This window comes from Clostridium sp. RTP31139st1_H3_RTP31139_211217 (genome assembly GCF_040227035.1).
GTDB classification, from domain to species: Bacteria; Bacillota; Clostridia; order Clostridiales; family Clostridiaceae; genus Clostridium; species Clostridium saudiense.
The window spans coordinates 1-44735 of record NZ_JBCOAB010000030.1; the positions used below are offsets into that span (position 1 = coordinate 1).

At 30.0% G+C, this 44735-nt stretch carries 45 protein-coding genes, 1 tRNA gene and 1 other annotated feature; of the genes, 7 read left to right on the forward strand and 39 right to left on the reverse strand.

The annotated features are described in order from the left end of the window. Nucleotides 1–150: 150 nt before the first annotated feature. The 8 genes from ABUA17_RS12445 to ABUA17_RS12480 all read right to left on the reverse strand — a co-directional run bounded on the left by ABUA17_RS12445 (nucleotide 151) and on the right by ABUA17_RS12480 (nucleotide 10166). Nucleotides 151–1455 (reverse strand): MATE family efflux transporter, encoded by a 1305-nt coding sequence (locus ABUA17_RS12445; RefSeq protein WP_042402823.1) that lies wholly within the window; start codon nucleotides 1453–1455, stop codon nucleotides 151–153. A gap of 78 nt (nucleotides 1456–1533) precedes the next feature. Beyond that, nucleotides 1534–4176 (reverse strand): valine--tRNA ligase, encoded by a 2643-nt coding sequence (locus ABUA17_RS12450; protein ID WP_042401556.1) that lies wholly within the window; start codon nucleotides 4174–4176, stop codon nucleotides 1534–1536. Nucleotides 4177–4433: 257 nt separating this feature from the next. After that, nucleotides 4434–4664 (reverse strand) — a binding site (T-box leader). 127 nt (nucleotides 4665–4791) lie between these two features. Continuing rightward, a complete protein-coding gene (locus ABUA17_RS12455; RefSeq protein ID WP_042401560.1) occupies nucleotides 4792–5226 on the reverse strand; it encodes a hypothetical protein in 435 nt (144 codons plus the stop codon). A gap of 101 nt (nucleotides 5227–5327) precedes the next feature. Beyond that, the gene (gene clpA / locus ABUA17_RS12460) at nucleotides 5328–7568 is read right to left on the reverse strand and encodes an ATP-dependent Clp protease ATP-binding subunit ClpA (RefSeq protein WP_042401564.1); all 2241 of its coding nucleotides are present in this window, start codon (nucleotides 7566–7568) and stop codon (nucleotides 5328–5330) included. A 3-nt stretch (nucleotides 7569–7571) separates the two neighbouring features. Then, complete coding sequence (locus ABUA17_RS12465) at nucleotides 7572–7871, reverse strand: ATP-dependent Clp protease adaptor ClpS (RefSeq protein ID WP_042401567.1); 300 nt, start codon at nucleotides 7869–7871, stop codon at nucleotides 7572–7574. Nucleotides 7872–8055: 184 nt separating this feature from the next. Then, entirely contained in the window at nucleotides 8056–8226 is a 171-nt protein-coding gene (locus ABUA17_RS12470) for a hypothetical protein (protein ID WP_172676173.1), read from the reverse strand. A 20-nt stretch (nucleotides 8227–8246) separates the two neighbouring features. Next, on the reverse strand, nucleotides 8247–8516 hold the full coding sequence (locus ABUA17_RS12475) for a hypothetical protein (RefSeq protein ID WP_242833268.1): 270 nt from the start codon (nucleotides 8514–8516) through the stop codon (nucleotides 8247–8249). A gap of 9 nt (nucleotides 8517–8525) precedes the next feature. Continuing rightward, complete coding sequence (locus ABUA17_RS12480; protein WP_349819620.1) at nucleotides 8526–10166, reverse strand: recombinase family protein; 1641 nt, start codon at nucleotides 10164–10166, stop codon at nucleotides 8526–8528. Nucleotides 10167–10379: 213 nt separating this feature from the next. Between ABUA17_RS12480 and ABUA17_RS12485 the strand changes: the two genes are divergently transcribed. From ABUA17_RS12485 to ABUA17_RS12495, 3 genes are read left to right on the forward strand one after another with little or no spacing between them, the layout of a single operon-like run. Then, nucleotides 10380–10526, forward strand: a complete 147-nt coding sequence (locus tag ABUA17_RS12485) for a hypothetical protein (protein WP_349818072.1) — start codon at nucleotides 10380–10382, stop codon at nucleotides 10524–10526. Further along, nucleotides 10526–11257: a BRO-N domain-containing protein gene (locus ABUA17_RS12490; RefSeq protein WP_349818071.1), complete on the forward strand. Its 732-nt coding sequence runs from the start codon at nucleotides 10526–10528 to the stop codon at nucleotides 11255–11257. The genes ABUA17_RS12485 and ABUA17_RS12490 overlap by 1 nt, the downstream gene beginning before the upstream one ends. Before the next feature lie 53 nt (nucleotides 11258–11310). Then, nucleotides 11311–14292 (forward strand): RNA dependent RNA polymerase, encoded by a 2982-nt coding sequence (locus ABUA17_RS12495; protein ID WP_349818070.1) that lies wholly within the window; start codon nucleotides 11311–11313, stop codon nucleotides 14290–14292. 173 nt (nucleotides 14293–14465) lie between these two features. Here ABUA17_RS12495 and ABUA17_RS12500 read toward each other — a convergent pair whose 3' ends face one another. The 31 genes from ABUA17_RS12500 to ABUA17_RS12650 form a co-directional block, all read right to left on the reverse strand. Beyond that, a complete protein-coding gene (locus ABUA17_RS12500; protein ID WP_349818069.1) occupies nucleotides 14466–15542 on the reverse strand; it encodes an HNH endonuclease signature motif containing protein in 1077 nt (358 codons plus the stop codon). A gap of 162 nt (nucleotides 15543–15704) precedes the next feature. Continuing rightward, nucleotides 15705–17270, reverse strand: a complete 1566-nt coding sequence (locus ABUA17_RS12505) for a restriction endonuclease subunit S (protein WP_349818068.1) — start codon at nucleotides 17268–17270, stop codon at nucleotides 15705–15707. Continuing rightward, complete coding sequence (locus ABUA17_RS12510) at nucleotides 17270–18736, reverse strand: class I SAM-dependent DNA methyltransferase (RefSeq protein ID WP_349818067.1); 1467 nt, start codon at nucleotides 18734–18736, stop codon at nucleotides 17270–17272. The genes ABUA17_RS12505 and ABUA17_RS12510 overlap by 1 nt, the downstream gene beginning before the upstream one ends. A gap of 12 nt (nucleotides 18737–18748) precedes the next feature. After that, nucleotides 18749–21124: an EcoAI/FtnUII family type I restriction enzme subunit R gene (gene hsdR, locus ABUA17_RS12515; protein ID WP_349818066.1), complete on the reverse strand. Its 2376-nt coding sequence runs from the start codon at nucleotides 21122–21124 to the stop codon at nucleotides 18749–18751. A gap of 191 nt (nucleotides 21125–21315) precedes the next feature. Beyond that, the gene (locus tag ABUA17_RS12520) at nucleotides 21316–22062 is read right to left on the reverse strand and encodes a hypothetical protein (RefSeq protein WP_349818065.1); all 747 of its coding nucleotides are present in this window, start codon (nucleotides 22060–22062) and stop codon (nucleotides 21316–21318) included. A gap of 122 nt (nucleotides 22063–22184) precedes the next feature. Further along, the gene (locus tag ABUA17_RS12525) at nucleotides 22185–22550 is read right to left on the reverse strand and encodes a BppU family phage baseplate upper protein (RefSeq protein ID WP_349818064.1); all 366 of its coding nucleotides are present in this window, start codon (nucleotides 22548–22550) and stop codon (nucleotides 22185–22187) included. 2 nt (nucleotides 22551–22552) lie between these two features. Then, nucleotides 22553–25492 (reverse strand): phage tail tape measure protein, encoded by a 2940-nt coding sequence (locus ABUA17_RS12530; RefSeq protein ID WP_349818063.1) that lies wholly within the window; start codon nucleotides 25490–25492, stop codon nucleotides 22553–22555. Nucleotides 25493–25504: 12 nt separating this feature from the next. Beyond that, nucleotides 25505–25678, reverse strand: coding sequence for a hypothetical protein (locus tag ABUA17_RS12535; RefSeq protein WP_349824097.1), 174 nt, complete (start codon nucleotides 25676–25678; stop codon nucleotides 25505–25507). 56 nt (nucleotides 25679–25734) lie between these two features. Beyond that, nucleotides 25735–26070, reverse strand: a complete 336-nt coding sequence (locus ABUA17_RS12540; protein ID WP_349818062.1) for a hypothetical protein — start codon at nucleotides 26068–26070, stop codon at nucleotides 25735–25737. A gap of 72 nt (nucleotides 26071–26142) precedes the next feature. Beyond that, entirely contained in the window at nucleotides 26143–26733 is a 591-nt protein-coding gene (locus ABUA17_RS12545) for a major tail protein (protein WP_349818061.1), read from the reverse strand. A gap of 20 nt (nucleotides 26734–26753) precedes the next feature. After that, nucleotides 26754–27086, reverse strand: a complete 333-nt coding sequence (locus tag ABUA17_RS12550; RefSeq protein WP_349818060.1) for a hypothetical protein — start codon at nucleotides 27084–27086, stop codon at nucleotides 26754–26756. Further along, nucleotides 27087–27458: a hypothetical protein gene (locus ABUA17_RS12555; protein WP_349824098.1), complete on the reverse strand. Its 372-nt coding sequence runs from the start codon at nucleotides 27456–27458 to the stop codon at nucleotides 27087–27089. It abuts the gene before it with no gap. A 50-nt stretch (nucleotides 27459–27508) separates the two neighbouring features. Then, a complete protein-coding gene (locus tag ABUA17_RS12560) occupies nucleotides 27509–27838 on the reverse strand; it encodes a phage head closure protein (protein WP_349818058.1) in 330 nt (109 codons plus the stop codon). Between the two features lie 8 nt (nucleotides 27839–27846). Continuing rightward, nucleotides 27847–28347 (reverse strand): head-tail connector protein, encoded by a 501-nt coding sequence (locus tag ABUA17_RS12565; RefSeq protein WP_349818057.1) that lies wholly within the window; start codon nucleotides 28345–28347, stop codon nucleotides 27847–27849. Nucleotides 28348–28403: 56 nt separating this feature from the next. After that, the gene (locus ABUA17_RS12570) at nucleotides 28404–29513 is read right to left on the reverse strand and encodes a phage major capsid protein (protein ID WP_349818056.1); all 1110 of its coding nucleotides are present in this window, start codon (nucleotides 29511–29513) and stop codon (nucleotides 28404–28406) included. A gap of 23 nt (nucleotides 29514–29536) precedes the next feature. After that, nucleotides 29537–30235 (reverse strand): HK97 family phage prohead protease, encoded by a 699-nt coding sequence (locus tag ABUA17_RS12575; RefSeq protein ID WP_349818055.1) that lies wholly within the window; start codon nucleotides 30233–30235, stop codon nucleotides 29537–29539. Between the two features lie 3 nt (nucleotides 30236–30238). Beyond that, the gene (locus tag ABUA17_RS12580; protein WP_349818054.1) at nucleotides 30239–31453 is read right to left on the reverse strand and encodes a phage portal protein; all 1215 of its coding nucleotides are present in this window, start codon (nucleotides 31451–31453) and stop codon (nucleotides 30239–30241) included. Nucleotides 31454–31498: 45 nt separating this feature from the next. Next, nucleotides 31499–33202, reverse strand: coding sequence for a terminase large subunit (locus ABUA17_RS12585; protein ID WP_349818053.1), 1704 nt, complete (start codon nucleotides 33200–33202; stop codon nucleotides 31499–31501). An 8-nt stretch (nucleotides 33203–33210) separates the two neighbouring features. Continuing rightward, a complete protein-coding gene (locus ABUA17_RS12590) occupies nucleotides 33211–33690 on the reverse strand; it encodes a phage terminase small subunit P27 family (RefSeq protein ID WP_349818052.1) in 480 nt (159 codons plus the stop codon). Nucleotides 33691–33839: 149 nt separating this feature from the next. Then, nucleotides 33840–34220, reverse strand: a complete 381-nt coding sequence (locus tag ABUA17_RS12595) for an HNH endonuclease (RefSeq protein WP_349819618.1) — start codon at nucleotides 34218–34220, stop codon at nucleotides 33840–33842. A gap of 240 nt (nucleotides 34221–34460) precedes the next feature. After that, nucleotides 34461–34619, reverse strand: a complete 159-nt coding sequence (locus ABUA17_RS12600; protein ID WP_349818050.1) for a hypothetical protein — start codon at nucleotides 34617–34619, stop codon at nucleotides 34461–34463. A gap of 168 nt (nucleotides 34620–34787) precedes the next feature. After that, nucleotides 34788–36164, reverse strand: a complete 1377-nt coding sequence (locus tag ABUA17_RS12605; protein WP_349818049.1) for an NUMOD1 domain-containing DNA-binding protein — start codon at nucleotides 36162–36164, stop codon at nucleotides 34788–34790. Between the two features lie 346 nt (nucleotides 36165–36510). Then, nucleotides 36511–36582 (reverse strand) — tRNA-OTHER (locus ABUA17_RS12610). Between the two features lie 3 nt (nucleotides 36583–36585). Further along, on the reverse strand, nucleotides 36586–36792 hold the full coding sequence (locus ABUA17_RS12615; protein WP_349818048.1) for a hypothetical protein: 207 nt from the start codon (nucleotides 36790–36792) through the stop codon (nucleotides 36586–36588). Between the two features lie 591 nt (nucleotides 36793–37383). Beyond that, nucleotides 37384–38331, reverse strand: coding sequence for a hypothetical protein (locus ABUA17_RS12620; protein ID WP_349818047.1), 948 nt, complete (start codon nucleotides 38329–38331; stop codon nucleotides 37384–37386). A gap of 87 nt (nucleotides 38332–38418) precedes the next feature. Beyond that, entirely contained in the window at nucleotides 38419–38982 is a 564-nt protein-coding gene (locus ABUA17_RS12625) for a hypothetical protein (protein WP_349818046.1), read from the reverse strand. Beyond that, nucleotides 38982–39134, reverse strand: coding sequence for a hypothetical protein (locus tag ABUA17_RS12630; RefSeq protein WP_349818045.1), 153 nt, complete (start codon nucleotides 39132–39134; stop codon nucleotides 38982–38984). The genes ABUA17_RS12625 and ABUA17_RS12630 overlap by 1 nt, the downstream gene beginning before the upstream one ends. A gap of 335 nt (nucleotides 39135–39469) precedes the next feature. Continuing rightward, nucleotides 39470–39601 (reverse strand): hypothetical protein, encoded by a 132-nt coding sequence (locus tag ABUA17_RS12635; RefSeq protein ID WP_349818044.1) that lies wholly within the window; start codon nucleotides 39599–39601, stop codon nucleotides 39470–39472. Between the two features lie 157 nt (nucleotides 39602–39758). Beyond that, on the reverse strand, nucleotides 39759–40355 hold the full coding sequence (locus tag ABUA17_RS12640) for a phage lytic cycle repressor MrpR family protein (protein ID WP_349818043.1): 597 nt from the start codon (nucleotides 40353–40355) through the stop codon (nucleotides 39759–39761). A gap of 234 nt (nucleotides 40356–40589) precedes the next feature. Further along, nucleotides 40590–41366 carry an AlbA family DNA-binding domain-containing protein gene (locus ABUA17_RS12645; RefSeq protein ID WP_349818042.1) on the reverse strand — a complete coding sequence of 259 codons (777 nt, stop codon included), beginning with the start codon at nucleotides 41364–41366 and terminating at the stop codon, nucleotides 40590–40592. Nucleotides 41367–41475: 109 nt separating this feature from the next. Continuing rightward, nucleotides 41476–41709: a hypothetical protein gene (locus ABUA17_RS12650; protein WP_349818041.1), complete on the reverse strand. Its 234-nt coding sequence runs from the start codon at nucleotides 41707–41709 to the stop codon at nucleotides 41476–41478. Nucleotides 41710–42117: 408 nt separating this feature from the next. Here ABUA17_RS12650 and ABUA17_RS12655 point away from each other — a divergent pair, with 408 nt between their 5' ends. The 4 genes from ABUA17_RS12655 (at nucleotide 42118) to ABUA17_RS12670 (ending at nucleotide 44397) form a co-directional block, all read left to right on the forward strand. Beyond that, the gene (locus ABUA17_RS12655) at nucleotides 42118–42264 is read left to right on the forward strand and encodes a hypothetical protein (RefSeq protein ID WP_349818040.1); all 147 of its coding nucleotides are present in this window, start codon (nucleotides 42118–42120) and stop codon (nucleotides 42262–42264) included. A gap of 128 nt (nucleotides 42265–42392) precedes the next feature. Next, nucleotides 42393–43169, forward strand: a complete 777-nt coding sequence (locus ABUA17_RS12660; RefSeq protein ID WP_349818039.1) for a helix-turn-helix domain-containing protein — start codon at nucleotides 42393–42395, stop codon at nucleotides 43167–43169. A 101-nt stretch (nucleotides 43170–43270) separates the two neighbouring features. Next, complete coding sequence (locus ABUA17_RS12665; RefSeq protein ID WP_349818038.1) at nucleotides 43271–43447, forward strand: hypothetical protein; 177 nt, start codon at nucleotides 43271–43273, stop codon at nucleotides 43445–43447. 74 nt (nucleotides 43448–43521) lie between these two features. Continuing rightward, entirely contained in the window at nucleotides 43522–44397 is an 876-nt protein-coding gene (locus ABUA17_RS12670; RefSeq protein ID WP_349818037.1) for a ParM/StbA family protein, read from the forward strand. Nucleotides 44398–44735 lie beyond the last annotated feature (338 nt).

The following is a 44735-nucleotide window of genomic DNA, read 5'->3' on the forward strand; positions in this document are numbered from 1 at the left end:
GGCTTATAGAGTCTGGGATTTATTTTTTTTTTGCAAAAGGGGCCTCGCACTAATTATTTAGTGCGACAGCCCCATTTTATATGCTTTTCTAATAATATGAATAAAATTCCATTATAAATATGTAAAATATATCTATTTTACATATTACATTTAAGAGTTTTTCTTTACTAAAATAAACACTACAATTAAAGTTAATACTTCTCCTATAGGAACACTAATCCAAACTCCATTGATTCCAAAGAAAATAGGCAAAATAAATACACAAATAGAAACAAATAAAAGTCCTCTTGAAAAGGCAATTATAAATGACTCCTTTGCTAATTCTATAGATTGAAAATATGCTCCTGTTACCATATTTACCCCCATTATTATAAAAGCTGTTGAGTAAATTCTAATTGAATTAATTGCAATTGATAAAACATCCTTACTAGGCTTTACAAAAACTCTAACTATTTGCTCTGGAAACAATATACATAGTATAAAAAATGCTACTCCAATAATTAAGGCCGTAACTAATCCTAATTTTCTAAATATAAGTGCTCTATCTTTCAAGTTTGCACCAACATTAATACTTACTAATGGTTGAATTGTTTGACTTATTCCATTAAATAGTGCAACTGCAATTATTCCAGTATTTGAAATAATGCTATAAGCTGTTACCCCATCATCTCCAATAATTTTAAGTATTTGTATGTTAAAAATAAATATTACAAATCCCAATGATACCTCTATAAATAAACTTGGTAATCCACATTTTATTATTCTTATTACATTGGTTAATTTATAAAAACCACTTTTAAACTTTAATGTATTATTCTTTGATAAAAGGTGTGTTAATAAAATAAGAAAACTAATAGTATATGAAAAAACTGTTGCTATTGCTGCACCTTTCATTCCCATTTTTAAAGGAAATACAAAAATATAATCTAATATTATATTTAAGACCCCACTAAAAATCACAGCAAACATAGCTTTTTTAGGTGCTTTATCTGCTCTAATAAACGGTGCTAATATACTACCCATTACAAAAGGAATTGTACCAAATACAACAACTATCATATATTCCTTAACTAACGGTAAGACTTCCTTTGTTGCTCCAAGAATCACTGCAATTTCCTCAAGAAAAACAAAACCAACAATAGTATAAATAATAGCTAATATCAATCCAAATACAAAAGATAAAGTGAATATCTTTTGAGCTTTATCCTCTCTTTCTCTCCCCTTTTCAATAGACATCAATGTTGAACCACCAATACCAATTAAAAGTCCAGTTCCAAAATAAATTGAGTAAATTGGTAATGCTATATTTAATGCTGTTAGCCCTAAACTCCCAACCCCTTGTCCAATAAATATTGTATCAAATAATATATATATTGAAGTAGATAAAGCTGCACACATAGTTGGAAAGAAATATTTAAAATACAACTTATATACATTATCTTTTAATAGATTCATAATACCCCCCAATCATTTTATAAATAAAAGCAAGCAACAAATTATATTAACTTGTCACTTGCATTATTAAATTTATAACTATTTTAAAGTATCTATTCTAACTAATACTGCATCAAGCATTTCTTGATACTTAACTAGCTTTTCTTTTTCACCAGCAATTACTGCCTCAGGTGCTTTAGATACAAACCCTGCATTAGAAAGCTTCTTTTCTATTCTTGTTACTTCACCTTCTAATTTTTTCTTTTCTTTATTTAATCTTTCAAGTTCCTTTTCCTTATCAACTAAGTCTAAAAGTGGCATAAATAATTCTCCACCTTTAACTACTAATGATACTGCATTTTCTGGAACTAATGATTTATCATCTATGAATTCAACTTCAGAAGCTGAACCTAGCTTTTCCATATAAGGAATTCCAGCATTAAATGCTTCCTTAGCTTCATCAGAAATATAGCAAATTACTTTTGCTTTTCTTGATGGTGGTACATTCATTTCAGCTCTAACATTTCTTAATCCTTTAATAGCTTCAATAACAAATTCCATATCCTTTTCAGCTTTACTATCTGCTAAATCTTCAGCATATTCTGGCCATGATGAAATTGTTATAGATTCTCCATCTGTTAATGTAGTGTATATTTCTTCTGTGATAAATGGCATTACTGGATGTAATAATTTTAATCCTGTAGTTAATACAGTGTATAATACATTATAAACTACTCCTTTAGCTTTTTCATCATCACTGAAGAATACTGGTTTAACAAGTTCTATATACCAGTCACAGAATTCAGTCCACATAAAGTCATAAACCTTTTGAAGTGCAATTCCTAACTCATATTTTTCCATGTTTTCAGTTACTTCTTTAACTAAAGTATTCATTTGAGATAATATCCATCTATCAGCTAAGCTATATTCTTTGCAATCAGCATATTTATCCATTACTTCTTTATCAAGATTCATCATAACAAATCTTGATGCATTCCACATCTTATTAGCAAAGTTTCTTGCTGCTTCAACTCTTTCTGGAATATATCTTATATCGTTACCTGGAGAGTTTCCAGTAACAAGCATGAATCTTAATGCATCTGCACCATATTCATCAATAACTTCTAGTGGATCAACACCATTACCTAAAGATTTACTCATTTTTCTTCCTTCAGCATCTCTTATGATACCGTGTATTAATACTGTATCAAATGGAGTCTCTTCCATGTTATGTATTCCTGAGAATATCATTCTAGCAACCCAGAAGAATATAATATCATAACCAGTAACTAAAACATTAGTTGGATAGAAGAAATCTAAATCTTCTGTTTTTTCTGGCCAACCTAAAGTTGAGAAAGGCCATAATGCTGATGAGAACCAAGTATCAAGTACATCTTCATCTTGTCTTATATTTTCAGATCCACATTTTGAACACTTACATGGCGCATCAACTTCAACCATCATATGATTGCAATCATTACAATAGAATACAGGTATTCTATGTCCCCACCATAATTGTCTTGAAATACACCAATCTTGGATATTTTCCATCCAGTTATAATATATTTTATCAAATCTTTCAGGAACAAACTTAGTTTTTCCATTTCTAACAACATCAATAGCAGGTTTTGCTAAAGATTCCATCTTAACATACCATTGTCTTGAAACAATTGGTTCAACAACTGTTCCACATCTATCATGTGTTCCAACATTGTGAGTATGAGGTTTAACTTTAACAAGTAATCCCTGTTCTTCTAAATCCTTAACCATTTGCTTTCTAGCTTCATATCTATCTAATCCTTGATACTTGCCACCTAATTCATTTATTACACCATGGTCATCCATTACTCTTATTATTGGAAGGTTATGTCTTTTACCTACTTCAAAGTCGTTAGGATCGTGTGCTGGAGTTATTTTAACTGCACCTGTACCAAATTCAATATCAACATAATCATCACCTACAACAGGAATTTCTCTATCTGTTAAAGGTAACTTTAATGTTTTACCAATTAAATGCTTAAATCTATCATCATTTGGATTAACAGCTACTGCAGTATCACCAAGTAATGTTTCTGGTCTTGTAGTAGCTATTTCTAAATATCCAGAACCATCTGCTAATGGATAGTTAATGTGCCAGAAGCTACCTTCTTTTTCTTCATATTCAATTTCTGCATCTGATAATGCTGTAGTACATTTTGGACACCAGTTAGTTATTCTATTTCCTTGGTATATAAGTCCTTCATTGTATAATTTAACGAATACTGTTCTTACAGCTTTATTTAAGTTTTCATCCATTGTGAAAGCTTCTCTTGAGAAATCAGCAGAAACACCCATTTTTTTAAGTTGTTCTCTTATATGACCTCTATATTCATCAGACCATTCCCAAACTTTTTCTAGGAATGCTTCTCTTCCCATTTCTTTTTTAACTAAACCTTGCTTTAATAATTCATTTTCAACTTTAACTTCAGTTGCTATAGAAGCATGGTCTTGTCCAGGTAACCATAAAGTACAGTAACCTTGCATTCTTTTAAATCTTATAAGCATATCTTGAAGTGTATTATCAAGAGCATGACCTAAGTGAAGTCTACCAGTTATATTTGGTGGTGGCATCACAATAGAAAATGGCTTCTTAGTTTTATCAACAACAGGAGTGAAATATTTTTTCTCTTCCCATGTTTTATAAATTCTTTCTTCGAAATCCTTTGGATTATACGTTGTGGCTAAATTCTTCTTTTCTTCCATCAATAAAACCTCCTGAATAGTTTTTTATATATTTAAAGTTCTTATATAAAGACCACTTTACAAATTTAAATCAAAATTTTTCTAGTTTATAAATATTATCATTAAATCTATTTATTTAAAGATTAAAATCATACTTATTTCATGGAAATAGTATTACTTTAATTATAATATCCATAATTTTATTTTTAACTCTGTACCTTTGCTCTGTATATTTAGAAAATATCAGAAAGCAACATAAAAAAAGAGCCTTAATCCTAAAAAAGGACGAAGACTCGCGGTACCACCTTTATTCCTACTAAGTAAATTAACATTTTACTTCTTATAGGCTCTTAATTTATATAACGACTAGAATGCCGTCTTTGATTACTACTATTTCACCAAAGAAACTCAAAAGCTACCTTCAGGATATTTCATATAGAAGGCTTACAGCCTAGACCTTCCTCTCTTAATACGTCCTATTCCTTACTCCTCTTTATCACTGTTTTTTAATATTTATTTGTTTTTATATTATGATATTTTCTTACCATTGTCAACAAATCTCTAATAAATTTTTATTAATATTTATCACTTTATATAAAATTATATCCACTAATATAAATTTATAAACAAATTGATTTAAAGTTTTCCAACAAACTCATCATAACTTTCAGGCTTACCATTTCCAAAAATTATTTTAAATTCATTTGTTTCTATATCTCTATAATTAATATATGTTTTATTCATATCTAGTCTAGAAGTATCACTAAAGTTAAACATTTTTAAGACTTGATCTTCTGTTAAGTTTTCACCTAAAGTTCCAGACTTTGCAACCCCACTTAATGTAACTAACTTATACGCACCACATGGATGTAGGTATTCTACTACACTTAATTCACTCTTTTTGTTTTCATTGCACTCTACACAATTACAATTATGTTCGTTACTAAATTTCTCTTTAGTATAAAAATACCCACAACAAGTACAAAGTTTACTAATTGAATATCCATTATTTTCTATTCTAACTAATCCACCACAAATTTTACACTTCTCAATATTTAATACGTTATCCATTTTTATACCCCCATATATCCTTAACTATATTAATTATATTAATATAAGCTAAAACATATGAGGGTATTTAAAAAGTATTTTTTATTTAATATATTAAACTATTAACTATAAATAAATTTACCATCTACATTAGTAACAGCTATTTCTCCTCCATTACTTAACTTTCCAAAAAGAATTTCATCAACAAGCATTGGTTTAATTTCTTGATTAATAATCCTAATAATCTCTCTTGCTCCATATTCTTGAGAAGTTCCATTTTTAGCAATAAATTTAACACATTCTTCATCAAAGGTAATTTTAACATTTTTCTTTAATAACTGTTCATTAAATTTATTTAATTCTCTTCTAGCAATATTTAATGCCATTTCTTTATTCAAGTGATTAAATACAACTATTTTATCTAATCTATTCCTAAATTCAGGAGTAAAGAACTTTTTAACTTCTTCCATAATTGCTTCTCCCTGGATAACCCTTTCACCAAATCCAATAACACTTTTACCAATATCTTTAGCTCCAGCATTAGAAGTCATTATTAGTATAACATTTCTAAAATCAGCTTTTCTTCCTTGATTATCACTCAATGTTGCATAATCCATAACTTGAAGTAAAACATTTAATATATCAGGATGAGCCTTTTCTACTTCGTCTAATAATAAAACACAATATGGATTTTTCCTTATAGTATCTGTTAATAATCCACCTTCTTCGTATCCAACATAACCTGGAGGCGCACCTATTAGTTTTGCTGCTGCATGTTTTTCAGCATACTCACTCATATCAAATCTAATTAATTTCACTCCTAAACTATTTGCTAAAGTCTTTGCTACTTCGGTCTTTCCTACTCCCGTCGGACCAACGAATAGTAATGAACTTATTGGTTTATTTTCATTATTTAATCCTGCTCTTGAAATTTTAATACATCTAACCACTTCATGTATTGCTTTATCTTGTCCAAATATATTCCCTTCAAGATTCTTTTCTAAATCCTTTAATGATGAAACCTCATCTTTTTCAACAGTATTTTTAGGTATATGACATATTCTTGAAATAACATCTTCAATAACTTTTTCGTCTATTAAGACTTCATTTAAATCACTTCTATTCATTGATGCATATGCTCCTGCTTCATCAATAATATCTATAGCCTTATCTGGTAAAAATCTATCGTTTATATATTTACTACTTAATTCAACAGCTATCTTAATTGCATTATTAGTATATTTTACATTGTGATAGCTTTCATAATTTGACTTTAATCCATTGATTATCTTTATAGTTTCTTCTATTGATGTTTCTTTTACTTCAATGGTTTGAAATCTTCTACTTAATGCTTTATCTTTTTCAAAATACTTTTTATACTCATCAAAAGTTGTTGCACCAATAAATTTAACTTTTCCTCCTACTAAATATGGCTTTAAAAGATTTGAAGTATCTAAAGCTCCACCATCTATAGCTCCCGCACCAACAATATTATGAATTTCATCTATATACACAATTGGATTTTCATGCAATTCTATTTCATTTAAAACTTTCTTGATTCTTTCTTCAAAATCTCCTCTATACTTTGTCCCTGCTAATGCAGCTCCAATATCTAATGAAAATATTTCAGCATTTTTTAACTTTTCAGGTACATTACCACTATTTATAAGTCTTGCTAATCCTAATGTTATTGCAGTTTTCCCAACCCCTGGCTCCCCTACATGAATTGGATTATTCTTAGTTCTTCTGCATAATATTTGTATTGTTCTTTCTAAAATTTCTTCTCTTCCTATTAATGGATCAGAATTTTCACCTTTAACTTGCTCATTTAAATTTACAGTTAATGTTTTAATTAAATCTTTTTTGTTATTTACATTTATTTCATTATCAATTTCTTCATTTTCTTCTGAAATTAATCCTTCACTAATATAATCATCATTATTATAATTTTCATGACAAAGCTTGTATAATAAATCTCTTTTTTCTATTCCTTCTTCTTGTAAATAAAATGAAGCATAACTATTTTCTAAATCATATATTGCAGAAATTAAATGCTCCATTGTAATACTTTTTTTACTTGAAAATATGGCTTGTTCACTAGCTTTTATAATTGCTTGCTGAAAACTATAGCTTTCTACTGGGCTATCAGTATTTCCTTCTTCAATATATTCACTAATATATTCATCTAACTTTTTTCTTAAATCTATTGCATTGTAATTTAGTTCCTCTAAAGCATTTATAAATCTATCTTCAAAAGTAATTCCATATAATAAGTGTTCAGCTGTTATAAACTCATCCTTATTGCTTTTTGCAAAATCATAACTCTTTAAAATAATCTCATTAACTTCTCTTGAAATTTCCACCTTTTATTCCTCCTCAATTGTAATATTAAAAGGAAAACCTTCTTCCTTAGCCATCCCCAATGCAATAGCAACTTTTGTTGCTGCTATGTCATAAGGATATACTCCTACAATTCCTCTTCCGATTTTATGAACATCCATCATTATTTTATTTGATGTATTTATATCTTTATTAAATACAGTTTTTAGCACTTCTACTACAAACTCCATGGTTGTAAAATCATCATTATGCATAATAACTTTATAAAGACTTGGCTTTTTTACTTTTAGTTTTTCTTTATTTATTGTTGCAACACCGTTCTCCATTACTTATTTCTCCTATACTTATTCTTTTAATTTCTTTAATACTAATTATATAAATGATATTATTTAATATCAATATTACACCATTACTTTAATATTATAGCAATAATAATTTTTATTTTCTTTTATAACAAAATTAAAGGCTAGACACAAATCTAACCTTTAATTTTATTATAACTCTTTATTATTATTTATCTTGCATCCACTCATAAGTTTTATAGCTTTTTTTATTATGAGCATGAGCTCCTATTCTTTCGCCATTTTCTATACCAACTTCTGAATTTCCAGTTGGATCAATTTTTCTTAATTCATTTTTAGACTTAGGTCTGTCTTTCATCCTATTTTTATTATTATCCATAAATCTTACCTCTTAAATAATTAATAATTAAATTTACTTTTAACTGCTTCCAAAACCGGTTTGAATTCTTCTTCATTTTGGTTGAATAACTTTATTAACTCTTCTTTAGATTTGATATATTTAGAATCATTTTCATCATATTTTACTATTGAACTAGATTCTTTATGAAACTTCATAAATATTATTGGATGTTTTTTTGCAAATGTCTCCATTTCTTCAATATGCCTTTCTGGCTTTGTTGCTTTTTTTAGCCATCTAAATACATAATCATATTTCTCCAATATAATCACTACCTTTTGTTATATCTTAAAATCAGTAGGGTCATAAGTTTTAGCTTTAGAGTACATTTTTCGTAAATTATAAATATCTATCATTTTATTAAATACCTCCATATATTTGTATTGTACAACTATATTTTTCTCCATATCTAACGAAAAATTCACTGTTTCTTTTAACAAATCTTCCTTATTTATACCATTAGAGTATTTAGTTATTAACTTATCTAAATATTCATAATAATAATTTACAAAACTTGATTGCTCTGCATATGTCTTTTCATTATTTTTTAATATTTCAAGCTCACTTTTTAACATCTCTTTATTTTCTGAAATCTCAACTTGCTTTAGCTCAAGTACATCTTTATCAATAGCTGAGTTTAAATACAAATCTAACAATTTATTTTCTTTCTCTTTCAATTTAGTAATTTGCTGATTTAATTTGTTAATTTTAACACTTATGTCACCTTTTAATAAACTGTCTTGCAACTCCATTACAATTAAAGCCATTTTTTCTTTAATAGATTCTCTAAAGTTTTTTACATCTTCGATAAAACTTGTACATTTATTATCAAGTAACTTTTCTAATAGTTCTTCATTTATGTTAGGTGAAGAACAAGAACTACTTTTTCTTCGTCTGTTTGCACATACATAATAAGTATATCCTCTATCTTTGTTTCTATTATAATTACTATTGCAATATTGACATTTAAACTTACCTCTGTAAGGAGACTTTCCTCTATTTAGTCCTCTTTTAGTTGTTTCTGTTGTATTCCTTTCTTTAATACTTTGTACCTTATTAAAAGTTTCAATATCTATTATTGCTTCTATTCTATCTGATTTAACAATATTTACATCTTTATTTCTAGTTATACTTCTTTTATCACCTTCGAATACTCCTGTCGTTCGATATTGTAATGGATTATTGTAACCTGCATACTTTACGTTTCTTAATATGCTAGATATTCCATTTAGACTAAATGGCTTTCCTCTCCTTAAAATGTTATTTTCATTTAGATAATTAGCTATTCGTCTTTTACCTTCACCCTTTAATGATAGTTCAAATATTAGCTTTACCACTTCAGCTTCTTCAGGTATTGCTATCAATCTATTTTCCTTTTTATCATAATTATATCCATAAATTTTAGGATTAGTTAAAACCTTATCCCCAGATTGAGCAAGTTTTTTAAATCCATTTCTCACTTTACTTGATATATCTCTTGATGTTTGTTCATCCATAGAAAGAAATATGTTTAAGGTTAAATCTATATCATCATCTTCAGTAGACTTCCCCCAATCCATGAATTTTATATAGACCTTCTTTTTCCTCAATTCTCTTATTATATCAACTATCAATATATTTCTTGCAAACCTACTAGTATTACTAACACATATGTATTTAAATAATGGCTCTCTATCAGATGTAGTAAATATTAACTTACCTTTTATTGTTTGATAATCTAATCCTGCATCATATAACATATCTAAAAATTGTTCTCTATCAAATACAGTTCCTGTTAATCCTTTATCAGCGTATATTTTAATTAAATTAAATCCATTTTCTTTGGAAAGCTCTCTTTCAAAATATGCCCTTTGATTTTCAAAACTACTTTCCTGCTCCTTTGAATCTGTAGAAACTCTACAATAAGCACATACTTTTTCCATTTTATATTTCCTCCATACACTTTTACGTTATTAATTTTATTGTATCATTTAGGTACATATATCGTAAATTGAGATTTTGAATTTTTTTATTTTTTCTTCCTCAATCTTTTACATTTCCAAAACTAGTTGGCAATAATAACTTGAAAGCAAATTAAGCTTCCAAAAATTTTTAATTATAATGTAAAACATTGTTTTATAAGAAAGAGGTAAAATATGAAAACAAAAATTGTTAACTTTAGAGCTAAAGAAGAATTAGCAGACCTATTAAAGAAAAAGGCAGATGAATTAAATATCACTGTTTCAGCCTTGATAACTCAAACACTGGTAAAAGAATTTGTATTAAATGGAGGTAATAAATAATGATAATAAATAAAATATCAACAACTAACTATTGTGGTAAAGAATTAACTGTATATGGAACATGGGAACAACCTTACTTCTTAGCAAAAGAAGTAGCTGAATGGATTGAGCATAGTAATGTTTCTATGATGTTAAGTAAAGTTGATGATGAAGAAAAAGAATTAATACAAATAGGCACTCTAAACAATGCTTATAGTGCTTGGTTTTTAAGTGAAGATGGATTATATGAAGTGCTAATGCAATCAAGAAAGCTAATAGCTAAGAAATGGAAAAAGGAAGTTAAGAGATTATTAAAAGAGCAAAGAAAAAAAGAAAAAGATTTCTTTTTTACAGGTGTTAGAAAGGAATCTGCAAAAGTTCACCATAACTATCACCAATTGGTTAGTGAAAAGACAGCAATGAACTTAGATATGTTTATCTATTCCCTAGTGAGCTTAGAGCTAACCCCTAACGAATTACATTGTAAACAAGACCACTATTTACTAAATAATGAATCAATAATTTTCTATAATAAGGTAATAGACTTCACATATGAAACTATACAGCTTTACCAAGCATATGGTAAAGAGATACATCTACCCGAGTTATTTGAGATAATAGCCAATAGGTTCTTTAGAACTGCTAAAGAAGTTCATGCTCATAGAGAAAAATTTACTAAGATGTTAATCAAAAGACCTGTAGAAAATGGTTTTGGAGAAGAATATGTAGAAATCTATGTATTAAAAAACTAGGGGATAAATTCCCCTACTAATAATAAAACTTAAAGAAAAGAGGTAATAAACTTATGAAGAAGAAAATCCAATTTACAATTAAAGAATACAACTTATCAACTAAACAAAAGAGAGATATTACAATGGATGAAAGTCAATTCATTCATATCCTATGTGAATTAGCAGGAACTAAATTAACCGAAGGATTTCATCTACCTTGGTTAGTAAAAGTTGTTGGAATAACTCAAGATAATTACAATGACGTAGTAATTGATGGTATTGACTACGAGTTCTATATCGCAACAACTAGCCAAATGAAAAAGAATGAAGGATATTACATTGCCAAGAATGATGCTCTACTTAAAAATGCACTAAAGGCAATTGAAAGAATAGTATCAGCAGATAGATTGGAGAAACAAAAAGGAAAAGAGCTTTGCATCAATAAAGATATTTTAGCAAGATTCAGTCTTCTATTCTCAGGGAGCTATAAGACAAATATTATTCCTAATTTCATAATTGTTAAAGATGTTGATTATTCAGTTATAAGAAATGATATTAAGATATTCAACAGCTCCAATGAATTAGTTAAAGCTCAAGGTGATGATTGTATTTTAAAAGTAACAGCCTTTGATGGATGTGGAATTGCAGGTAACTTAGTATTCGAAAAGATAAAGCATGAGCTTAAGATGGATTATATACCTAGTTGGATTACAATCAGAAGTAGTATGGCAACTAAAGGCTTAATCACCAATGTAGATATACTTGGTTACTTAGATGAATTTCATGGTGGTACAAGGACTATCATTGACTATAGGGGTATTCCTAGAGCTATTAAAGAAGATTCTATTATTATAAATGAAAGTATGGCTAAATGGTGTGGATGGTTTGACTCCCAAGAAGACTATTATAATTCCCAAGATAAGAAATTTTCACATTTAACAGATTGTTTATATATAACTAAAGTAGCCAAGAAAGAAGCTAAAAAAATTGCAACAACATCTTACCAACTGCTTACAATGTTAGCTATTACTCCCCATGAGTATGCTGAGTTAGCAAAACCAACAAAAGATTTCCTTTACAAAGTGTACCAAGGTGATAAAAATGCTGTTCTAGAGTTCCTTAAAATCATCTCTAATAGTAGTGTCGATGAAGCTACTACAGAAGTAAAAGAAACTGTAGTTAATAAAGCTGATAAAATCTCTAAGCTACTACAATTGGATTTTGATAAATATATTAAAGTACCAACTATAAAAAAAAGCTTAGTTACTATGTTGAAAAGAAAGACAGCCGAATTAGCTTCGGGGAAATTTTACATTAATGATTCTAATTTCAAAGTTGCTGTAGCAGACCCACTACTATTCTTAGATTATTGTGTTGCTCAAACTAAAGCTAATAACACCATTGGAAATTTAAATGAGGTTACTGGTGGATTAGTTCCTAGCGAGTTTTATGTAAAAGGAGAAATCGGAAAAAGATTCTGTGCTAGATTTCCATTAGCTTCTTATCAAGAGATTACAAATGAAATCTTGGTACAAGCTCCTGCTTATGATAAGTATTGCAATTTTACAAATGAAATGATTATCTTTAATCAAAGAGGAATTGATGCAATGATTAAATCAGGTTGTGATTTCGATGGAGATATTCTATTAGTTTCTAATAATGAAATATTAATGAATAGCGTTGTTCCTCCTGCTGATGGTCTATTATTTGTCAATAAGGAAGATGGTAAAAGCGTTCCTATGGTCTACACTGATGAAAATAGAGTTTATTGCAATCTCAAAGTATTAGGTGATAAAATAGGTCAACTTGCCATAACAAGCTCTACTATTGGTGATACTGCTCAGGAGTATGGATATTTTAAAGCTGATGGTACTTTCGTAACTAACAAAGAAGTTAAAGATTTAAATTTAGATATTCAAAATCTAAAATCATTATGGAGTCTGAGTGAAGTTGAAAGAAAGCAACACTATATAGATAGATTCCATAGCATTGATAAAAAACTATGTGAAGGAATAGTTCTACAAATGAAAGCTATAGATTCTCCTAAGACATTGGAGGCTGTAACAGAAGAACAAATGAATAACTTTATAAAAGGCTATGAAGAAAAGCCAAGCTTCTTTCCATTGCTTCCCGATAAAAACTACCATTGGAAAGTTTGTAAAGATACTCCATCAATTATTAGTGGCTATGCTTATGAGATGACTAAAGCTCCAAATAACATAGAAAGAAAATACCATGGTCTTCATGCTAAAGTTATGAGATATTCTAATTTATACATTAATGATGATACTCCAATTATGGCTGATACTTTTGTAACAGCTCTAGTATTATCTGCCGATGAAGGTAGAGCTCTTGAAGTAAGTAATATGATTCAACGTAACTATGATAAATTTCAAAAAGAAAATAATTATAGAAAACAGACTATCTGTAAAACAGGTGGCTTTGGTGAAAAGCTACTAGATTATGAATTTAAATACTCACCTGAGGAAAGACTATTGATGTATAAAGCATCTTGCTTAGCTCAAGAAATTTATGCTAAAGAAGTATTTGATAACTACTCACAAGAAGAAGTTGCTAAAGGGATTCAGATATTTCTAAGTAAAAATGTTAAAGATGTTAATAGATATATAATAGACTTCTATTGGTCTTCACTAGAATTTATTCTATCCCTTCAATACAAAACAGCATCCCAATTAATAGAAGATTCAGAAGGAGAAATAAGTTTATTCGATAGCTACAAGTTAATTGAAGTTAGCATTAAAAACAGTAATTATTTTGATGGAAAGATAAGTAAAATAGAATCTAACAAATTGAATAGAAAGCTAGAGATAGAATCTATTAAATGCAAGTTAGTTGATGGTGTTACTGAACTGCCACCCATAGTTAATTTGGAATTAAGCAAGGATGGGTTAATAGTTAATCATCTTAGTGGACAAAAGCTAGGCACAGTTTACAAAGACCATATCCACAAAGAACTACTTAACAAAAACGTTAAGCTTAAATCTTACTACATCGGAGCTAGAAGCACTACTCTAGTAATAGATGAAATACTGTAACCCCCATGAGAGTCAGCAATGGCTCTCTTTTTCATATCAATTCTGACAAAAAAATAAATTTTAAGCTCATTTTAAATTAGTATTCGTCTATTATTTTTAATTCTAAAATTCAAAAAAACAAGGTAGAGCGACTAAAATAGCCATTCTACCTATAAAATCTGAATTTTATTACCTTAATTACAAGAATCTGTTTCACATTTTAAAATATAATTCAAAGTGATATTTCTCCATTCTTCTTTATTTTCCAGCTTAAAATTATCTAGCGTCATTGTTCTTACCATATTATGATGATATTTACATAAAGGAATTAAATTTTCAACATCATCTATATTAAGATTCAAACCAAATCTATCCTTCTTATTACACATATGGTGTATTTCTACGTCATCATTTTTATTACACCACTTACAGAAGCATTTATTACTGTTAATTCCCTCGTTATCTAGTTTCTCTTTCAATTTATATGTAGATTCAAAACTTTCTTTTTTAACATCATCTTGGTTAATATGTTCCAATAGTGCATTTATCATTTTTTCCTTAGTTCCAAATAAGTCTAAATGTAAACTTGCTAAACCATAAAAATTTAATTGTTGATTATTTAGAAATCCATTGACATTCACAAGAAAAGCGATATTTTCCCTACTTATTCCCATTTTATTCTCAATTATATATAATAGTTCTCCTAAGTATCTTTTTCTTGTAAAATAGCTTTTTGTTTTCTTAGTATGATTAAACTGATATGGTCTAAACTTTTCAGGATATGCTAAATTAAATAAATATGCTAAAGCTGAAAAATGCTTATATATTGGATGCTTATCTTTTTCTATATTCGCCCACTTTAATAAAGCATGACCCCCTTCAAAATTTTGCACTTTTTTACTTGATATATCATATGCTAAGGTATCGTTAACCTTCTCTCCTATTTTTTCTTCTATTATATATTTAAATTTCTTTACTACTTCATCTTCTGTATATTCACTTACGTGCTTTATTCGCTTTGCTTTTCCAAACTTTTTTACTATATTAGCAGTTTGATTATTAGTCAATCCTAATTTCTTAGCAATATCATTTAAACTCATATTTTCTAAGTTATTTAACACATAGTTTATATCATATGGATTTATGTCATCTATTAATCCATCTTGCCTTAATTTTAATGCTAAATCACAATAATCCATTTCTAAATCTTTAGCTAATTCTATCAATGGTTTTCTTTTATAATTTTCTCTTATATATCTATCCCTCTCCATATTATCCCCCTTTTAATTTGCGAATAATATTTTATCAAAAAGTTTCTTTTTTGTCTATATTTGTATTTTATTATTTTATTTTCTATAAATCTACCTAATAATTCCTCAATATTGCCATATATAAAAATGAACATAAATATTAATTCATGTTCATTTTTACTTTTAATTATTTATTAACTCTTTTAAATCTGATACTTCAATGGATTTGGGTTGTACTAACTTATTGATTAAATCTTGATTATAGATTGTATTTTCAAGTCTATCAAAGTAAAGCATAAGATTATCTACTTTTTCAACAATTCGATTTTGCTCCTCTAATGGTGGGACTGGTATAACCATTGCATCTAAAATACCCTTGCTTACATTACTTATATTAGTTCCAGATGTTGTATTTATTATTTTTTGTCTGAAATATCTAATAAGTAGATTTATATATTTACTGCATACAAATTTACTTGGTCTTATAATATACAAAAATGCCCCAACACTTGTGTTAAGCATTTCTTTATTAATATAAGTAGATTTTGCAATAGAGCTCTTAGTACCTGATGATGCAACCATTAATGTATCACCACATTTTATATATTGTTCATAATTAACTATTTCTTTAGGAATATAAATATTGTCCAAAAATTCTAATTGTCCATTTTGAGAATTAATATTTCCTCCCCTCAAAATGAAATCATATCCATCTTTATATTTTTCACTTACTACATTCTTTTTGAATGTTACACCTTTAATATTTTTAACACACTCTCCTAACCTAACCCACTCCCAACTATCAGGAATTTCAAAAGGTTTTTCTTCTTCACTTATCTTAGGTAATGGCTTTTCTCTCTTAATTTTCTTTTCTTTAATTAATTGCTCTTTCTCTGCCCTTATCTTCTCTAAAAGTATAGATGCTGGTTCATCATTTGAATTTTGCTCTACTAATTTTCCTTGAATTGCATACTGTAATATTGATTTTTTCATATCTTGTGGGAAAGCTTTTTCAAGTTTACTTAATTCTTTTTCAGCCTTATCATATTCTTCTATCTTTTCTAAAACTTCTTCTATTTTAGCTACTATACGCTTTTGTTCCTCTAATGGTGGTAAAGTCATAAGATGCCTAATAATCTTCTCTTTTGATATATTAGGTTGTGCTCCGCCTTCACTTTTACTTTTTAGTTCTTCTCTTTGTGATAATAAATAGTAAAATAAATATTTATTATATATTCCAGTAAATGTATTACATGCACAACAAGCTTGATTTGTAGTTGCTTCAATATTTAATATTCCTAATCTTCCTATAGTAGCTCCATACATAGCAATTAATACAGAACCTACTTTGTTCAACTTTACTGAAGTTTTATTCAACGCTTCTTCTGTTATAAACTCTTCTGCTGAATTTATATATCCATCTTTTAATTCACCAGTCTTTAACCAAGGTATCTTACCCCCATAATAACTTGGATTACTCCTTGATGGAGTCGCTCCTGAACCCCAAGAACCTATATCACCTAATCTAACCCATTGCCAATTATCAGGGATTTCAAAAGGCTTTTCTTCTTCACTTATTTCAGGCAGTGGCTTTTCTTTCTTAATCTTCTTTTCCTTAATCAGTTGCTCTTTCTCAGCTTTTATCTTTTCTATAAGTACAGACGCTGGTTCATCATTAGGATTTTGTTCTACTAACTTACCTTGAATAGCTAATTGAAGGACTGAGTTTTTTAAATCTTGTGCTTTCATTATTTTACCCCCAACATTGCTTCTATCTCTGATAGGATGCTATTAATTTCAGCATTAAGGCTCTCTCTTTTAACCTTATAATTATTTATTAATTCATCAGGTTCTAAAATTTCTTCTTCAACATTAGGGAATCCACATAAATCTAAGTTATATCCTAAAGCTTTAATTTCTTCAACAGTATATTTTTTAGCTTTATCAAATCCATCTATGCTAATTTCCTCTCTATTTTCCCACCAATTAGCTACTGGTTCTAAATGCTCCAACTTAATTGGCTTGGTCTTTGAGAAGTTTTTATATCCTTCAGGCATGTCCATCCTATAAAACCAAGTTTCTTTTGTTGGCTCTGTTTTATCAAAGAATAATATATTCGTTGTAATTGAAGTATATGGAGCAAACACACTATGAGGTAGTCTTATAACAGTATGAAGGTTAAATTCATTTAATAGTTTTTCCTTTATAGCTACCTTTGCATTATCTGTTCCAAATAGGAATCCGTCAGGTAGAACTATCGCTGCTTTACCATTTCTTTTTAATCTATACATAATTACAGACATAAATAAGTCTGCAGTTTCACTACTTCTAAGTTCCATTGGGAAATTAACTTTAACTGCATCCTTTTCATTTCCTCCATAAGGTGGATTCATTAGGATTACATCAAATCTATCTTCTTCCCTATATTCTCTTACATTTTTCTCTAATGAGTTGCTATGCATTACTTTGGGTTCATCAATATCATGTAAAAGTAAATTAGTTATACAAAGTAGATGTGGTAATGCTTTCTTTTCAATACCAAATACTGAACTATCATAAACTTTTCTATCTTCAACAGTTTTAATTTGTGCTTCCATATACTTAAGAGCTGATACTAAGAATCCCCCAGTACCACAAGCAAAATCTGCTACTTTTTGTCCTAATTGTGGCTTCACCATATTTACTATAAACTCTGTAACTGCTCTAGGAGTATAAAATTCCCCACTTGACCTTTGGCTTTGTAAGTCTTTTAAAATTGTTTCATAAATATCATTAAAGGCATGTCTTTCCTCATATTCAGTAAATTCAACTTCATCAATTACATTTATAACTTGTCTTAAAAGAACTCCATCTTTCATATAATTAATAGAATCTTCAAAAGCATATTTAACTATCGCTTTAAAAATTGGTGTAGTTTCATCTATCACTAAATTCTTTAATGCTGGAAATAACTTTTGATTAACAAACTCTAATAATGAATCACCAGTTAGAGCTTTACCATCTTTGTTATCAACTGCCCAATTCCTCCATCTATACGCTTCAGGAATTATAGATTCAAAATCATCATCTTCAAATTCCCATAACTCTTCCTTTGAATCATAAACTTTTAAGAAAAGAAGCCAAACTAACTGTTCTATTCTTTGTGCATCACCATTTACTCCTGCATCGTTTCTCATTATATCTTGTAGTCTTTTTACCAAGTTGTTTATACTCATATGTTACCTCTCCTATGCTGTATATATTTCTTCCTCTAGCTCTTTAACTGCTTTTAAATAGCCTTCTTTTCCTCCAAAAAGCTTAACAATCTTCATAGGACTACCAAACTTTTCAAAGTCTTTAAGTTTTAATATTTTTGTATCTTCTAATTGATTAATACCTTCATCCTTGTACTTTTCCAAAAGTGCTTCTAATACTTTTTGAGCCATATCAGAATACTTATAAAGATATCCTCTCTTCTTAACATTATTAGCTCTTTCAGCTTTAGTTAATGGCTTCTTATCAAAAGCAATATGACATATCAAATCAAAATCATCTATATCCTTATGTCCTATTTCTTCTCTTAAAGCATCAAGTAAAACTCCATGCTCCTTAAGTTCTTCTACTATTGCTTCTTTTCTTTCTTCACTATTCCACCTAGTTAAAAATTCATCTAAAGTTGCAAATTCATCTCTCATATTCTTCTTTGAATAATCCTTAAGAGATTCAGTTATAAGTTTTCCATCCTTGTCATAATATTGGACTCTTTCGCTAATAACCTTTACAGGAACATCATTAACTCTATAGAACCTAGGTTTATCATCACCATCAATATTTCCATCTTCATTACTAAAAGAATTATTTCCTCCAAACGTTGAAGTACCTCCATTAATAGGATTATCAACATCTATATCTGTTCCATCTACTGTATCAGGTGGTACAGGGTCTCCATCTACTGATGGCTCATAAATAACTACTGGTTCTCCATCAAAATCAGGGTCTGAGAATAATCTTGAGCTATTTCTAAAGTCCATAATAGTAAAATATTCTTTACCATAGCTTGGACTTAATCTAGTTCCACGACCTATAATCTGTTTAAATTCTGTCATACTACCAATGTTATTATCTAGAACTATCAGCTTACAAGTCTTACAGTCTACACCTGTAGTCATTAGCTTACTAGTTGTAACAATAGTTGGATAAAGACATTCTTCATCAATGAAATTATCAAGCTGAGCTTTACCTTCATCATTATCACCAGTAATCCTCATTATATATTTAGCATTTTCTTTAACTAAATCTTTATTTTCATTAATAAGTGCCTGTCTCATTCTTTCTGCATGGTCAATATTTACACAAAAAACTATTGTCTTAGCAAATCTATCTGTCTTTTTAAGGTACTCTGTAACCTTTTGAGCTACTTTCTTAGTTCTATCATCAATGATTAACTTTCTATCAAAATCCTTAATGTTATATTCCCTATCTTCAATAACTTCACCATACATATCAGTCTTTCCCTTAGTAGGTCTATAACCTTCTAAATCTTTATCAAGACCAATTCTAATTACCTTATAAGGTGCTAAGAAACCATCTTCAATACCTTGCTTTAGGCTGTAGGTATAAATAGGTTCACCAAAGTAAGATATACTTGATATATCCTTAGTTTCCTTTGGAGTTGCAGTTAAACCTATTTGAACTGCACTACTAAAATACTCTAATATACCTCTCCATCTTGACCCATCTTTAGCTGAGCTTCGGTGACATTCGTCAACTACTATCAAATCAAAAAAGTTTGGACTAAACTGTCTAAAGATTTCTAAATCATCATTTCCACTTAGTTGTTGATACAATGCTAAGTATACTTCATAAGAACTATCCATCCTTCTATTTTCAACTTTAGTCATAACCTTGTCAAAAGGTCTGAAGTCATTTTGTCTTGTTTGGTCAACTAAGATGTTTCTATCTGCTAAGAATAATATCTTTTTGCTTCTACCACTCTTCCAAAGTCTCCAAATTATTTGGAAAGCTGTATAAGTCTTTCCAGTACCAGTTGCCATTACAAGAAGTATTCTATCCTGTCCCTTTGCAATAGCTTCAATAGTTCTATTGATTGCATTTCGTTGATAATATCTAGGTTGCTTATCCCCTGGCATAAAGTAGTATGGTTCTGTTATTATTTCTTCTTCTGTTTCTGTTAAATCTTTTGTACTTTTATACCTCTTCCACAACTCTTCACTACTTGGAAATTCATCCATTGATAATTCCCTTTCAGTTCCAGTTGTCATATCATGCTCTAGGAATCCATCACCATTACTTGAATATACAAAAGGTACATCTAGTATCTCTGCATATTCAATAGCTTGTTGCATTCCTGAACCTACGGAGTTTTTGTTATCTTTTGCTTCTATTATTGCTATAGGTAGGTTTGGTTTATAAAATAGTAAATAGTCTGCCCTCTTTCGCTTTCCTCTTGCTGTCAAGTTACCTCTAACAATAATTCTTCCATCTGTAAAAGAATATTCAGCTCTAACTTGGCTTTTTATATTCCAACCTGCTTTCTCAATGGCAGGAGTAATAAATTTCATTTTAATATCTTCTTCACTCAAATTCTTCTTATTATCCCACATACAACCAACTCCTATGCTTATATAGTACGATACATATATGTAAAATTCAAGATTATCGACATAAACTTACTTTATAAGTAAAATAATGTATTTGAGTTCTATATATTTACTATTTGATTAAAATCTCAATCAAAAAAAATAAAGCATAGTATCACTACTACGCCTTATTAAAATCCGAATTTTATTGAATATTATCTTTTAACTATTTCAATTATTAAATCTTTTTCAAAAAGCTCTTGTATTTCTTCTTTATTGCATATCTTCGTAATATCAGAAATATCTCCTATATCAAGAGTAAAATCATCTATTACTCTTTTATTTTGAAAAATAAATCTCCATTCATGTTGATATGAATAATAATTATCCTTCCAAAATGCAACATTCTCAACATTTTCAGTTATGCTTTGAATTCTATCAGTGTAATTTATGTTCATATCACTATATTGTACTTCATCAGCTCTCATCGAGATTCCATTCAACTCACATGCATTTTTTATTCTATTCACAAATTCTGTTCCATTAGTAATAAGCAATCCATTCTCCCAATAATCATTTGAACCCATTTTTCCTAATTTATTACCTAAATTAATTTTACCTTTAATTACATTATTTTCATTTGTCTCAATGCTATCTAATTCTTTTAAAGTAACACCTGTTAAACAAAATACAGGCATCTTATCAATATCTTCAAATGTAGCTACTATATCCTTGCAATCTAAATCTTTAATTTCTTTTGTTTCATAATCATACATTTTACAAGTTGTGATATCATTTATCTTAAGCTTACCATCTAAATAATCTCCCATCTCTCTATCACCTGTTTTTATTTCCATATCATTATAATACTTTAAATTCTTACAATATAATTTCCCTTCTCTTAATAACTTAAGATGCTCAAGTTCTCCAAATTTAATAATAAAAATAAGCTTATCCTCCATAAACCTTCCCCCTTTTTTATCTTATATGAATTATAACATATTTAACTAATAAAAAAATAAAGGTATACTACTAAATTTAATTAGCATTATACCTTTAACTATTGAAACTTATCTTTCAATAATTATCCTTGTTCATTTGTTTGAACTACATTGAAACTAAACTTTGGCGAAACCATTTTTCGATTCTTTGTAAATTTTAATGAAAGGTCTGCTGTATATGTTCCAATGGTATCAATAAACTCTTCTGAAGGAATAAAGTAAACTTTATCCCCTAAAGTATCACACTCTATAATTATTGGCTCTACTTGGTTTGGAATCATCAAATTAACATATGCATTCTCCAATTTATCTAATCTAATAGCTTTACCTGCGTACATAGGAGAAAGCAGAAACAGATTAGCATCAACTTCACCTGACCCTACAGCCGATTTATCTTTAACTATCTTACCTAAGTTTTCAAAGTTCAATACTAAATCATGTATTCTCATTGTTAAAATGCCCCTCCTAGCCTTGTCTTTCTTCTGTTGATACTATTTATTTCCGATTCCATATACCTAGCTGTAGATTTTGCTACAGCTCTACCATCAATGTTAGTAGTAATATCAATATTTAAACTATTTGCTAGAGCTTCTAAAACAGCATTTGCAATCTTAGCACCCATTGCTTCTGTGTCCATATTAACATTAACATCTATATTTGATTGCTGTCCTAATCCATTTGCTACTTGTAGCATTTGATTTACTTCTTTAGCTCTCATTGTATCTGAATTGTAGTAGCTACCACTTAATGCAACTCTCGATAATGAATCCATCTCAGGAACTTCTCCAACTTCTGTATCAATAGTAATTGACCTTTTAAATGGATTTATCTTATTTAAGAATCCCCCTACATTATCTCCTATCTTTCCTACCCAATCCATCAATGATTTAAATTTATCAATTACCCACTGAATAGGACTAAGTAACCATTCCATTGCTGATGTAACACCATCTTTGAAAGAGTCTATGTGTGGCATAGCCTTTGATATTAACCATCCTGCAACTTCAATAATAGCATCAAATACAGGTTTTAATATTCCATTCCATACAGAAGAAATACCATCAACCATACTTCCAAATGCATCTAACAATGAAGATAATATCGGCTTAAGAGCTTCAATCACTCCTTCAATAATAGCTTTAATTATATCCCATAATGGTTTCCCTACAGAATCCCATAACTTCTTAATTGTATCCATTACAGAATTAAATACATCCGATATGATAGGCATATATTGCTTAAACCAATCAACTACCCATCCTACAACTTCCATTATGAAATCAAATACAGGTTTTCCTACAGAATCCCATGCTGACTTTAAGAAGTCACATACAATTCCAAAAGCTGTCGATATACTAGGTAATATTGCTGTTATGAAGTCAACTACAATAACAATAAGTTCACCCATGTAAGTTATAAGTGGCTCTCCTATGGTTTGCCATATATCCTGCATTACTGTCCATAGAGTAGCAAATCCATCCTGAATAGGTGCTAAATTATCTTGAAATGCTATCATTAAGTTTTCTACTGACAATTTTATATTATCAAAATTTTGCTTTATTGCTTCATACAAAATGTAAGCTCCTGCTATTACAGCCACCATAGGTAAAGAACAACTTGCAAGACTTGCTACAAATGTACCCAAAGCACTAACAGCACTTCCTAAGATAAATACTAATCCACCTATTGCTATCACTACTGGTGCTAATGTTGCAATAAATAAACCTAATCTTATTACATTCTTACTTATAGAATCAGGTAATGAGTTGAATGCATTTAATAATTGGAGTTTAATTTTATTCTTTAAATCTTCAATTGGTTTTACCACTTCAAATATCTTAAGTTTAAACTCTTCTAAAGCTGAATTTAGATTCTTTTTAATACCTTCTGAATTATCATTCATAGTCTCAGCTAAAGATTCTAAAGCTCCTTCTGAATTACCAATTTTCTCATATAAAGAATCATACTCTTCTCCAACTGAACTTAGCATAGCATTTAAAGTATCTACATTGGTCTTTCCACCAATCATAGCTAGATAGTAATCTTTTTGCTCGTCAGTTAATGTACTCAATTTCCCCTTTAACTCCTGCATAACTACAGAGATTCCTTTGAATTTACCTTCTCCATCATATGCTGATAGATTAAGTTCCTTCATAGCTTCACCTGCTTGTCCTGCTCCTGTTGTAAGGTTAATTAAAGTAGATGATAATGCATTCCCTGCTTCACTACCCTTAATTCCTTTATTAGCTAAGAGTCCAATCCAAGTAGCAGATTCTTGCAGTGGTACATTAAGGTTATTAAGCATACCACCAACACCTATATAAGCTTCCATCATATCTTTTGCTGTGGTATTACTACTTCTTTGAGTTTGAGCTAATACATTTAAATAACCCTCTAAATCTTGAGCTCCTAACCCCATTGCACTTAAGGAGTCCGTAGCCAAATCACTAGCGATAGCTAAATCCATTTGAGTAGCTTCACTCAACCTTAATAAAGGCTCTATGGAAACTAGCATTTCCTCAACCGAGTAACCTGCAAGAGCTAAGTACCCCATCCCATCACTTGCTTCTTTTGCACTTTTGGTAGTAGTTGCCCCTAACTCCCTAGCCTTCTTCTCTAATACTTCCATTTCTTCTGTAGATGCTGAAGTAAGAGCTTTAACATTACTCATGGAAACCTCAAAAGCTCCACCAAGTTCAATAGCTTCCTGCTTAAGTCTATTTACTGGAACTGTGATTCCAACTGTCATAGCTGTTCCTACACCTGCAATAGTTCCACCAATCCCCTTTAAAGCTCCACCAACGCCTTGTAATGCAGTTCCTACTCCTTTTAATGCAACATCATTAGCTTTTCTAGCTAAGTCTCCAAAACTTGTAGTAGTCTCCTTAATTTGAGCCTTTAAGGATTTCATTTCAGCTTCCGTTTTATTAAGGCTTGTCTTTAATCCAACTAACTTATTATCGCACGATACAACAGCTTTCTCTTTAGTTTTAAGCTCTTTTTCTGCTTCCTTAAGTTCCTTATTTAAAGCTTTTACTTCCTTGGAATTCTCTCCATAAGTTTTTCTTGTTTCATCTAACCTTTTATTTAAATCATCTACCTTCTGCTTTTGGTTATTATAAGCTTCGGTCGAAGTCTTTAGAGTTCCTTCTGTTTCTGTGATTTGCTTTTTAAGTATCTTTAATTTAGAGCCTTGAGCTTCCAAAGTTTCAGTTAGCATCTTAACTTTAGCCTTACTACCTTGCGATGTTTGCTCAAAGTTCTTTATTCCTGCTCCTGCTTTTTCAAATTCACTTTTGGTATTCTTAATATTAACATTAAGAGCTTTAAGCTGTGAATTAGTATCTCCAAGGTTTACTCCTACTCTAACTTGCAATTCACGTTTTGCCATATTTCCTCCTTTCTAGTCCAAAACTTTATAACAAACTTTCCTTGATTGCTTATCATTATTGGACTTAGAGTTGTTTTCTTTTGTATCTCCATTCTTAGGAGAATTTATCTTTACATGGATATCTATCTGCTTTATTATGTGTCTTAAGCTCGAATGTAAGAATTGTTCCTCTGTCCACCTAAGCATTGAAGTACAAACATAATATAGATAATCTATATCAACATCCTCACTAATTGAGAAATCTACTTTTTTTCACTTTCATCTTTAGCTTCGGGCATATTTGCACCTAAAACTTCGATTAATACTGGTGTAAATGCTTCAATTATTGCAATCGGATTGAACTCATTAAAAAATTTAACACCTACTGGATTAGCTTTTTCTGATTTTCTAATTATGCTTCCTAATAGTTGTATAATTGCTACTTCATCTAACTCACTTACCTTTTGTATATCTTGTAAGAAGGAAGTTTTATTTTCTTTCTTATAATGAGCAACTGTCTTAATATCTACTGTTGCTATATATTCCTCACCATTTACATCAATTGTTACTACTTTTTTATTTAAGTTAAAATTAGCCATTGTTTAATTACTCCTTTAAAATTTAGATTTTTGTATAAAAAAAAGGGGATATAATCCCCTAAAGTGCTTGTACTATTTTGCTGTTTTGCTCTCAGTTAAAACTGAGCTTCCTGCAGGTTGCATTACAGTAGTAAAGAAATTGTTCCAAGCTGTCGCTTTAACTTCTGTCTTGTTCTTATCTAATAATAAGTCAAATACTCCATCTGCTTCCCTTGGTTTAGCTTTACCAGTTAATTTAATAGTTTGCTCACTTATTGAGTCTGTCTTAGTTGATGATGAAAATTCATCTCTTGATAAGATACATTCATAGATAACTCTTCTAATAGGTTCTTGTAATGTACTTGCTTCGTAAAGTAAAGCAAAAGTTGGAGCTTGGTCATTAGAGCTAGAGATTAATGCTCCTGTTGTTTCATCGAATTTCTTTCCTGTTATTAATGCTTCTATCTTAGCATCTAAATAAGCAAGTTCTATCTCAACTTCCATCGATGTTATACCCTTACTATAGAAATCCATCGTATCATCTGAGTAGAATGATGTTTCTGTTGAGTTGTTAGTTGTATTTAAACTCTTTGCTCCTGCTAATCTCACAGGCGTTTCATAACTACCATCTTCATTTAATTTAGCAATGTGGATATTTTTTAATCCTATAATTCTGTTTGCCATAAATTATTACCGTCCTTTGTTTAGATTAATTCTGAATATAAAAAAGTGAAGGCTTGTTGAATCAGCTTTAGCTCACTACTCTTGTAAGCAGGAGCTACATACTGAAGTCCAAATCCCTCACTTCTAAGTTCTTGTTTTATTAGATTCTTATATTTATTAAGACCACTTTCGCAATATAAGTTAACATATATGGTGTATTTAACTAATGATGCTTCATCATCTTCATACGATTGATTTTGCTCCATATAGTTATATACAATACAATTCTTTGCTGTCTGTGGTCTTTCTAGATTAAACACATTGAGTCCAGTTCTCTCAAGTGCTTTTATTAATTTTTCTTCCATATACATCACCTATTTTAAAATCTTATCTATTTCACTAACTAGCTTATCCTCTAAGCTACCTAAAATAGTTTCTTCTGATGCTAACAGAGCTTCATCAAACCATCCTACGTGTGGTTGAACTCTTTTTCCTGACTTCCAATGCTCGTAACCCCAATGTTGAAAATATAAGCCTTTGGTATTTTCCCAATTACTTGAGTCAATACCCATGCCACCCCATACAGAGCCTGACTTATATCTTTTAATCTTGCCAACTTTTAAATGCTCTGCACTATTTGTACTTCCTTTGGAAGCTTTTGGAGCTTTACTTTTTACGATTTCCAATCCATCCTTCATAGAGTTTCTCAGAGCTGTAGTAGTAATTTTGTCTCCTACTTTGCCCAATGAATTTAAGGTACTTCCAATATCATCAAAGCCTTTTATCTCTATTCCCATTACTTACATAGCTCCATTTTAACTTCATAATATCGTCCTTGTTCCTCAATATCATTGACATAAATAATATTATAGGTTTTACCATTTAGGATAATTGCATCTGTAAGCTCAACATCGAAACGTGGATGTTTTCTAAAATAACATCTCTTTTCCACTCTACCTACATCACCTTTTGACTCATTAAACTCGCTACCTCTAATTGTAGTTACCTTTGCTTTACATTTATAAATCTCTTGATAAGACTCTACAGGTATACCATCTTTATCTTTTACAATATTAGGTCTTATAATTATTATTTGAGTCTTAAGTTCCCCACTATTAATAATCATGGTTACACCTACAGTAAATTAATGCTATGCATATCTAATATACTTTGTAGCATTAAATTTCTCTTATATTGAACATTGTTAAGACCTCTGTTATCATACATCTCGCTACACACTAAAAATATTGCTTCTATTAAGTCTTCATTTTCAGCTATTGATTCTTCACTTCTACCTGTATAGTTTTTCACATACTTAGTAGCTGACTTAATTATTCTTTCAACTTCTTCATCTGTAGCTTCATCTTCATAAGAAATGTTCAAAAATTGCTTAACTTCATCTAAATCAATATTAAGATTTGCTGTAGCTCTTGTTCCACTACCTCCAAGTATTGATGATAATTGCATTTGTTCACCTTTGTTAAAGCTGATAGCACTTTCAATAGAAGCTTTATCTGCTTGAGATATAGTTTGAGTTTTTATGACTTTAGGTTCTTTAACCTGAGGAATTTTAGATACTTTAGATTTAGATTTTTTAGGTTCTGTCATATTCTTTAGCTGATTATAAAATGACATATGAAACCTCCTTATATAGTAAAAGAAGGAGTGCTTGTCCACTCCTAACCACTAAATTATTTCTTAGCTCTTAAAACTGTTGCAATATCGCCTATAACAATAGCTTCTTCAATTGTTGCAACTGCATCTAATCTCACATCAGCTCTAAATGCAATTGTTCCTGATAAGAAACCAATACTATCATCTCTCTTAATATTCATAGCTCTTCTAACTCCAACAATTAATGCTTTTCCAAGATTAACAAACATAGGTTTAGTAACATTAGCATCAACAATTACTTCACAACCTAAAATTGTATAAACTGGTCTATCTGTGAAACTTCTAATCATTAAAGGTTGCCCATTAGCATCCTTAAGTTTTGCTATTTGTCTTTCCATTTCAGGATTAATTATAAATACTGCCCCATTTCTATATGCAACTGGTAAAGAATAATACATATCCATTAATCCATCTTCATTTAAAGAAATTTCTATCTTATTAGCACCTTCAACAGACTCTAACTTCTTAGTAAGTAATTCATTTAAAGTTAATCCTAAACCTTCAACTAATTGACTTGTAATTTGTCCTTCTAAATCGAAGTGTGCATCTTCTAGACATTCATCCGATACCACAACTGCTAACCCATACTTATCAGCTCTTAAAATCTTTTCTTCAAAAGTAGCTTGAGCTTTAGTGTATTCTGCTAGTTCTGACATTTTTACAAACTTAGGTAATTTTGTTCCTTGAACAGTTACTGCAGATGTTGATGAAGTATTTATCTTGTTAGCCTTTGCAAATAAAGGCGATATATCTGCTACCTTTTCTACCACTCCTGCTAAAAATTCAGTTTTTTCAGTTCCAACATTAGCATTTGTAACTTCCCCATTTCTAACTTCAACTTCTGCTCCTGCTACTAATAATTGTCTAATTTCTGTATTTCTCATATTTTTATCCTCAACTTTCTCTAATCTTTCTAAGCTTCTAGCTTCTTCTTTCGTTTTGATAGTGTTGTCTATTGCTCCAATATCAGCTTTAATTGCTTCAATTCTTGCAAGTTCTTCTTCATTAATTGCTCTAACTTCAGTGTCAGCAGTGTTTAACATTGCTTCCATTTCTTCGATAAGAGCATTTCTCTTTTCTACTAAGTTCTTCATAAATGAATCCTCCAAATGTTTAATTTTTTGCATAACAAAAGCACCCTTAGATTTCTCTAAGAGTGCTTCAATTTTTGAATTTCAATATAAGCTTTCAACCTTTGCATCATTGCATGGTCTACAACTTCTTCTTTTATATTTCCTTCAGGAGCTTCTTGAGCTTCCTCAGATTCTTCAGTTGTTACTTCATCATTTTCTACAACTTCAGTTTCACCTGCTTTTTCTTCAACTTCATCTTCAATAATATCTCCTATTACTTCATCAATTAAAAATTCTCTTGTTTCACATTCATGCTCTAGCTCTCTAATCTCAGCAGAGCTTCCTTCATATGCAGGTAATTTTGAGAGGATAGAAACTTCAAACAGCTCTAGGTCATGAACAAATCTATGTCTTAGACCATCACTTAAAGTTTTACAAGTTTCTTTCAGGCTCTTAAAAGCAAAAGAACATCCTTGGAGTTTACCTTCTGATGCAAGTCTAATAACTTCTTCATCATCGGTTTCTAAAGCATATCTAAGACCTATTTGGTCTTCCCATAGCTCAAGATTCTTTCCATTTTCACCTAATTTCCTCGACCAGTCATGGTTAAAAAGCATCGGAATATTAGGATTCTTATGTAAAGCTCTTTTCCAACATCCTGCAACTATTTGCTCAATAAATTGTCCTACTTTATCAGTTAATCTTCTCGAGTCTCTATTAGTTACATTAACATATCCTTCTAGCCTTACAGAGCCATCTCTTAACTCAATTTTCATGTACTATGCCACCTCACTTTCAACTACTGATTTTTTATTATTAATTGTTGTAGTTTCATTGGTGTTAGGTGTGTATACTGTTCCATCTTTTGGATTAAGTAATACATCTGCTAAAGATAATCTTATAAAATCAAGACCTTCTACATTATCTAAATTTTCTTCATACCTGACTTCGTTGATATTTTTTATTCCATTCTTAAGAGCTATCTCATGAGCTTTGTATCTATCAACTACATTAGCTTTATTGATTTCGCTCAGGTCAAACTCCCAAAATAAAGATTCTTTCTCGCTTTCTAAAAGTAAAGTCCTGTTTAATGCATTTTCAAACGCCTTTAATATTGGAACTATACAACTTTTAATATAAAGGTCGTATTCATCCTTGGTTGCTTTTCCTAAAACTATAGAATAAGGAACATTAAATATTGAACAAATTTCTTGATTTAAGATTTCAATTTGCTCCTTAGTCTGCATATCTTTGTTGTTTGCACTAACTGGAACATACTCAAGACCTTCATTCAAGATAATTGCATCATTGGAATTATTGCTATATAACTTTCTCCAATTTTCTTTGAGCAAATCTATTGATTCTTGAGAAAGTTTCTTTAAGCTTTTAATTATTCCCTTATGAACTCCACCATTTACACTTAAATTCTTTTGGTGGTTAAGCAAATAGTATGAAGCTTTAAGTACCATTGGATTTGTATCTAAGATGCCTTTTCCTGATACGCCATCTTTACTATCTTTAAGTAATTGAATGAACTCCCAAGGCTCATAGCTCTTTCCACCAATGCTTAAGTTAGCATCTTTAAAAATTGGATGTGTATTCTTCATAGGAATTATAAAAGACTTTTTAACATGATGTAATGAAGTGACCTTATTCTTTTCTTTCTTTATATAAGAATAAGCTTGTCCATAAAGTAGATAATCTAATATCATTTGTTCCTTCATTTGGTATGAGTCTAGTAAATCCCCAGTTTCTGAATTTAATAGTTTAATTCTATTATCATTAATTACTTCAACTACTTTTCCATCCTGTTCTTTGTAGAGCTTAACAGGTAGAGAACAAATAGTGCTACTAATTAGATTTACACAACTCTTTACAACAGGAATCTCAAGTGCATTTTCTCTATTTACAGCTATCTCTCTTACAGAAGAACTTACAAATAAATCATCCAATGTAAGCTCCCTAGCTTCGAGCTTCTTTTTAAACATCCCCATAAATATTTCCTCCTTTCTTGAAAGATAACTTTCAAAAATTAAGTATTAAATTGTTTGTATTACAAAGTCATTAAGACTTTCAATCATTTCAATATTCAATAGATAAGTTGCTATAATAGTAGAAACTACCATATCAATTTTTCCATTGGATTTCTTTTTAGATACATACTTATTCAAGTTTGTATCATAAGCCACTTTACAATTTGCAAAGTTAATTTCATAGAGTTGATTCCTGCTATACTTGAATTTACCATTTAAGATAGATTCCTCTATTAACTTAGTAGCAGGATGTAAAACTGAACTATGCTGTCTTACCTCAATACAGGTATAACCTTCTGCTTCTAATTTATTTGCTGTTGAGATACAATTGAATCTATCATAACCAATAGCAACTATATTAACTCCATATTCAACTTCCAAGTTCATGACAAACTCTTCTATAAATCCATAATCAACAACTTCTTCACCACAAGCAAAACAATAGCCTTCATCAATCATTCGATAATAATCAACTTTCTCTTTGATACTTTTCTCATTAACTTTATCTGAAGGAATAAATGCCCATGATTTAACATAGATGTTTCCATCTAAATCATATGTAGCCATACTTACACTACAATTATCTGTAGTCATAGCAAGGTCTAGTCCTAACCAAACATCTCTATGTCTCCAAGAGAAATCATTATCACCTAGAACACACTTCTTGAGCTTGTCCATAGCTATGAATCCTTCAACTTTAGCACTAGGCAAGTATTGATTAAGAATTTTAATCCTGAACTCTCTCATTTTAGATGGAATCTCTAATGCTTTTGCAAATTCATCTCTTAAGAATTTTCTTCCGTTCTCCATAGTCATTTGAAGTGGTGAAGCCTTAATCCACACTGATTCGTCAGTGTAATCATCACCTTCATCTAGCTCAAACAATAAACCAAAGGTTTTATTATCTTCAATTATTCCATCAAGAACTTTCTTGTAATAATCACATAGCTCTCTAAAGGCATTGATTTCTAAGTCATATGCTGTAGAAATATAAATAGATAACCTTGAACCTTGTACACTCATTTGTGATAGCTTTAGAGCTCCAATGATTTCTTGTGTTTCTTGATTGGCAACCTCGTCCACTATGTAAGTTTCCAGTAGCAATCCATTTATATTATTTGCTTCTCCCGATAAATTCTTACAATATGCTTCATTAAGTTTGCATAAAATTCTTTCTCTTGTAATCTTGAAGTATTTTGCAATCTTAGGAGATGCTTTAATAATATTCTCCATTTCTTTTTTGATAAGACCTGAAATATCTCTTGTTAATCCTGCTATAGCGTGTTGAGAATATTTAGGAGCTCTAAGTAATATCAGAATCTCAATCAATGCACTAATAAAGCTCTTAGCTGACTTTCTTCCAACCTCTAAATAAACTTCTTCAATCATCTTTTGGTTTGAATTATCTTTAGCACTCCAACAAAATACATTCTCTATTGTCATCGCTTGGAATCCTGCTAGATGATTGATAACTGGTTTATTTGCATAGAATCCAGTTGCATAATTTATAAAGTGCATTAATCCATAAATTATCTTTGCTTCCTTAAGATTAAAATAGAAATCAAAATCATCTTCATATTGAAGCTTTTCAACTCTATCAATGTATTTTTGGCACTCTAACTTAACCCACTTATTAGCTACAAACTTTCCTGCAACTACATCTTTTGCCCATTGTAATCCAAGTAAATTATCATAAGTAAATTCATTCATAGCATCACCTACGATTTAAGAAGCTTTAACACTTCGTCTTCTTCTTCAGCTACATTTAGTAAACTTAACTTAGCTCTATCTGCAGGAGAAAGACCTAACTTACTACCAAATGTATTAAATATTTGTGAATACTTCTGGTAAATACCAATAGCTTTATGCTCACTAATATTAGTAGCTCCTGCCTTATTGGTGTATTCAGTTAGTAATCCATCTTCCTTTAATATTGCTTGACATTGAATCATTTTACTTAGAGCATCGGCAACAATCATAACCGTATATCCATCTGTAGCTCCTAGAACTCCTTCAGGCATAAAAGCTATAATCTCTTTGTATATCTTCTTAGCTTTTGTATCTAAGTGAGTAGGAGGTGTTAAAGAGATGGTAGAATCACCTTGTAGCTTTTTCTCTGCCAACTCTCTTCGCTCTCTTTCCTCTTTAGATAAATGGTGAGAGCTAACCATTGATACTGGCATTGCATTTCTTCCCATTCTTTGTTCACTTCCTTTCTTACTAATTTTCCCCTTTATCCTAATAAACGGAATTTTTTGTATCTAGATATGGGCTCGTACTCTAGAAACCTCAATTTTAACCACTAATAGACCTATGGGGGGATAGTCTAATTTCTTCTTTTTGAAACTTAACTTTCAATCGCAGCGATTTTGATTGAAAAATATTTTTCAACTTTTTCTTTTGAATTTAAATTTTGTTTGTGAATTGAATCATGACACGATGCACACACAGCTAGTAGGTTAGTGTAATCCAATCTCATATCCCATCTTTCATTAACAGGTACTATGTGATGGACTTCATCAACCCCCTCTAGTTTTCCTAATGCTCTACAAACCTCACATCTATGGTTAACATCTTTTCTCTTTTCATTTGAGAGCTTTTGCCATCTATAAGTTTTATAGAATTTATTATTTCTTTCTGTCTGTTGTGATTCGATTCTCTTTGGTTTATTGCTACAAGTTTCCTTGGTGTCATGGAATCTATTACAGTAACTACAAGACCTCAACAAAATAATCACCTCTATTTTTTTAATTTAAGGCATAACAAAAAGAGCTCCCAGCAAAAACTAGATACTCCTATTTTTAAAATATACCCTATTCATTTTTAATTACTCAGCTTATTAAGCTAAGCTACCTGAGTTAACTGAGTCACAATAAAGTAGCTAATCTCTAAGCATTTAGCTATTATTACTGTCTATTCTTAATCTATTGACTCAATTTACAGTATTGACTAATAGTAGGTAATATCTCTAAAGTAACCCACTTTCTAAATTTCTTAGCTTCAGGTTTTCTACATTAGACTCAATAGATAATCCTAAGTTTAACTTAGCCTTTTCATCTTCGCTCAAAGCTTGATTTTTATATCTTAATTCAACCTTTACATCTTCCTTTATAGCAGAGCCTAGCAATACTAAGCTCCATCTTAGAAAGGAATTGAGAAATGTAAAACCTCAATTAAGATATAAGTAGATTGAAGTAGAAGAAGTCCACTTAAAGACTTCTTAACTCTGAAATAAACCTAAATTAACAAAAGAAAAACTTTTAATATATATTTAACCACCGACTGTGGTTATTAACTAATTTACATATTGCCACTTAAAGCCATTGCTCTTACTAGACCTTCCATTGCAACATTTTAATATTCCTGACTTTCCAGTTCCAGTAGCTTCACAAGCTTCTCTAACAGAATCATATTCGGCAATAAGAACCCCATCCAAAGTAAATTGATAAACTCTCTTAGTATCTCTTTTCTTTTTAGGTCTATCGTTAAAAATAAGCTCATTATCTTTGTAACTCCACCTAAAGCCATTACAAGAGAATCTATCTCCATTGCAACACTTTGAAATACCATTTCTATCCGAATTTGTAGCTTCAGAAGCTACAATTATTCCACTATGCTCAGCTATTACTTCCCCCTCTAAAGTGTATTGAATAACTTTCTTTCTTCTACTCTCTACAATCTTCTTAGGCTTCGCTTTTGGCTCTACTTTTTCAACTGCTTTGTATCTTGATTCAATTAACGATTCAATAGTGTCTAATTTTTTATTTAACACTTTCGATACTTCCATTAAAACATCTTTAGACAAAACATATTGACTATCTTTGTAAGCCTTTGTAAGCTCCTGTAGTATCTCATAAGATAATTCTAGTATACTCTCTTGGATAATTTGCTTGTCATAAGCTTTAATTAGATTTTCTTGGAACTCAGTTTCATCTTTAGAAAACAATATACTTTCTAATAAACCTCTATTATTTAAAGTATTAATCTGTCTATTATCTATCCAAATTCCATACCTATCAGCAAATAATTCTTCTATTTTCTTCTTTATAACTTTTTTATATTGCACATCCGAATTAGAATGTCTACCTTGTCTTCCATTTGTATCTAAAAATTGTTGTTGCTTCTTAGTAAGTTTATCTCTATTATCCATAAAGAATTTAATAAATGAGTTTCCAAGAACTTTTTCCACAGTAAAATCTTCTTCATAATTACCTTGTTTATACATCATGCTATCAAGTATTTTATTAATATCTTCTACATCATCTGTTTCCAAATCTGAAAAATTCATAACATCTAATCTATGTCCAGTTTCTTCTTCAAATTGCTTAATTTTCTTATAATTACCCATATCATATGCGTAGCAACTAAGTATCTTTTCAACTAATTTGTAGAATCTCTTTATTTCTAAAGAATCAGAATCAAAAAATTCACCAAAGTTATCTACATTGACTTCTTTACTAGATTTTAATCCTTGCATTACACCCATAAAAGCTACCTGCATAGCATCATCAATATCAATGTAGTTATTTCTTAAAGTCATAACACTAGCTTTTCTTCTAAGACCCTTCATATAAATATTTTTCGGAACAATACTTAATCCACAGTATATATTTTTATGGTCTCCCACTTGGACATTTCTATCTTCAATTAGTCTATTTATTACTTTTTCCATACTCACAGTTTTCTTCCTTTCTATTAATTTTTTATAAGAAAAAAGACTAAGTATTGTACCTAGTCTTTAATCCTAATAGAGCAATAAGCTCCACTATAGGAAGAATTGTTATCTCGGCTCTACCGAGTGCCAAACTTGGCAATACAATATTCAATTTTTTATTATTTATTCTCTTAGTAGATAAAACTTAAAGAAAAAATTTAGTAATATTTTAAAGGAGAAATTATCAATGAAAACAAAAATCTACCATTAAGAATAAATAATAAAAAATCCACTTTTTACAGAAGTGGGAAACTGCCCATAAGGATTCACTCTAACTCTAATAAAAAAATAACCTTACCACCTCAAGACAAGACAGGACTCGAACCTGTAACCATTGTAACAATGCAACTGCTCTACCACATTGAGCTACTTGTCCATATTAATTGTATTTATATACCCATGTAAAACCATTGGCACTTTTTCTTTTGCTTGCTAATACTTTGTTTATATTACCTCTATTAAATCCAGCTCTTCCTGCTTCTGATATGCTTGGATATTCTGCTATAAAAGCTCCACTTTCTTTATCCAATTGTAGTATAGGTCTACTATTAGCTGTATTTAATGGATGTGGTCTATATAATCCCATATTTATTACCTACTTTCTATTTATTAATTGGAAAGTAAGTGGGAGACTTCACATCTCCAAATCTTACTATTAAGGCATCACTACCTTCACCTCACAAGCGTGGCTGTGCCACGCATATAACCACTATTGAAGTTAATTAACTTATTGCTCTAAGAACTGCATTGCTAAAGGCTAAAAACTTCGTTTTTAACCTTTCTTCGGGAAAAATTGATTTTTTGGGTCGCTCCACTTCGTTACGCTCGAAAAATCAATTATTTCCCTCAGGGGTTTTTGGGAATTTGATTTATAATATAAAAAGTTGTCACTATATTACTTGCAATACTAAATTAAATATATCAAGCAATATTGTGACAACTTTTATCCTATGAATTTTTTAACCATCTATAATTTATCCCTATCAACTCCCCATGATTTTTATATAATTAGTCACACAAACTGCGTTACTCATACTCATAACAACAAATTGAGCTAACCCTAGTTATAGCAATAAAAACTTGTGCACAAAAATGACCCTAAATCATATGAAAAGTGCACAAAAATGACTCTTTTTTAAGAAAAAAATTAGGTAGTGAAGCTAATCACCACCTAATACTAAATCCCTATCTTAAATAGATTTATTATTCCCTTTAATTCATCAATATTATTACCTGCATAGTAAATATCAGGATTAACTACAAAGAAACCTTTTAAAGCTCCTGTCGATATTTTGGCATAGGCATATTTATCATTTACTTTAATATCTAACAATTTCACATAGGTATTTTTTGTTAATCCTAAGTATTCAAACACTTCCTTTTGTTTCATTGGTTTAATTTTAGTCACATCTTCTTCTTTTGGATTATGGCAAACTACATTAAATTTATAGTTAATCATAGGTAATAACTTAAAGAATATTCCAAGTCTTTTATGCTCTTTTGTATTAGCATTTAAATACATATCTCTAATTGCATTATCAAACACTCTTGTGCTTTCTCGATTAAAACTTTCGGTTATTCTTCCTTTTTTGCTATACATCTTATCCACCATCAAAACTCCTTCATCATCCTTCTTTAATAATCCTATTTCAAATAAAAACTTCTTTGTATAAATAGTTTCTCTTGCAGATAGTCCTAAAACTTCTTGTAAATCTTTCTCAAACATATAAGCTCTGTCTTTACCTCTCAACTTACAGCCAAATTTGAGCTTGTTATCATATCCCATGTAAGTGCATAGATATATAAATCTAAATGCCATAGCACTCTCATACTTTCCATCAACAACAAACTTGTCCAAAGTTTTTTTGTACTTACTAAAGAAAAAACTACCAAAGTTTTCATCTATGAATCTTGAAAATTCATCCTTAGACTTTCTTATTTCTATTCCTTCCCTTTGATTAGATTGGTTTTTAGCCATCTCATGCATCAATTCAACTCTTACTTCTTCCTTTATTTGCTCTAGGGTTACAACCTCACCTGTCGCTAAATTTACTACTTCATCATTTGCATTGCACATGTAATATGTACCTCCTACTTCTATAAATTTACAGCTTAAGAACTGCATCGACTTCACCCCCTTTCCCTGAGGTAACTTTTAAATTAATTGCTCCTACTTTTATACTCATACATAATTATTCTTAGAAATTCCCTACTAAATTGTAGAGTTAGAACCTTCTTCTAAAATATATAAACTTGCCCATGTTGCTCCAATTCCCTTCTCGTACAGGGGTTTAAATCCCAAATATTCTAACCAAACTTTTAAGCCATCTTTTCTATCACTTCCATCTATAGAAGTTCTACCTGCTAATGTCCTAATTCTTTTAATCAATTCATATTGTTCTTCTTTTAATAGCCACCTATTTAAGTAATTTTCTCTAATACACTCAATGGCTTCTGTATCTTTCTTTTGTCTTTCTTTCAACTTAAAATCTTCTCTAATCTTTCTTTCAAGCTCCTTCTGTTCTCTCCTTGCATTAAATTCTGCTACTTTCTGTTTTAATTCCATAGTGTATTCTGTATCAAAAACATAATAATTAGTTCCTGTTATAACTCTTGGGATAAATAAATTTAAACATCCTCTTTCGTAAAATTTTCCTAACCTTATAACTTGACCCGATATAATGTTACTTTTCCCAACAAATGTACCAACTTCTTTTAATGTATTGCAGGATGCAACCATGTTAAAATCTAAATCATGTATAAAATATTTTGCCATTAATTGTTTCCTCCTTTAGTAGAATTAATTTCTCTCATTATGCACATTCTCACAAACCCTGCTAATGTTAACCCTAGTTTACCTGCTTCTTTTTCATAAAGCTCTTTTTCCTCTTTGGACATTCTCATTTTAAAACTTGTATCTTTTATCATACTTCCTCCATCTGATTACCCATTGTAGGTACATCTCTTATAAAGTTTTTAGGAGCTTACTGCTACCTGCCTTATTATTGCCTATGTGATTTAAAAATGTAAAACGATAATGAAAAAAGTTTAAAAAATAAACACCCTTCTTTCGAAGGATGTTCCTGTTTGTAATTTTTGAAAGTTAACTTTCAATTTTATGAGTAAATTATTGCAAAAAAAAGAAGCTCTAAAGCTTCTTCTACAATCTCATACCTATGTTAAACCCCATTTCTTTTACTATGTATAACACTCCTGCAAATACCACTACTACAACAACCAATTTAATTACATTCCTCCACATACTATTCTACCACCTTATTAATATATTCAATTACCTTTGATTCTGTAAGTTCATCCAAACAGCCACCATTGCACCCTTTAGCCAATACTACACTACCTTCTATTTCATCTATGTTGATATTTTCCTCGTACATATGCCCATTCTCTTGTTGATTATATAGAACAAAACACCCTAAGCTCTATTCATATCTTCCCTCAGCTTCTCCACCTAAACGCTCTTCTATAACATCCAATGTTATGTCTCCTAACTTAGACCATTTTCCTATTTGTCCAATTAATAGTATCATTTCATTACCCCTTACTAAAATATTTGCTATCATTTATCTCATTAAGTAATGAATAAACTCTGTATGCACTCATTTTATATCCCAATTTTTTTAATGTTGTTTCAACTTCAGCCACCGTATAAACTGGTTGTATTTTTAATAATCTATGAATCATACCTGAATCAATTAAATCTTTTGGGTTAACTGGTAGACCCAATCTCTTAACTCTAGTTCTAAGTGCTTGATAAGCCATTTCTCTATTGCCGAAATTATTTTTAGAAGTAGGTTTACTTTTTAGAATATATTCACTATCCATATTAAAATCAAATTTCTCTGTTGCATAAATGCTATCACTTGATTTATTTAAATAAGTTCTTTGAGCTATAGCTTCTTTTGTTATTTCCATGAACTGAGCATCCATTTTAATTTTTCTATTAGGTAATGTTATTGTGTTATTTTCAAAATCTACATCTGAAACCTTTAACTCTCTAATCTCCACCATATCTTCTCCACTAATACCATTGAATAACGCCATGACGATGAACTTATCTTGAGCATTAACAATTTCCCTTATTATTTCCATAAGTTCATCCTTAGTAATTATCACTTTTAATTTTTTCATTTACTTTCTCCTTCTCATATGCATTCCTGATACTACCTCTTTAGTAAATATATTAATTTTATCCATTTAACAGTAAATATTGTAATATAATTACTTATATTGTACAAGTTTCTTTTTTACTGTTCAGAATAAACTATGTATTTCATCCCCCAAAGCATTACTTCCTACAAGAAAAAGAAGCTCCAACTGAAGCTCCTTTAAATGAAGTCGATATTTTATTTATTATATTAAAAACTATATTACTATTTTTTTTATTTTTTCTTGCTTTTCCTTAATTAAATCTACTAAAAATTGTTCATAACTTTTGTCAGGAAGTGCTTTATTCTCCTCTTTTCCCAAAAGGGATAACATCGCTTGCGATTGCTTAAATGATGAAAAGCTATGTTTATTTATAGATAATGGTATACAATCATATAACTGTTGTAATTGCTCTAGTTGCTCTTTTAATGTAACGTTATTTATCTCACTACATTTTGCATTAGCACTTTTATTAATTATTTCCTGTAACTCCTCATAATTGGCTTTTTCAGTTCCAGTGCCTCTACGAACATAAATTTCTCCCTCTTTAAGAAATCTACCACTATCCTTATTACAAATAATTGGTAAATCACTATTGCTAACATTAACAAAAATCACTTGAAATTTTTTTCCCATAAGCTCCCCATAAACACTATTATCATAGAAAAAGTCTTTGAGTTCTATCTTATTCAATATTCGTTGTGGAATATAATTTTTAATTACATTGATAAAGTCTACTGCATCCTTTGTTTCCCCTTGAATTCCTTTTGAAATTAGAAAGCCATTCTCTTGAGTTACTCCAATAACAATACATCCACCACCACTATTACCTATTGCCAAAATAATTTTGCACATTCTTTCTAAATCAATCCATTCACCTTTAAACTCTATTCCATTAGCTTCTCCCATATTTTTTTTTAAAAATTCATCAAACTCTTCTATAGTAGGTTCTTTAAAAAAGTTCTTTAAGCTATCTTTATTAAAATCATTCACTACTCTATCCCCAATCCTTTTATTATTTATATTTTACAATATTTTTTATTCTGTAATTTGTATTCTATATAAAATCATACTTTTATTGCTTATGATAATTTTTACCATACTATTTGTTTTTTTTACTCTCTCTAATCTCATCACTAACTTTATTCAATAATAATTCCATATTATCTTTATAATTTTTAATTCTATCTTCTAATTCCTCAATTTCAAATCTAAAAACACCTTTTCTATCATAATACATTATGGCACGTTCCCACTCTAATTCTCCAATTTTTTTATGAAGATAATCAAATTCTTCTTTACATTTTTTTAGTTCGGGAGTAAGTTTTTTATCCATAGTTTTTACCTCTCTTTCAAACCAATAAACTCATTTTTTATTTCTTAGTTCAATAATTCAATATTAACATATTTTACAATTAAATTCCAATGCAAATAAATTTCATCATTTATTACAAATAAAATATTAGTTTTATCTCTGCTAATAGGTTTGCCTGAACCCCTGAAAATACTTAGAAATTTCACTGTGGAATTACTAGACGTTCCACCATAGAAATTTGATATATATTACCTTACATATATTACCTTATTATTTTATTTATTATTAGCTAATAGGAGAAACTACAGTTTCTATTTGCTAGTTAAATACATGATTATGAATTTATACTTTTCTACAGAACAACATTTCAATACTTCAATAAACATGATATAATGGTATTACATAGATTAAATATTGGAGGTTTCAGCAATGGCAAGAAAAGCAATTAACACTACAATAGATTCTGACTTAATGAAGGAAATAAAACTATTAGCTATTGAAGAAGATTGTAAGATTAATGATTTAATTGAAGAAGGCTTAAGACTAGTAATTGAAAAGAGAAATTCTAACAAGTAACCAAGTGAAAATATACTTGGTTATTTTTTTATCTAATTTTATGTTGTTATGTTGTTGACAACATAACAATAATTCCTTATAATATAAATATAGTTAACAACAAAACAACATGAAAGGAGGTAACTAATATGATTAAAGACTTATTACAATCAATGAACAACATCTACTCAGATACAAATCTAAATCTACATGAAAAGTCAATTCTTATGTATCTAATCAAACAATTTAATTGCAATGATGGATATGCTTATCCAAAATATGAAAACATCATGTCTGCTACTGGAATAGGTAGACGAGCTAATGTTGCTTCAGCACTTAAGTCTTTAGTTGTTAAAGGTTACATAACTATCAAAAAGGTTGTTGGTAACAAATCACATTACTTTATAGAAAAATATCTACACTTTGTAGAAGCAGAAATAGAAAAAAAGGTAGAAGAACCTTCTAATGAAGCTGATTCTACTGAAGATAAAAATTCAACTGGACAATCTTTTAATGGAATAGTAATTGGAAGTAATGTTGAAGATTCAATAAATGATACAGAGGAACTTCAAGCTGAAGAAGTTGAAGAAGCTAACTTCATAAACAATCCTAATAACAAAAGAATTGCTAAAGAATATGAAGATAACAAGAAATTTAAACTTACACCATTTTTCTTGAATGCTTTCAGCCACATAGATGATATTGTTTTAGAATTAGCTCTAAAAGAAAAGGCTAAGACTCCTACTCTATTGCTACAAAAATGCATAAGAATCTCTAAGCAAGTTGGTTCAGAAATAAAGTTCAGCAGAGAGTTTATAAATAAGGTTTTAAAATTTGAAGCTTACAGAAATGAATATGAATCAACTGAAGAAAATAATGAAATCTACTTGGCTTGGAAGAATATAGCACTTGGAATATGGTATTAAAATTAAAATAAAAAAAGCATCCCCAAAGATTGGGAACACTCTCATCTGAACAATGAAAGTATACCATCTTTGGAAGCTAATTTCAAGGAGGAAATAAAGAAATGAAAATATTTGAACACTTAACACCTGTAGTGATTGAGGAAATACTTAATGTATCAATCCAATATACTTTTGGGATAATAATCCACTTAGTAATATTACTAGCAATATTAGTAGGACTAAAATTGCTATTTAATTTTAGCTTGTTCAAAGCTATCAAAAAAACATTAACTAATTAAATTTAAGAAAAATTAAGCAAAGATAATATAGACAAATCAATGATAACAAAATCAAACAATTGGAGGAATTTGAAATGTGCAAAAAGTTAATAACCATTGACCTAGGGAACTCTTTACTGAAGGTTTTCAGTGAGAAAGGTGGAGTTTTCTATGAGAATAGAATGATTGAGAAAGACCCAAGCTTACTACTAGATGAAGAACATATCATAGTTGATGGTAAATGCTATGTGATGGGTATAGGAAGCTACCAACATCAATTTATTAAGACTAGCAAAGCATTTCTACCACAAGTGCTTTACTGTGTGGCTAAGAACTTACTTAACTCTAAGAATACAGTTAACTTAATATTAGGTCTACCTGCTTCGCAAATCGAGAATAAGAGCATCCTGATTGAAGCTCTAGCTAATAAGACCTTTGATGTAGTAGTAAATGGTGAAGCTAAGAAACTTAAAATCGCAACTGTAGGCTGTGTAGCTGAAGGTGTTAGCTCGTTCTACAGCCTACCACATAGACAAGGTAAAATAGCTATTGTAGACCTTGGTAGTAGGACAACTAGCGTAGTAACATTTACTTCAGGTAAACAGGATGCAACACCTATTACTATCAACATTGGTACTACTAACCTACTATCTAAGATTAAAGATAAGATGCTAAGTATGGGAATCACTGTTGAACTTGAGAAGGTATGGTGGTTATTAGAAGGTGGTAACTTTGACTTGAAGCTGTTTGATGCTGAGATAAAAGAACATATGCAACAACTAAAAAATGAAATCATGAAAGATTGTCCTTTACTTAAGTTCTATGATATTCGCTTATGTGGTGGAGGAACACATTTCTTGAAAAATGAGTTTAAAGATTCCTTCTCCAAAGTGGATGTTATTGACAAGTATCTGTTTGCTAATGCTCAAGGAAATTACAATATTGGAGTTGCAAAGGGGCTAGATAAGTAATGGACAGGGAACTAAGATTACAGTTAAGGCTCTATCCCCATAGAGAACAAGATGCAAAGATAATGGAACTGTTTGAAGGTAGCGTTAATCCAAACGCTACTCTCAAGCAACTTCTGTACGAACTAGCAACCAATACAATGAGTCAAAGAGTTACAGTAGTATCTACTGAGGTTGCAACTACTAAACAGCAAGAGGAAGCTCCTGAGGAATTTGAAGATATAGATGCTGATGAAATTGATATATTTTAGAATGAAAGCTCCTTATGGGAGAGTAGATAGATTTGTGTAAAAAACAAATCTATCTACTCTTTTTTTGTATGATTAGTTGGTAGATTTGGA

What these genes read in the sequence shown, in the direction of transcription:
- ABUA17_RS12530 (WP_349818063.1), bottom strand. Translation starts at nt 25,492, where the DNA reads ATGGCAAAACGTGAATTGCAAGTTAGAGTAGGAGTAAACCTTGGAGAT.
- ABUA17_RS12660 (WP_349818039.1), top strand. Translation starts at nt 42,393, where the DNA reads ATGATTAAAGACTTATTACAATCAATGAACAACATCTACTCAGATACA.
- ABUA17_RS12495 (WP_349818070.1), top strand. Translation starts at nt 11,311, where the DNA reads ATGAAGAAGAAAATCCAATTTACAATTAAAGAATACAACTTATCAACT.
- ABUA17_RS12445 (WP_042402823.1), bottom strand. Translation starts at nt 1,455, where the DNA reads ATGAATCTATTAAAAGATAATGTATATAAGTTGTATTTTAAATATTTC.
- ABUA17_RS12470 (WP_172676173.1), bottom strand. Translation starts at nt 8,226, where the DNA reads ATGGATAATAATAAAAATAGGATGAAAGACAGACCTAAGTCTAAAAAT.
- ABUA17_RS12580 (WP_349818054.1), bottom strand. Translation starts at nt 31,453, where the DNA reads ATGGGGATGTTTAAAAAGAAGCTCGAAGCTAGGGAGCTTACATTGGAT.
- ABUA17_RS12560 (WP_349818058.1), bottom strand. Translation starts at nt 27,838, where the DNA reads ATGATTATTAATAGTGGGGAACTTAAGACTCAAATAATAATTATAAGA.
- ABUA17_RS12620 (WP_349818047.1), bottom strand. Translation starts at nt 38,331, where the DNA reads ATGCAGTTCTTAAGCTGTAAATTTATAGAAGTAGGAGGTACATATTAC.
- ABUA17_RS12630 (WP_349818045.1), bottom strand. Translation starts at nt 39,134, where the DNA reads ATGATAAAAGATACAAGTTTTAAAATGAGAATGTCCAAAGAGGAAAAA.
- ABUA17_RS12655 (WP_349818040.1), top strand. Translation starts at nt 42,118, where the DNA reads ATGGCAAGAAAAGCAATTAACACTACAATAGATTCTGACTTAATGAAG.
- ABUA17_RS12625 (WP_349818046.1), bottom strand. Translation starts at nt 38,982, where the DNA reads ATGGCAAAATATTTTATACATGATTTAGATTTTAACATGGTTGCATCC.
- ABUA17_RS12540 (WP_349818062.1), bottom strand. Translation starts at nt 26,070, where the DNA reads ATGGCTAATTTTAACTTAAATAAAAAAGTAGTAACAATTGATGTAAAT.
- ABUA17_RS12640 (WP_349818043.1), bottom strand. Translation starts at nt 40,355, where the DNA reads ATGAAAAAATTAAAAGTGATAATTACTAAGGATGAACTTATGGAAATA.
- ABUA17_RS12500 (WP_349818069.1), bottom strand. Translation starts at nt 15,542, where the DNA reads ATGGAGAGGGATAGATATATAAGAGAAAATTATAAAAGAAAACCATTG.
- ABUA17_RS12455 (WP_042401560.1), bottom strand. Translation starts at nt 5,226, where the DNA reads ATGGATAACGTATTAAATATTGAGAAGTGTAAAATTTGTGGTGGATTA.
- ABUA17_RS12490 (WP_349818071.1), top strand. Translation starts at nt 10,526, where the DNA reads ATGATAATAAATAAAATATCAACAACTAACTATTGTGGTAAAGAATTA.
- ABUA17_RS12565 (WP_349818057.1), bottom strand. Translation starts at nt 28,347, where the DNA reads ATGTCATTTTATAATCAGCTAAAGAATATGACAGAACCTAAAAAATCT.
- ABUA17_RS12605 (WP_349818049.1), bottom strand. Translation starts at nt 36,164, where the DNA reads ATGGAAAAAGTAATAAATAGACTAATTGAAGATAGAAATGTCCAAGTG.
- ABUA17_RS12670 (WP_349818037.1), top strand. Translation starts at nt 43,522, where the DNA reads ATGTGCAAAAAGTTAATAACCATTGACCTAGGGAACTCTTTACTGAAG.
- ABUA17_RS12575 (WP_349818055.1), bottom strand. Translation starts at nt 30,235, where the DNA reads ATGAAAATTGAGTTAAGAGATGGCTCTGTAAGGCTAGAAGGATATGTT.
- ABUA17_RS12615 (WP_349818048.1), bottom strand. Translation starts at nt 36,792, where the DNA reads ATGGGATTATATAGACCACATCCATTAAATACAGCTAATAGTAGACCT.
- ABUA17_RS12465 (WP_042401567.1), bottom strand. Translation starts at nt 7,871, where the DNA reads ATGGAGAACGGTGTTGCAACAATAAATAAAGAAAAACTAAAAGTAAAA.
- ABUA17_RS12585 (WP_349818053.1), bottom strand. Translation starts at nt 33,202, where the DNA reads ATGAATGAATTTACTTATGATAATTTACTTGGATTACAATGGGCAAAA.
- ABUA17_RS12520 (WP_349818065.1), bottom strand. Translation starts at nt 22,062, where the DNA reads ATGGAGGATAAGCTTATTTTTATTATTAAATTTGGAGAACTTGAGCAT.
- ABUA17_RS12480 (WP_349819620.1), bottom strand. Translation starts at nt 10,166, where the DNA reads ATGGAAAAAGTATGTGCTTATTGTAGAGTTTCTACAGATTCAAAGGAG.
- ABUA17_RS12570 (WP_349818056.1), bottom strand. Translation starts at nt 29,513, where the DNA reads ATGCAAAAAATTAAACATTTGGAGGATTCATTTATGAAGAACTTAGTA.
- ABUA17_RS12525 (WP_349818064.1), bottom strand. Translation starts at nt 22,550, where the DNA reads ATGAGAATACATGATTTAGTATTGAACTTTGAAAACTTAGGTAAGATA.
- ABUA17_RS12505 (WP_349818068.1), bottom strand. Translation starts at nt 17,270, where the DNA reads ATGAAAGCACAAGATTTAAAAAACTCAGTCCTTCAATTAGCTATTCAA.
- ABUA17_RS12485 (WP_349818072.1), top strand. Translation starts at nt 10,380, where the DNA reads ATGAAAACAAAAATTGTTAACTTTAGAGCTAAAGAAGAATTAGCAGAC.
- ABUA17_RS12545 (WP_349818061.1), bottom strand. Translation starts at nt 26,733, where the DNA reads ATGGCAAACAGAATTATAGGATTAAAAAATATCCACATTGCTAAATTA.
- ABUA17_RS12665 (WP_349818038.1), top strand. Translation starts at nt 43,271, where the DNA reads ATGAAAATATTTGAACACTTAACACCTGTAGTGATTGAGGAAATACTT.
- ABUA17_RS12635 (WP_349818044.1), bottom strand. Translation starts at nt 39,601, where the DNA reads ATGTACGAGGAAAATATCAACATAGATGAAATAGAAGGTAGTGTAGTA.
- ABUA17_RS12450 (WP_042401556.1), bottom strand. Translation starts at nt 4,176, where the DNA reads ATGGAAGAAAAGAAGAATTTAGCCACAACGTATAATCCAAAGGATTTC.
- ABUA17_RS12590 (WP_349818052.1), bottom strand. Translation starts at nt 33,690, where the DNA reads ATGGGAAGAAATGCAATGCCAGTATCAATGGTTAGCTCTCACCATTTA.
- ABUA17_RS12535 (WP_349824097.1), bottom strand. Translation starts at nt 25,678, where the DNA reads ATGCTTAGGTGGACAGAGGAACAATTCTTACATTCGAGCTTAAGACAC.
- ABUA17_RS12510 (WP_349818067.1), bottom strand. Translation starts at nt 18,736, where the DNA reads ATGAGTATAAACAACTTGGTAAAAAGACTACAAGATATAATGAGAAAC.
- ABUA17_RS12650 (WP_349818041.1), bottom strand. Translation starts at nt 41,709, where the DNA reads ATGGATAAAAAACTTACTCCCGAACTAAAAAAATGTAAAGAAGAATTT.
- hsdR (WP_349818066.1), bottom strand. Translation starts at nt 21,124, where the DNA reads ATGTGGGATAATAAGAAGAATTTGAGTGAAGAAGATATTAAAATGAAA.